The organism is Streptomyces sp. NPDC057697 (assembly GCF_042799335.1).
Classification (GTDB): domain Bacteria; phylum Actinomycetota; class Actinomycetes; order Streptomycetales; family Streptomycetaceae; genus Streptomyces.
In genome coordinates this window covers 458945-515405 of record NZ_JBHVJA010000003.1, presented here as the reverse complement: position 1 = coordinate 515405, position 56461 = coordinate 458945, and the positions used below count along the sequence as shown (strand labels likewise).

The 56461-nt window shown below is 71.2% G+C and carries 50 protein-coding genes and 5 pseudogenes; 35 read left to right on the top strand and 20 right to left on the bottom strand.

Annotation, left to right across the window (positions count from 1 at the left end; translation table 11 throughout):
- Positions 1-485 precede the first annotated feature (485 nt).
- Positions 486-803 carry a hypothetical protein gene (locus ACFVFH_RS12140; protein WP_383766235.1) on the top strand — a complete coding sequence of 106 codons (318 nt, stop codon included), beginning with the start codon at positions 486-488 and terminating at the stop codon, positions 801-803.
- A gap of 234 nt (positions 804-1037) precedes the next feature.
- Here ACFVFH_RS12140 and ACFVFH_RS12135 read toward each other — a convergent pair.
- Positions 1038-1498, bottom strand: a pseudogene (locus ACFVFH_RS12135) (flavoprotein); the annotation flags it as partial.
- 852 nt (positions 1499-2350) lie between these two features.
- On the opposite strand from ACFVFH_RS12135, the gene ACFVFH_RS12130 reads away from it, so the two are divergent.
- Complete coding sequence (locus ACFVFH_RS12130) at positions 2351-3484, top strand: hypothetical protein (protein WP_383766233.1); 1134 nt, start codon at positions 2351-2353, stop codon at positions 3482-3484.
- 234 nt (positions 3485-3718) lie between these two features.
- On the opposite strand, the pseudogene ACFVFH_RS12125 reads toward ACFVFH_RS12130, so the two are convergent.
- Positions 3719-4524 (bottom strand): annotated as a pseudogene (locus ACFVFH_RS12125) (transposase); the annotation flags it as partial.
- 373 nt (positions 4525-4897) lie between these two features.
- On the opposite strand from ACFVFH_RS12125, the gene ACFVFH_RS12120 reads away from it, so the two are divergent.
- Positions 4898-6394, top strand: a complete 1497-nt coding sequence (locus ACFVFH_RS12120) for a DEAD/DEAH box helicase (protein WP_383766232.1) — start codon at positions 4898-4900, stop codon at positions 6392-6394.
- 376 nt (positions 6395-6770) lie between these two features.
- Here the strand turns inward: ACFVFH_RS12120 and ACFVFH_RS12115 are convergent, their stop codons facing one another.
- Positions 6771-7130, bottom strand: coding sequence for a hypothetical protein (locus tag ACFVFH_RS12115; RefSeq protein WP_383766230.1), 360 nt, complete (start codon positions 7128-7130; stop codon positions 6771-6773).
- Between the two features lie 959 nt (positions 7131-8089).
- Between ACFVFH_RS12115 and ACFVFH_RS12110 the strand changes: the two genes are divergently transcribed.
- Positions 8090-8428 carry a MerR family transcriptional regulator gene (locus ACFVFH_RS12110; protein WP_383766228.1) on the top strand — a complete coding sequence of 113 codons (339 nt, stop codon included), beginning with the start codon at positions 8090-8092 and terminating at the stop codon, positions 8426-8428.
- Positions 8429-8690: 262 nt separating this feature from the next.
- Complete coding sequence (locus tag ACFVFH_RS12105; protein ID WP_008735947.1) at positions 8691-8894, top strand: cold-shock protein; 204 nt, start codon at positions 8691-8693, stop codon at positions 8892-8894.
- 514 nt (positions 8895-9408) lie between these two features.
- Here the strand turns inward: ACFVFH_RS12105 and ACFVFH_RS12100 are convergent.
- Both ACFVFH_RS12100 and ACFVFH_RS12095 read right to left on the bottom strand, forming a co-directional pair.
- On the bottom strand, positions 9409-10302 hold the full coding sequence (locus tag ACFVFH_RS12100) for an SDR family oxidoreductase (protein WP_383766226.1): 894 nt from the start codon (positions 10300-10302) through the stop codon (positions 9409-9411).
- Between the two features lie 153 nt (positions 10303-10455).
- Positions 10456-11943, bottom strand: a complete 1488-nt coding sequence (locus ACFVFH_RS12095; RefSeq protein ID WP_383766224.1) for an MFS transporter — start codon at positions 11941-11943, stop codon at positions 10456-10458.
- A gap of 162 nt (positions 11944-12105) precedes the next feature.
- On the opposite strand from ACFVFH_RS12095, the gene ACFVFH_RS12090 reads away from it, so the two are divergent.
- On the top strand, positions 12106-12684 hold the full coding sequence (locus ACFVFH_RS12090; protein WP_383766222.1) for a TetR/AcrR family transcriptional regulator: 579 nt from the start codon (positions 12106-12108) through the stop codon (positions 12682-12684).
- 330 nt (positions 12685-13014) lie between these two features.
- On the opposite strand, the gene ACFVFH_RS12085 is transcribed toward ACFVFH_RS12090, so the two are convergent.
- Positions 13015-13797 carry a polysaccharide deacetylase family protein gene (locus tag ACFVFH_RS12085; protein WP_383766221.1) on the bottom strand — a complete coding sequence of 261 codons (783 nt, stop codon included), beginning with the start codon at positions 13795-13797 and terminating at the stop codon, positions 13015-13017.
- Positions 13798-14170: 373 nt separating this feature from the next.
- Positions 14171-14770, bottom strand: coding sequence for a hypothetical protein (locus tag ACFVFH_RS12080; protein WP_383766219.1), 600 nt, complete (start codon positions 14768-14770; stop codon positions 14171-14173).
- Between the two features lie 426 nt (positions 14771-15196).
- Between ACFVFH_RS12080 and ACFVFH_RS12075 the strand changes: the two genes are divergently transcribed.
- Complete coding sequence (locus tag ACFVFH_RS12075; protein ID WP_383766218.1) at positions 15197-15943, top strand: DUF1838 family protein; 747 nt, start codon at positions 15197-15199, stop codon at positions 15941-15943.
- A 150-nt stretch (positions 15944-16093) separates the two neighbouring features.
- Here ACFVFH_RS12075 and ACFVFH_RS12070 read toward each other — a convergent pair whose 3' ends face one another.
- Both ACFVFH_RS12070 and ACFVFH_RS12065 read right to left on the bottom strand, forming a co-directional pair.
- A complete protein-coding gene (locus ACFVFH_RS12070) occupies positions 16094-16555 on the bottom strand; it encodes a hypothetical protein (protein ID WP_383766216.1) in 462 nt (153 codons plus the stop codon).
- A gap of 50 nt (positions 16556-16605) precedes the next feature.
- Positions 16606-17619 (bottom strand): alpha/beta hydrolase, encoded by a 1014-nt coding sequence (locus ACFVFH_RS12065; RefSeq protein WP_383766799.1) that lies wholly within the window; start codon positions 17617-17619, stop codon positions 16606-16608.
- A 231-nt stretch (positions 17620-17850) separates the two neighbouring features.
- On the opposite strand from ACFVFH_RS12065, the gene ACFVFH_RS12060 reads away from it, so the two are divergent.
- The gene (locus ACFVFH_RS12060; RefSeq protein ID WP_383766215.1) at positions 17851-18423 is read left to right on the top strand and encodes a TetR/AcrR family transcriptional regulator; all 573 of its coding nucleotides are present in this window, start codon (positions 17851-17853) and stop codon (positions 18421-18423) included.
- 55 nt (positions 18424-18478) lie between these two features.
- On the opposite strand, the pseudogene ACFVFH_RS12055 reads toward ACFVFH_RS12060, so the two are convergent.
- Positions 18479-19246: pseudogene (locus tag ACFVFH_RS12055) on the bottom strand (alpha/beta fold hydrolase); the annotation flags it as partial.
- A gap of 534 nt (positions 19247-19780) precedes the next feature.
- Here ACFVFH_RS12055 and ACFVFH_RS12050 point away from each other — a divergent pair.
- The 10 genes from ACFVFH_RS12050 to ACFVFH_RS12005 all read left to right on the top strand — a co-directional run bounded on the left by ACFVFH_RS12050 (position 19781) and on the right by ACFVFH_RS12005 (position 29564).
- Positions 19781-20413 (top strand): TetR/AcrR family transcriptional regulator, encoded by a 633-nt coding sequence (locus tag ACFVFH_RS12050; protein WP_383766213.1) that lies wholly within the window; start codon positions 19781-19783, stop codon positions 20411-20413.
- 89 nt (positions 20414-20502) lie between these two features.
- Entirely contained in the window at positions 20503-21645 is a 1143-nt protein-coding gene (locus tag ACFVFH_RS12045) for a hypothetical protein (RefSeq protein WP_383766211.1), read from the top strand.
- Positions 21646-22130: 485 nt separating this feature from the next.
- The gene (locus ACFVFH_RS12040; RefSeq protein ID WP_383766210.1) at positions 22131-23357 is read left to right on the top strand and encodes an ATP-binding protein; all 1227 of its coding nucleotides are present in this window, start codon (positions 22131-22133) and stop codon (positions 23355-23357) included.
- The gene (locus ACFVFH_RS12035; protein ID WP_266417211.1) at positions 23354-23758 is read left to right on the top strand and encodes a roadblock/LC7 domain-containing protein; all 405 of its coding nucleotides are present in this window, start codon (positions 23354-23356) and stop codon (positions 23756-23758) included. The genes ACFVFH_RS12040 and ACFVFH_RS12035 overlap by 4 nt, the downstream gene beginning before the upstream one ends.
- Positions 23755-24129, top strand: coding sequence for a DUF742 domain-containing protein (locus ACFVFH_RS12030; protein ID WP_329921768.1), 375 nt, complete (start codon positions 23755-23757; stop codon positions 24127-24129). Before ACFVFH_RS12035 ends, ACFVFH_RS12030 begins: the two co-directional genes overlap by 4 nt.
- Positions 24104-24697 carry an ATP/GTP-binding protein gene (locus tag ACFVFH_RS12025; RefSeq protein WP_383766209.1) on the top strand — a complete coding sequence of 198 codons (594 nt, stop codon included), beginning with the start codon at positions 24104-24106 and terminating at the stop codon, positions 24695-24697. Before ACFVFH_RS12030 ends, ACFVFH_RS12025 begins: the two co-directional genes overlap by 26 nt.
- A 119-nt stretch (positions 24698-24816) precedes the next feature.
- Positions 24817-26211, top strand: a complete 1395-nt coding sequence (locus tag ACFVFH_RS12020; RefSeq protein ID WP_383766207.1) for a cytochrome P450 — start codon at positions 24817-24819, stop codon at positions 26209-26211.
- Between the two features lie 456 nt (positions 26212-26667).
- A complete protein-coding gene (locus ACFVFH_RS12015) occupies positions 26668-27798 on the top strand; it encodes a cytochrome P450 (protein ID WP_383766797.1) in 1131 nt (376 codons plus the stop codon).
- Positions 27795-28574, top strand: a complete 780-nt coding sequence (locus ACFVFH_RS12010) for an enoyl-CoA hydratase/isomerase family protein (RefSeq protein WP_383766205.1) — start codon at positions 27795-27797, stop codon at positions 28572-28574. Before ACFVFH_RS12015 ends, ACFVFH_RS12010 begins: the two co-directional genes overlap by 4 nt.
- A 216-nt stretch (positions 28575-28790) precedes the next feature.
- Positions 28791-29564 carry an alpha/beta hydrolase gene (locus ACFVFH_RS12005; protein WP_383766204.1) on the top strand — a complete coding sequence of 258 codons (774 nt, stop codon included), beginning with the start codon at positions 28791-28793 and terminating at the stop codon, positions 29562-29564.
- A 138-nt stretch (positions 29565-29702) separates the two neighbouring features.
- On the opposite strand, the gene ACFVFH_RS12000 is transcribed toward ACFVFH_RS12005, so the two are convergent.
- The 3 genes from ACFVFH_RS12000 to ACFVFH_RS11990 all read right to left on the bottom strand — a co-directional run bounded on the left by ACFVFH_RS12000 (position 29703) and on the right by ACFVFH_RS11990 (position 32036).
- Entirely contained in the window at positions 29703-30056 is a 354-nt protein-coding gene (locus tag ACFVFH_RS12000) for a hypothetical protein (protein WP_383766203.1), read from the bottom strand.
- Between the two features lie 182 nt (positions 30057-30238).
- On the bottom strand, positions 30239-30598 hold the full coding sequence (locus ACFVFH_RS11995; RefSeq protein ID WP_383766201.1) for a hypothetical protein: 360 nt from the start codon (positions 30596-30598) through the stop codon (positions 30239-30241).
- Positions 30599-30818: 220 nt separating this feature from the next.
- The gene (locus tag ACFVFH_RS11990) at positions 30819-32036 is read right to left on the bottom strand and encodes a hypothetical protein (RefSeq protein WP_383766200.1); all 1218 of its coding nucleotides are present in this window, start codon (positions 32034-32036) and stop codon (positions 30819-30821) included.
- Between the two features lie 390 nt (positions 32037-32426).
- On the opposite strand from ACFVFH_RS11990, the gene ACFVFH_RS11985 reads away from it, so the two are divergent.
- The 5 genes and pseudogenes from ACFVFH_RS11985 to ACFVFH_RS11965 form a co-directional block, all read left to right on the top strand.
- Positions 32427-34628 (top strand): MMPL family transporter, encoded by a 2202-nt coding sequence (locus tag ACFVFH_RS11985; RefSeq protein ID WP_383766199.1) that lies wholly within the window; start codon positions 32427-32429, stop codon positions 34626-34628.
- A gap of 242 nt (positions 34629-34870) precedes the next feature.
- On the top strand, positions 34871-36199 hold the full coding sequence (locus tag ACFVFH_RS11980; RefSeq protein ID WP_383766197.1) for a sensor histidine kinase: 1329 nt from the start codon (positions 34871-34873) through the stop codon (positions 36197-36199).
- A complete protein-coding gene (locus ACFVFH_RS11975) occupies positions 36196-36885 on the top strand; it encodes a response regulator (RefSeq protein WP_383766195.1) in 690 nt (229 codons plus the stop codon). The genes ACFVFH_RS11980 and ACFVFH_RS11975 overlap by 4 nt, the downstream gene beginning before the upstream one ends.
- 119 nt (positions 36886-37004) lie before the next feature.
- On the top strand, positions 37005-37802 hold the full coding sequence (locus tag ACFVFH_RS11970) for a VOC family protein (protein WP_383766194.1): 798 nt from the start codon (positions 37005-37007) through the stop codon (positions 37800-37802).
- 139 nt (positions 37803-37941) lie between these two features.
- Positions 37942-38568 (top strand): annotated as a pseudogene (locus ACFVFH_RS11965) (phosphoribosyltransferase); the annotation flags it as partial.
- Positions 38569-38786: 218 nt separating this feature from the next.
- Here the strand turns inward: ACFVFH_RS11965 and ACFVFH_RS11960 are convergent.
- Together ACFVFH_RS11960 and ACFVFH_RS11955 are read right to left on the bottom strand one after the other, a co-directional pair.
- A complete protein-coding gene (locus ACFVFH_RS11960; protein ID WP_383766192.1) occupies positions 38787-40298 on the bottom strand; it encodes an alpha/beta hydrolase in 1512 nt (503 codons plus the stop codon).
- Positions 40299-40362: 64 nt separating this feature from the next.
- A complete protein-coding gene (locus tag ACFVFH_RS11955) occupies positions 40363-40584 on the bottom strand; it encodes a DUF397 domain-containing protein (protein ID WP_383766794.1) in 222 nt (73 codons plus the stop codon).
- Between the two features lie 367 nt (positions 40585-40951).
- Between ACFVFH_RS11955 and ACFVFH_RS11950 the strand changes: the two genes are divergently transcribed.
- The 5 genes from ACFVFH_RS11950 (at position 40952) to ACFVFH_RS11930 (ending at position 44707) form a co-directional block, all read left to right on the top strand.
- Complete coding sequence (locus ACFVFH_RS11950) at positions 40952-42175, top strand: alpha/beta fold hydrolase (RefSeq protein ID WP_383766191.1); 1224 nt, start codon at positions 40952-40954, stop codon at positions 42173-42175.
- 140 nt (positions 42176-42315) lie between these two features.
- A complete protein-coding gene (gene crcB / locus ACFVFH_RS11945; protein ID WP_383766189.1) occupies positions 42316-42726 on the top strand; it encodes a fluoride efflux transporter CrcB in 411 nt (136 codons plus the stop codon).
- Positions 42723-43079, top strand: a complete 357-nt coding sequence (locus ACFVFH_RS11940; RefSeq protein ID WP_383766187.1) for a DUF190 domain-containing protein — start codon at positions 42723-42725, stop codon at positions 43077-43079. The genes crcB (ACFVFH_RS11945) and ACFVFH_RS11940 overlap by 4 nt, the downstream gene beginning before the upstream one ends.
- Positions 43076-43450, top strand: a complete 375-nt coding sequence (gene crcB, locus ACFVFH_RS11935; protein ID WP_383766185.1) for a fluoride efflux transporter CrcB — start codon at positions 43076-43078, stop codon at positions 43448-43450. The genes ACFVFH_RS11940 and crcB (ACFVFH_RS11935) overlap by 4 nt, the downstream gene beginning before the upstream one ends.
- Positions 43451-43915: 465 nt before the next feature.
- On the top strand, positions 43916-44707 hold the full coding sequence (locus tag ACFVFH_RS11930; RefSeq protein WP_383766183.1) for an SDR family NAD(P)-dependent oxidoreductase: 792 nt from the start codon (positions 43916-43918) through the stop codon (positions 44705-44707).
- Between the two features lie 257 nt (positions 44708-44964).
- Here ACFVFH_RS11930 and ACFVFH_RS11925 read toward each other — a convergent pair whose 3' ends face one another.
- Entirely contained in the window at positions 44965-46470 is a 1506-nt protein-coding gene (locus ACFVFH_RS11925; RefSeq protein ID WP_383766182.1) for a DEAD/DEAH box helicase, read from the bottom strand.
- Positions 46471-46709: 239 nt separating this feature from the next.
- On the bottom strand, positions 46710-46913 hold the full coding sequence (locus ACFVFH_RS11920) for a cold-shock protein (protein WP_093547863.1): 204 nt from the start codon (positions 46911-46913) through the stop codon (positions 46710-46712).
- Between the two features lie 931 nt (positions 46914-47844).
- Between ACFVFH_RS11920 and ACFVFH_RS11915 the strand changes: the two genes are divergently transcribed.
- The 5 genes and pseudogenes from ACFVFH_RS11915 (at position 47845) to ACFVFH_RS11895 (ending at position 51911) form a co-directional block, all read left to right on the top strand.
- Entirely contained in the window at positions 47845-48303 is a 459-nt protein-coding gene (locus ACFVFH_RS11915) for a hypothetical protein (RefSeq protein WP_383766180.1), read from the top strand.
- Between the two features lie 6 nt (positions 48304-48309).
- A complete protein-coding gene (locus ACFVFH_RS11910; RefSeq protein ID WP_383766178.1) occupies positions 48310-48924 on the top strand; it encodes a toxin in 615 nt (204 codons plus the stop codon).
- A 46-nt stretch (positions 48925-48970) separates the two neighbouring features.
- Positions 48971-50272: pseudogene (locus tag ACFVFH_RS11905) on the top strand (MAB_1171c family putative transporter); the annotation flags it as partial.
- A gap of 80 nt (positions 50273-50352) precedes the next feature.
- Positions 50353-50967 (top strand): hypothetical protein, encoded by a 615-nt coding sequence (locus ACFVFH_RS11900; RefSeq protein ID WP_383766176.1) that lies wholly within the window; start codon positions 50353-50355, stop codon positions 50965-50967.
- Positions 50968-51062: 95 nt separating this feature from the next.
- Positions 51063-51911: a GNAT family N-acetyltransferase gene (locus ACFVFH_RS11895; protein WP_383766175.1), complete on the top strand. Its 849-nt coding sequence runs from the start codon at positions 51063-51065 to the stop codon at positions 51909-51911.
- Positions 51912-51926: 15 nt separating this feature from the next.
- Here ACFVFH_RS11895 and ACFVFH_RS11890 read toward each other — a convergent pair whose 3' ends face one another.
- The 3 genes from ACFVFH_RS11890 to ACFVFH_RS11880 all read right to left on the bottom strand — a co-directional run bounded on the left by ACFVFH_RS11890 (position 51927) and on the right by ACFVFH_RS11880 (position 55101).
- Complete coding sequence (locus tag ACFVFH_RS11890; RefSeq protein ID WP_383766174.1) at positions 51927-53642, bottom strand: SpoIIE family protein phosphatase; 1716 nt, start codon at positions 53640-53642, stop codon at positions 51927-51929.
- 357 nt (positions 53643-53999) lie between these two features.
- On the bottom strand, positions 54000-54272 hold the full coding sequence (locus tag ACFVFH_RS11885; RefSeq protein ID WP_383766172.1) for a DUF1876 domain-containing protein: 273 nt from the start codon (positions 54270-54272) through the stop codon (positions 54000-54002).
- A gap of 109 nt (positions 54273-54381) precedes the next feature.
- A complete protein-coding gene (locus tag ACFVFH_RS11880; protein WP_383766170.1) occupies positions 54382-55101 on the bottom strand; it encodes an alpha/beta hydrolase in 720 nt (239 codons plus the stop codon).
- A 97-nt stretch (positions 55102-55198) separates the two neighbouring features.
- Here ACFVFH_RS11880 and ACFVFH_RS11875 point away from each other — a divergent pair, with 97 nt between their 5' ends.
- On the top strand, positions 55199-55684 hold the full coding sequence (locus ACFVFH_RS11875; RefSeq protein ID WP_383766169.1) for a peroxiredoxin: 486 nt from the start codon (positions 55199-55201) through the stop codon (positions 55682-55684).
- 188 nt (positions 55685-55872) lie between these two features.
- Entirely contained in the window at positions 55873-56382 is a 510-nt protein-coding gene (locus ACFVFH_RS11870; RefSeq protein WP_383766167.1) for a hypothetical protein, read from the top strand.
- Positions 56383-56461 lie beyond the last annotated feature (79 nt).

Here is a 56461-nt window from a genome sequence, read left to right as displayed (position 1 = left end):
GCGTGCCACCCCCGCGGCGCCTCACTCCTCCCTCCGGGGCATCGTCCCGACCCCACTGGGGCTCACACCTCGCCCGCCGTGCCATGATCCGCGCACATAGGGAGGGGTGCGCGGATGGGCCCGTGGGGGCGGAAGAAGAAGGAACGGGAAGTGGCACTCGCGCGGACCAGGGCCACACTGCGAGACGTGACGTCCGCTTTCTACGAGGTCGAAGTGGTGTCACATCGGGTGAAGTTCGTCGCCGCCGAAATGCGGCGCGTGGCGAATGAGGGCATCGACTCACCCAAGGAGTCCTTCGAAGGATTCCTCAAGGCCGCATCACGAGCATCAACGACACCTGCGCCACCTACTTCGAAGTTCTCGACACCCAGACGCCGCTCGAACGGCATGGGACCGCGGCAGAGCTCGACCAGGCGACGGCGATCCTCTCCACCTGGGTAGAGGAGTTCGAGGAGATCCACGCCGTCCAGAGGGAGACCGAGAAGGTGACCGACCACCTCTTTGGCACCCTCGCCGACTTCCGCACTCTGTGCGCCCCGCTCATGCGGACGGCCGTCGACACCCTGGAGACGGCGCGCGAGGAGCTGGCCGCGCTCGCCACCGAGGGGATCGCGAGCCGGCCACTGAAGCGCGTTCTCAGGGAGACCGACGCCTTCCTGACTCGGCTCAGGCAGGGGCGCGCCGGCATCGAAGGCCGCACGAACGTCGCCTCCTTCTTCCGCCGGCTTCACGCCGAGGCAGAGGACATCGGACGACGGATCCGCCTTGCCCGCCCGCTGGCCGCCACTTTCGACGAAAGCTAACCCGAGCCACCGTCCGATGGCCGTGCCACAACGTGCCAGTAGGGACGGTGAACAGCGGTCAGCAGGGGGTGCCCAAGCGCCCCACACAGGACGCCGCCATGGATCGTTTTCGCAGATCAGCGGGTATGTAACACCTCTAGTGCCGGGTGATTCCCAAGCTCAGAGCGCGAGTTCGATTCTCGTCACCCGCTCCATGAAGAAGCCCCAAGCCAACGGCTCGGGGCTTCTTTGTTGTCAACGACACGAATCACGCCTGCGCTGCCGCCCTGGGGGGAGCAGGTCGAGTGCTTCCTCCCAGTGAAATCGGTCTGGCCCGCCTCCCGCCTTCGGGCGGTGGGGTTCGTAGGAGCCGATCAGGATGCCCGTAGCGCGCAGTTTCCGCAGGCGCTCGGCGTACGCAGGGTGGGCGGCCTGGGTGGAGTTCACGTAGGGCAGGGCAGCGGTCGGGGTGCCGAGGCCGTAGGACTCGCAGAGGAGCCCGAGCGCGAGGGTGTCGGAGATGCCGGCCGCCCCACTTGTCGATCCATGTTGAACGTCGCCGGGACAATCGCGATCGCGTCCGGGGCCGGAAGGGGCTGCGGAGCGCTGGGAGAGCGCCACGCGGAACGGATCGGGTAGCCGGTCAGTGCCTCGACGGCCTCCGCGTCGATGAAACTCAGGCCCTGCGGGGTCGCGACGACACCCACGCCCCATCCTGCGTCTCAGCCCGTCGCTCGGGGAAGGGGAATGTGCCGTCGCATGAGGGGCGTGCGGCCTCCGGGGCAAGCCCGGCGCCGCCGAAGGCCACCGCAGCACTCACCCCGTGCAGACTGACGTTCGTCGGGCGGAAGTTGGCCCAGAGGTCTGACCGATCGAGCGTGACGAAACGCAAGACCTCCCATTCCTTCGCGACCGCAGGCGACACCAGGTCATGCGAACCTACCGCCAAGCGCGCCCCCGCCCATATGCGTACACCACCAGGTCGAAGACAAGCACGGCGCAAGAACAGCAGCATCTGGTCCGCTCGGCGCGGATGCAGCGGCTCGACCACTCGCCGCTGAGCGGCCGTAGACGGATCCTCAGGTGCAGGCTCGCAGAGACGGACCACACACCGTGGCCCTGCAAGGTAAGGCGCACCAGTGCGGGGTCCACCTTTACAAGCTCGAAGCACGCTTATGGCGCCCCACCATCGCCCCTCCGACGAAGGCCCAGATCGGCGTCTATGGCGCCCGTGGCCTCCTCCGTGCGCAGTCCAGCCAGTTCTCCCCCAGCAACGTCCGGCGTCCGAGGCACCAGTGCCGATCCGCGGTCAAGTCCGGCACGGAAGGAGCGCGCCGCCCAGGTCCGGCAGCACCGGAGCCAGACCTCTATCCGTGATGACGTCAGCCACCAACGAAATGGCTCGGCAAAACCGGCCTGAAGATCGAACATTCAATCGACATTCGATAATAATTTTACATTAAATCGCCCGCCCTTTGTTCCCCCACCCACGAGCTCATCAACTCGCTTGACCCACCGCTCCGAAGAGAGTGACTATCTGCCTTGCGAAACCTCTAAGGAAGGGCACAATGACCGCCTCGCAAAGCAGTGCGAACGAAGAACCCGTCGCGCCCCTGTACAGCATGGCCAGATTCGTGGAAACCGTCTGCTCGTGTCCGGGGTTCTCAATGAGCCGGCATGGCGACAAGTGGGAAATCCGAACGGAAAGCTCAACGAGATCCTTTTTCGTGTCCGAGGTAGTGACTGGCACTCAGTATTTAGAATTCACGCACAAGCTCTACAAAATTAATTGGCGCCCCACGCCCCGCCTCTGGTCCGGCCCCCCCTCCTTGTCGTTCGAGGACGTCTCTCCGATGGATGCGTGCGAGCTGCTGCTCCGAATCCCGTGGTACCAGCGCACCATGGAGGACCGCAAGGTCGAGGAATGGGCGGGCGCCATGCGCCGCAGAGAGTGGAGAACGACCCATCAGGGGCTGGCGAGCGACCAGCAGGGGATGCTGTACGACGGACAGCACAGGCTGGCCGCTCAGGTGATTGTGGGGATCACACTACGCTACAGCGTGGCGCGTGGCATCGAGGGCGACACTTTCAATGTGGTCGACCGTGGGAAGATGCGCAGCAGCTCGTACACGTTCGCAGCCGCCGGCGAGAAGGACGCCTTCAACCTGTCTGCTGCTCTGCGCCTGCTCTGGATGTGGGAAAACCATCCGATCGAGAAGTGGAAGAACCGGTATCCGGTGTCGGATGACCAGCTCAAGGCGGTGCTGGACCGTCACCCGGAAATCCGACACTCGGTGAAGCGGGGAAAGCCGATCCCGCGCGCGTCGGCACGTGCGACCACTCTCGTTCACTACCTGGCGACTCAGGCGTGCGGATCTTCCGAGGTCCCGGACCAGTGGTACGCGCAGCTGGGCACCGGGGAGAATTTCCAGCGACGCGACCCGGGACTGGTACTGCGCAACTACTTCCTCGGCGGAGAAATGACCGAAAAGGGAAATCGGTCGCCGGTGAGGGGTATGCAATCGGCTATCCAGGTCATGCACCTTTTCGCGACGGCATGGAACAACACATGCACCGGCCAGCAGCGCGTCATTGCAAAAGCCTTTGGCAACTACGGTGTGCCGGCCTTGAAGAGACCGGGCCCGAACCACCTCTTTCGCTTCCCTCTGAAAGATTCGGGAGAAGCAGACATGCTGTCCTAGACGGACGCACGTAAGGTACTTCACGCAGAAGCCTCAGGCCGGTGGCCCGGGGCTTCTGCTGTTGCTCGGGCTGGCGGCGTCATGTGCCGCCGGTCGGGGGGCCGTGTACGCGGCCGGCCCCTTGCGGGGCTCCTTCGGCGGGCGACCGGCGAGGGTGCCAAGGCCCCGGAAGCCCACGCTGCCGGTGTTCGCTCGGTCCTGCACGAGCGGGCGTTTCGCGCCGGATATGCAGGTCAGCGTCTCCTGGTCGGAACAGACCTGAGTCATCCCATCGCAGACCAGCATGAGGACGTCGTCCACGCCCCTGCTCTACAGATTGGTGAAGACGCTGCGCCAGCACGTCGCGCCCTCGCCGCCGTCACCGGCACAGATCCCCAGAATGTTTCGGCGCCCCTCGGCCGGCACGACCATGACCACATAGATCGGGCGATTCGCCACGTGCCCGTCGCGGATCTTCACATTGATGGCGTCCACGAACAAGACCGGATAGACGCTGTCCAGCGGATGGTGGGACCGCTCCGCCACCCTCTCCATCACCTCGTCCGTGATCGTGGAGATGGTCGCCTCCGAGACGCTCGTGCCGTAGACCTCGGACAGGTGCGCGGAGATCTCCCCGTGAGTGAGGCCCTTCTCTGACAGCGACAGCACCATCTCGTCCACGCCGGTCGGACGCCGCCGACGCTTCTTGACAATGGTCGGCCCGAAGGTGCCTTCCACGTCCCGGCGAACCTTCACCTCCACCGGCCCGACATCCGTCAGCACCGTCTTCACCCGGCTGCCGTTGCGACTGTTGCCACTGTTCCGACCTTCGGCACCGTCCTTCTCGTATCCGAGGTGATCGGTGATCTCACCCTCCAAAGCGGACTCCAGCACCCGCTTGGTCAACTGCTGCAACAGCCCGCCTCACCAGTCAGCTGCAGGCCCTCCGACCGGGCCCGGTCCATGAGCATCGCAACCAACTGCTCATCACTAAGCGCCGGTTCCGGAACCTCCACCGACGTCCCGCCGTCCGCTATCTGCTCGATGGTGGCGTCGCTCATCTGGCGTCTCCCTGGGTCAGCTTCGACATCGCGCAGGGCCAGAAGGGCCCGACGGCCGAGAACATCGTTTCCGCCTGACGTCGGCGCGTATTTCGTAGCTGGGGCCCGCATCCTTCGGGGTGCGGGCCCCAGCTGCATGCATTTCCGCAGCAGTTCGTCCGCGGGAACAGGGTGTTGGGGCGCGTGGGCGCCTCGGAGCCATGCCCGGCAAAGCACGGGATTCTTTTTGCACGCCATCCATTTCTGTTGCGTACGTCGACACGGACTTTCCGTGGGCCGCGTTCGCATTCCATTCGGTCCGTGCCTGTGATTCCCCGCGCTGCTCCTGCGCTGCGGGATTCCTTGATACGTGCCGCATCAAGGAAGGTTCTGTATGAACCCCACACGCACGAACAGCCGTTCCTCCCATGCCCGCAACAACAGCAGCAGCGGTACCCGCGGGTATGGCTCCGCTGCTGGTTCGGCTCGGGGGAGTCGCTCCGGTTCGTCCGCCCCGAGCCGTTCGGGTGGCAGGCGGCCTGCCTCCGTGCCGGGGGAGTTCGCGGTGCCCGAGACGGTCACCCCGGCGCTGCCCGCAGTCGAGGTGTTCGGCGACCTCGACATGCCGAGGGGCCTGCTCGCCGCGCTCACCGCGCAGGGTGTGACCGCGCCGTTCCCGATCCAGGGTGCGATGCTGCCGAACTCTCTGGCGGGCCGTGACGTCCTGGGCCGCGGCCGGACCGGATCCGGCAAGACGCTCGCCTTCGGCCTGGCGCTGCTGGCCTGTACCGCCGGGCGGCGTGCCGAGCCCCAGCAGCCGCTGGCCCTGGTCCTCGTCCCCACCCGGGAGCTCGCCCAGCAGGTCACCGACGCCCTCACCCCTTACGCCCGCGCCGTGAAGCTGCGCCTGGCCGCCGTCGTCGGCGGGATGCCGATCGGCCGGCAGGCGAACGCTCTGCGGGGCGGCGCCGAAGTCGTCGTCGCCACCCCCGGCCGCCTCAAGGACCTCATCGACCGGGGAGACTGCCGACTGGACCAGGTCGCCGTCACCGTCCTGGACGAGGCCGACCAGATGGCCGACATGGGCTTCATGCCCCAGGTCACCGCGCTCCTGGACCAGGTCCGCCCCGAGGGCCAGCGCATGCTGTTCTCCGCGACCCTGGACCGTAACGTCGACCTCCTGGTCCGTCGCTACCTCACCGACCCCGTCGTCCACTCCGTGGACCCCTCGCAGGGTGCGGTCACCACGATGGAACACCACGTCCTGCACGTGCACGGCGCCGACAAGCAGCGGCTGACGACGGAGATCGCGGCGCGCGACGGGCGGATGATCATGTTCCTGGACACCAAGCACGCCGTGGACCGCCTCACCCAGGACCTCCTCGTCAGCGGTGTCCGGACTGCCGCCCTGCACGGCGGCAAGTCACAGCCGCAGCGCACCCGCACCCTCGCGCAGTTCAAGACCGGGCACGTCACCGTCCTGGTCGCGACGAACGTCGCGGCGCGCGGCATTCGCGTCGACCACCTCGACCTCGTGGTGAACGTGGACCCGCCGACCGACCACAAGGACTATCTCCGCCGCGGCGGCCGTACCGCGCGGGCCGGCGAGTCCGGCAAGGTCGTCACCCCGGTCACCGGCAACCAACGCCGCGCCATGACGCGCCTCATGGCGGCCGCCGGGATCGTGCCCCGGGCCTCCCGGGTCCGCTCCGGCGAGGAAGCGCTCCGCCGGATCACCGGCGCCCGGACCCCCTCCGGCATCCCCGTGACGATCACCGCACCGGCACCCGAGCGGCGCAAGCGCGGCACGGCCTCCCGCGGGCGGCGCGGCCCCGCCACGGCTGCCCGGCGCGTGAGCGGGCGGCCGTCCGCCTTCGACGCGGCGGCCTGAGCACCGCGTGATCCGTGAACCGACCCAACTCCGCAGGAGGCACACGGTGACGCCGGTCCGGACGCGGCCCTACCCGACAAACGCCGGCCCCACGCCCCGGGCCGCGCCCGACGCCCTCAACACGGCCGGGCCGCACCCGGTCCCGCCCCGGCCCGCGCCCGCGCCCACTCCCTCAGCCCGCTCCGGCACGCCTCCGCGATGCTCGGTGCCCCGGTGGCCATCTGACTGTCCGGCCGTGTGGCTGTCCGGCTGCCGACCGCCTGGCCGAGTGGAAGCGCGAGCGGACAACCGAACAACCGAAGAGCCGAGAGGGCCCGACCGGCACACGCCGATCGGGCCCTCTCGCATACCGGTGGGTTCCTCCGCTCCGGGCGATTCAGTGATCGGAGTAGCTGAAGTCACCCATGGTCCAGGCGCTGACATCCGCGATCGAGACGCGGTACATCCCGCCCGTCTCCGGGATTCCCACCGTGCCCTGAAGGATCCGCGCCATATGGAAGTGCAGATACGCGGGCGGCCCCTCCCTCCGCGTCGTAGCGGTGAACATGGCGGAGAACTCGCCCAGGCGGGACGAGTCCGTCAGGACCTCCGACACCCGTTGCCTCCATACGGCTTCGGGCGCCAGTCGGCCGGTGATGACAGCACCACCGGTGACCACGGTCAGGGACATCTGATTGCTGTGCCCGGACTCCACCAACGTGGCGACGTCAACGAGCAGCTCGTCAGGCTTCGACATGGGAGCCGATCCTATTCACGAGTCGTCCCGTCCACTCGACCGGTCGTGCCACCGAGCGGGACGGGCAGTCGCCGTCTCCCCCTCGTAGCCCCCGTCAGATACCCGCGTTCGCGCCGGTCAGGCGGTCGACCATGGGTGGCCTGAGCCTCCAGGAGGCCGATTACCTCCTCACGGGACACGCGAAAATCTATGTCGGCCGGAGTAGACATTGGGTGGTGGCGTGCTTATGGTTTCTCTCGTACCCAGAGAGACAGCAGGGCCTGGCAGAGAAGAACTGCCGGCAGTGCGTGAAGTCGCAGGACGGTGCGGCGGTGGAGTTTCGAAGCCAGGGTTGTTGCAGGACGGCGACGGGACTGACGGCCGGACCGGGTGGCCCGCAACGAGGGGCCGCCGATGCGGGACCGCTTCATGAAGGTCGCGGTACCCGCGAGTGCAGTTCGCAGTACCCAGCAGTGAAGTGACTGAGCGGTACCCCGGTGAAGGCGTCGGCTGCTGACGCGCGCACCGGTAGTTCGGCAGCGGGGCTCCAGCCAGAGCAGACACACGAAGGGCCATGGGGACCGGCTGCCGGAGAAAGGCCCTGCCACAGGCCACTGAGCAGTTCGCATCACCAGCAGTACGCAGTACCAGCAGCACACGCAGTACCAGCAGTAGTGCAGTACCAGCAGTACGCAGTGACCGTGGCAGGTAGTTGATCGCCGAGGGAAGAACGGAGGAGACCGCGCCATCAGGATCGCCCGGGACGGAGCATTGAGCCCGGGTACCGCAGGACATCGATAGTGAGGTGGTCTCCGGTCGAGCAACCGCGATCCCCGCACTCCCGACAGCAGCCAGGTCGGGTCTGCGGACACAGAAAGCCGGTGCAGTAACAGGGCCGGCAGGTGGTGTAGTAGTTCCTTCGGGGCCCTGGTGCCATATGGCACCAGGGCCCCTCCATGCGTTCCACAAGAGAGGTGCAAGTGACAGCAGACGACTCGTACGACCGGCTTGACGACGACGACTACCCCGCCTACACGATGGGCCGGGCCGCCGCGATGCTCGGCACCACCCAGGGTTTCCTCCGCGCCATCGGCGAAGCCCGCCTGATCACTCCCCTGCGCTCGGAGGGCGGCCACCGCCGCTACTCCCGCTACCAACTGCGCATCGCCGCCCGCGCCCGCGAACTGGTCGACCAGGGCACGTCCATCGAGGCCGCCTGTCGGATCGTCGTGCTGGAAGACCAGCTGGAAGAGGCGCAGCGCATCAACGCCGAGTACCGCCGCGCCGCCGAATCGGCGGAGCCGCCGACCACGGACTGAGGCGGTGCGCGCCCGCCGGACACCACCGGACGCCACCGGAAACCGGCGCACGCCGGCGGGCACCGCGCACAGTTGCAGGCGATTCCTCTGGTGACGGAGTGTGCGGCCGTGTACCGTCCCGGTGAGTTGTCGTGGTTCGGAAGTTCCCTCTGCCCACTCCTTCGGTGTGGGCGTTTTGCTGTGCTGTGCCGCAGGAACCAGGACGATCACCTCCGTTTTCCGCATACAGCGGACGACGTGAATCGACTGGAAGGTATGAGACATGGCTACGGGAACTGTGAAGTGGTTCAACGCGGAGAAGGGCTTCGGCTTCATCGCTCAGGACGGGGGCGGCCCGGACGTCTTCGCCCACTACTCGGCGATCAACTCCTCGGGCTTCCGTGAGCTCCAGGAGGGTCAGGTCGTGACGTTCGACGTCACGCAGGGTCAGAAGGGCCCCCAGGCGGAGAACATCAACCCGGCCTGACCAGGCTGCGGCGGCCCCGGACCGGCTCGGTCCGGGGCTTTTCGGCGTTCGGACCAGCCGTCGCCCGGACCAGTCGGCGTTCGGACCAGTCGTCGCCCGGACGGGTTCGAACCGCCACGGGGCGAGCCCCTCGCGCCGAGCGAGGTCGGCCTCCTTACGACTACGCCGCAGACGGCGTCTGGCCCCACGGGGAGGTACACCCGTCCGCCCGGAAGGCGGCGTGCGAGGCTCAGCCGGGGCAACGGCTGGGAGCGCTCGGATACGTCGCGGCGGTGAGCGACGACGGCTACCAGCCCTTTGCGACCAAGCTGCTCTCGGCCGCCACCTCGGCAACTGCCGTGTGCCTGGGCCACCTATGGGCCACTCCCGGGCCACCCCGGCGGGCGGCCCCGGACGCGCTTGCGGAGACCGGGGCACCCCAGGCCGTACCAGTGGCGGTGATGAATCAGGTTCGGCCAGGGTGCCTGGAGCGCGGCCCGAAGACCGCTGTCGATGGGCGTACGCCCGGTTCCCGTCAGGATGTGTAGGCGCCCGCGTCGATGTCCGCGAGGAGGGACGGTCCGGTGGGCGTCCAGGAGAGGAGGCGCCTGGTCTCGCTGCTGGATGCCGTCATGGTGGAGGCGAAGAAGCGGCCGACCACGCCGAAATGGGCTTCGGCGTCCTGAGGGGCGACGGAGTCGACCGGCAGGCCGAGGCTGCGGCCTATCGTCTCGGCTATCGCCTTGGTGGTGACGGCCTCTTCGGCGGCGACGTGCAGGCGTGATCCCGCAGGGGCCCGTTCCATGCCGAGGCGGACGAGGCGGGCCGCGTCGTCGCGGTGCACCGCCGACCAGGCGGCGGAGCCGTCGCCGATGTAGCCGGAGACTCCCTGTTTGCGCGCGGCCTCGGTGAGGAAGGCGACGAAACCCCAGTCGCCATGGCCGTGCACGCTCGGTGCGAACCGGGTGATCACGGTCCTGACGCCCTGGGAGACGTAGTCCAGGGCAAGGTTCTCGCTGCCGCCCCGGTTGGAGTCCGGGCCGATGGCCGGCGAGACGTCGGTCTCCGTGACGGGCCTGCCCTCGACGAGGCCGGAGAGGGGCGCGGCGACGACGAACGGGCGGTCGGTTCCGGCCAGGGCGTCGCCGAGGGTCTGGACCGCGGCGCGTTCGGAGCGGTCGGACTCGGCGGGGTTGCCCCAGTCGTGCTTGTTGGCCAGGTGGATGACCGCGTCCGCCCCGGCGGCGCCCCGGCGCAGCGAGGCGAGATCGTCCAGGTCGCCGCGGAGGACACCGATGCCCTTGGCCGCGAGAGCCTGCCCGGCCCGGTCGGATCGGGCCAGGCCGACGACCTGGTGGCCCGCCGAGATGAGTTCGTCGACAACGGCGGATCCGATCCAACCGGTCGCTCCAGTGACAAATGCACGCATGTGCGTGTCCTCCTTCGCCCGGAAAAGGGCATGCGAATGACGGCAAGGGGGTGGGGTGGGGGGCCTGTGTGTCCTGGGCGCGATGTCGATGTCGATGTCTGCGTCTGCGTCTGCGTCGGCGGCGCCGCGGCCGGGTGGTGGGCGGGCCCCGCGCTAACGCGGGGCGGTCCCGTGGGCGCGGCGGGCGCCCACGACGACCAGGGCTCCGGCCAGGAGTACGACGAGGGCCGCGGCCCGCAGCGCGGTTCCGGCGCCGTGGGTGAACGCCTCGGTGACGGCGGCATGGTCGGCCGGGGACAGCGTGAGGGCCTCCTGCACCGTCCGTGGGAGCGGAGTGTGTCGGCCCAGGTCGGCGGGCAGGTGGTGGGTGAACCCGGCGGTGAGGACGGTGCCGACGACGGCCACCCCCAGAGCGCTGCCGAGTTCCCGGGTCGCGGACTGGAGCCCTCCGGCGATGCCCGCCCTCTCCACGGGCAGGGCCGAGGCGATCTGGGCGGTCAGGCACGGCGCGGCCAGCATGAGGCCCAGCCCGATGACGAACAGACCGGCCGCGTACACGGGGTAGGCCATGGTCGACGCGTACGAGAGACCGAGCAGGCCGGCGCTGGTGAGGGCGAAGGCCGCGGAGAGCGTCAGGGGGATGCCGAAGCTGCGGATGAGCCCGGGGATGTAGCGAGTGCCCACCAGGAGCGGGATGGTCAGGGGCACGACCCCGAGCCCTGCTTCCAGGACGGAGAAGCCGCGCCCGTACTGCAGGAGTGAGGCGTTGACGTAGAAGAGCCCGAAGCTCCCGAAGAACGTGATGGTCATGCCGAGGCCGGCGCTGCTGAGCGCCGCGCTGCGGAACAGCCGCGGGTCGAGCATCGGATGGGGGGCGCGCAGCTCGACGCGCACCCAGCAGAGGGCCAGCAGGACGCTGAAGGCGAAGGCGGTGAGGACGACCGTGCTGCCCCAGCCCTGTTCGGGCCCTTCGATGATTCCGATCAGCAGCGCCACGAAGGCTGCCACGAACAGCAGCGTGCCGGGCAGGTCGAGGGTGCGTTCGAGCCGGGCGCTGCGCGGCGCGGACCGGGCCACCCACGCCAGGCAGCAGACCGCGACGAGGGCGACCGCCTCGAACAACGCGCGCCAGGAGCCCGCGCTCAGCACCGCGCCGCCTCCGACGTTGCCGACGACGCCGCCGATTCCGGTGGCCGCCGCCCAGACGGCCAGCGCGTGCGGACGCCGCTCGGGGGCGGTGGCGTGCAGGAGGATGCCGACGCAGTTGGGCAGGACGCACGCGGCACCGAGGCCCGTGATGACACGCCCGATGAGCATGACCGCCACGTTCGGGGCCACGGCCGACACCATGGCGCCGAACGCGAACAGGCCGAGCCCCGCCATCAGGACGCCCTTGCGGCCCAGTTTGTCGCCCGCCGCGCCGGCCGGAATGACCAGGCAGGCGAAGATCACGACGTAGGCGTCGACGATCCACAGCAGGTTCGACGAGGTCGGTCGCAGTGAACTCGCGGCCAGTTGCGGCACGGCCAGGTTGATCGCCGCGACGAATCCGACGACCAGGGCCGTGCACACACTGACGCAGGCGAGCACCGGGCCTGACCGGTACGCCGGGCGCGGAGCGCCCTCCGATATGGGAGCCATCGCTCTCGATTCCTAGGGATGAAGTACGCGGAACACGGCGGGGCACCGCCCGGCAGACCCCTCCCGGGACAGGGCGGGGGAAGGCCGGACACTCATTTACGAGTCACCGTGCACCGTAAAGGTAACACATACGAGACACCATGCCTCGTATAAAGTGGCGGCATGGTGGATGGAAGTGGTCGCGGACGACCCCGCAGTGAAAGCGCACGGGTCGCCGTGCTGCACGCCGTCGACGACCTCCTGGTCGAGGTCGGGTACGCAGCCCTGACCATGAAGGGCATCGCCGAGCGGGCGGGCGTGGGCCGTCAGACCGTGTACCGCTGGTGGTCGAACAAGGCGGAAGTCCTCTACGAGGCCAGTGCCCTCGACGCCCGGCACGAACTGTCCGTGCCCGGCAGCGGCGACCTCCGCAGGGACCTCAGGGCCTATCTCGACGCCCTCGTCGCCTTCTTGTCCCGCTCCCACGCGGGTGCGGCCTACCGCGCGCTGATGGGGGAAGCCCAGCACGACGCGGACGTCGCCGCGCTGCTCGCCTCCCGCGACATCCTCGGGGAGAGCGCCGCGGAGGTCGTCGACGCGGCCCGGGAGTCGAGCGGCACCGCGCTCTCCCGCGAACAGGCGACCGCGCTCCTGATCGGGCCGCCCTTCTTCCACATCCTGTCCGGGCGCGACGCGGACGACATCGATACCGAGCAGCTCACCGAGCAGTTCGTACGCACCCTGGACCATCGGGAGGCATGAAGCACCCCGGCACCCGGCAGGGCCGAGCGCACGCGGGGTGAAGTGAGCGGCGTACGTGCGGGGTGAAGCAAGCGGCGTACGCGCGGGGTGAAGCGAGGGGCGTACGTGGGGTGAAGTGCGCGGCGTACGTGCGGCGCGAGAACCGCTGTGGTCGGCCGCTTCGCGGAAAAGCCCCAGGCGGCGGGCCTGGGGCTTCTCGTCCTCGCGGACTTGTTCAGCGGACTCGTCGAATGAATCCGGCGCACGGCACGGGCGGCCGGAGACGGGGGCGGGGACAGGGGCGGAGGCGGGGACGGGGGCGCTGAGGGCGGCGATACGGGTCGGGCTCGGTCAGCGGACGGGGAAGCCGAAGGAGTAGCCCTGCTGCCGCAGCCAGGGCAGCACCTCGCGGAGAGCGGCCAGGGTCTGGGAGCGGTCCCCGCCCGCGTCGTGGAAGAGGACGGTCGGACCGTTGGAGATCTCCCTCTTGACGGTGGCGACCATGGCGTCCACGCCCGGGTGCTCGAAGTCCTTGGTGTCGACGTTCCAGCCCAGCGGCCGCATACCCCGGGACGCGGCGAGGTGCCTGCTGTACGGGGTGAAGGCGCCGCCCGGGGCCCGGTAGTACTGCGGGCGGACGCCGCCGGACGCCTTGGTGATCATGCGCTCGGCGTCCAGGATCTGCTGGGACTGGTAGGCCTCGGACTTCTTGTCCATGGACGTGTCGTGCGAGACCGTGTGGTTGCAGAGCCGGTGCCCGCCGGCCACGACGGCCTTGACCAGGTCGGGGTATGCCTGGGCCTGGGTGCCCACCATGCAGAAGGTGGCCTTCACGCCGCTGTCCTTCAGCAGTTGCAGCACCTGCGGCGTCCAGGTCGGGTCCGGTCCGTCGTCGATGGTGATGTTGACGCCCCGGGCGCCCTTGTCCGAGGCGTGCGCGATGTCCTCCGCCACCTTGGTCACGTTACGGTCCTGGTGCCGGGCGTCCGGCGTCGAGACATGGGCTTCCGGCTGCCGTCCTCCGGAGGATTCGGCCTGCGCGGTCCAGACCGAGGTGGCCGCGGCCATCGCCGTCACCCCGAGCGCCGCCGCGAGAAGCTTGCTGTGCCATCCCTTTCCCTTGTGCTTCGCCATGTTCGCCCGCCCCTTTGCCGTATCCGCCGATGCCGTGCACCCATCAAGTCATACGAACGTCTCTGCGAGAAAGCTCTGTTACCGATCGCGGACGATTCCGCAGGGGACCGGCGACAACCGGAGAGGTTCCACGACAGAGGAGGGGCGCGACGGCCCAGGAGAGACAGAGACGTCGACACACGGCACCGACCGACACACGGCATCGACCGGCGTACGGCCCGGACGGCACGCGGCCTGGACGGCGAAGAGCCCGTCAGCAAGCTGACGGGCTCCTGCGCTTGATCCTGCGCTTGATCCTGCTCCCTGCTCCCTCTCCCACGAGCGGCCACAACCCACCTGCCATCAGGTCAGGCCGTCAGGGGCCTCAGGGTCGTCAGATCGTCGGCGTGTCGTCGACGATCTCCCTGTGCGGCTCGACGACGAACTTCCAGCCGTCGCTGGGCTCCAGGAAGCGCACCCGGGTCGGGTAGATGTCCAGGGCGCGGCGGTCGCGGTTCTGGTTGTTCGTGTTCTTCCGGCCCCGGGCCGGCTCCTCGAACAGGTCGACCTTGACGTCCGGAACCGCGACGGCCTCCTCGCTCCAGCGCTGAACGATCCCGGCACCGAATGCGTCCCGGGCGGCGGCGTAGAGCGAATCCAGGGATTCCTTGTTCCCATTGGGAACGAAGAGGGCGAGATTCAGGAGGACGCCGGCGCTCTGGAGAACCTCGATTGTTTCCCCGGACTTGTCGGCGACCCAGATCCCGCGCTCTTCGGCGTTGTCCGGGAGGACGTGGACTTCCTCACCGAAGACCGTCTTCGCGGTGAAGGACCCTCCCTCGAAATTCTTGCCCGGCTTCGTCAGGAAAGCCGGGGCGTAGCAGTCGAGAGGAAGGCCTTCCGCCTCCGCCGAGACGAAGATCTCGTCCTGGAGACCCAGCTCCGAAACCTCTTCGGCCGTAAGACGACGGGCCGTAGCCTTCTCGGTATTCACGCCATTCCCCTTTTTTCGTGGCGTACTGTGAATTCACTGAAGCCTACCACGAAAACGATCAGTCAGTTCCTGCCCAATTCCCCCTGGGAGAACACAGGAAGAGCCTTCTCGCATCACGTCGGTGATACACGGCGAGCGTCGGAAAATGCCCTGAGTTTCGAGGCATTGGCATTGCGTTCCGGCACAACCAAGCTTTCTGGTGACGATACTTGATGGACGTCGAGTGGAATACGCGCAAACTTGACGGAATGGAGGCAAGCGGACATCCTCCCCGATCTGCGGCCCACGCCGTCCACGCTGTCCGCGCTGTCCGCGACGGTCGCGACGGTCGGGCAGCTGGACCAACGGCCGACCGCATCCGGCCTTTCGAAGCACGGCTGCGGTGTTTTCCTCCGGCACGGGCAGAAGCCGCGCAGAGTGGTTCCCATGACGACACCCGCGGAGCTGCTCCGCTCCTTCGCCCGCACCCGCGCCTCGCTCGACGGTGAGGAGGTCACGTACTGGTGGTCCGGGGACGTGTACTCCTGGGCTCCGGACGAGCCCTATCAGCGCGTCTTCGGCTTCGAGGGCATCAATGTGGCCCGGCTGGTGCAGGATGCCGAGGCCGGCCCGGACGCCTACCAACTGCTCACCCGCGAGGCCGCCTTCTACCTGGACCCCGTCACCCGCGAGATCCTGGAGACCTGGCAGGACCTGCCGGTGGTGCACGTCTGGAACGACCCGGCGAACCAGAAATGGCGCCCCTTCCCGATCCCGACGACCGAGCTGGGCGGACAGGTCTGCTTCAGCCTGGAGATCCCGCTCGCCTACCCCTCGCCCCTGCCGGTGGCGCAGTACCCCGTCCACTCGGCCGGTGACACCTACAAGGCCCTGGAACTCTTTCAATTCTTCGCGGATCGGGCCGACCTGACAGGTTCGGCGCCCAGCGTCCCGGCCACCATGTCGTGGACCCGGATGTCCCCCTGGCTGCCGTGGATGGCCCGGGGCCAGGCGCCCGGCGGCCTCACCTTCCACTGCCGGGGCCACAAGCTCGGTTCGTACGCCGAGGTCCCCGAGCGGACCCGCGCCCACATCGCCGCCCACCACCCGGAATTCGCCCACGCCCCGGAGAAGTGGACCGAGCCGAACGAAACGAGCTGGACATACTTCCGCAGGCTCAACCCGCCTGCTTAGACGCCGGATTGAGCCTGCGGGTGTTGGTCGGGTCGAGCCTGCGGGACAGCCGTGCGGACAGTCCTGGGGCGGGCGGCACAGCGGGCGGCCCGGCGCGGGCGGGCCCCCTCCTGGCAGGCGTGGTTGTCGTGGCTGTCGTGGTTGTGGTGGCTAGCGTGATGGGTGTGGTTGGCGTGGGCGGCTCCACAGCAGGGCTACGGCCAGGAGGCCCGCCAGGCTCGGGGCCATTCCGGTCCAGCCCAGAACGGGCGGGAGGCCGGTGGTGCCGGAGGTGTCCTTGGTGAGGAGCCCCGTCAGACCCATCCCCGTACCCAGCACGAACATCACCGTCACGGCGGGGCGGGCCCACCGCCTGCCCGTCCTGACGGCCCAGGCCGTCCAGAGCCAGCCGAGGACGCCGAGCGCTCCGACCACGGAGAGGAGGACCAGGTACGTGGTGACGGCCGAGTCGATCCGGGCCTGGCCGTACGTGGGGTAGCCGGCCCGGATGTGGTCGGCCAGCAGGTGGGTGGTGGCGCGGTCCACGTACGGGGCGATCGTCGCGAGCACGGCGAGGCCGAGGCCCGTGTACATCGCCCCGACGGCTCGCCGCTCATGAGGTGTCTTCGTCATCGGGGTGCGGTCCCTTCGCTCCACTCTTCGTTCGTCACTCATCACTTTCGTCACTCGGCGAGGGAGGACCGGAGGAACGCGAGGATCTCCGTCCGCGCGGCCTCGGCCTGCGGTACGACGCCCGGCAGGCTGAGGAATCCGTGGATGGCCCCCGGGTATTCGGTGAGCCGCACGGATGTCCCGGCCGCTCGCAGCCGCTCGGCATAGCGGCGGCCGTGATCCGCCACCGCGTCCTGGGTCGGCACCACCACCAGCGCCGGGGCCAGTTCCTCCAGGCTTTCGGCGTACAGCGGCGAGAGCGCGCGGGCATCGGTCCCCGGGGGAACGGCGAGCCGCTGGAACAGGCGGAGTTGCGGCTCGACGAGGCCCGGACCGGACGCATGCTCCGCGACCGAGGCGTAGTCGAACATCGTCCCGGTCACGTCGACAGCCGGGTTGACCAGCACCTGTGCCCTGAGCCGCAGGCCGGTCTCCCTCGCCCGGATCGCGGCCAGAGCGGTGATCAACGCGCCGCAGCTCTCGCCGAAGACGACCGTCCGAGACGGGTCGACGCCCCACTGTGCGGCATGCCGTGTCACGTGCTGGAGCACGTCCCAGCCGTCCTCGACGGCCGCCGACAGCGGGCTGTCCGGGGCGAGTAAGCGGTGCTCGACCGAGACGACGAGTGCGGGCAGCCGGGTGGCGATATGGCTGTTGACCCAGTCGCACTGCACCGCCGTACCCACGAAACCGCCTCCGTGCACGTGGAGCACGAGTGGCAGGCCGGGCTGGCCGGACAGGTCGGACGGGTCGGACGGGTCGGGCTGGTCCGCCCGGTCCGGCGGGTTTGGCAAGTTGGAAGGCGTGGTGGTGGGCTGGTCGGGCTCGTGGGGGTTGGCGGTTTCGCCGTCCCGGCCGGGCGCCGGGCGGTACACCCGGACCGGGAGTTCACGGCCGTCCAACGGCACGCGCCGCCATTCCATGGTGGCGCCGGGATCCGGCTGCCCGGTGAACGCGCGGGCGGCGTCGGACGCACGGAATCGGTTCTCCGCGTCGCGGTACGCGACCAGTTCCTCGGCCGTCATCTTCAGCCAGTCGGGCGCCGGCGGGCGCGGTGCATCAGTGGCACCGGCCTCGGCCCCGGTCCCCACCCCGGCCCCGGTCCGGCTCTCCGCCCCGCTCTCCGTCCCGCTCGCCATCGCGCTCTCGGTCTCCGTCATGAGTTCTTCATCTCCTTGGCACAGAGTTTCGCTACCACAAGTATCGATACCGAAAGTATCGATACCCAAGGTAGCGAAAGCAAGTACCCTGTGGCCATGCCATCGAGCACATCCGCCAGACCGCCCGGCCGTCCGCGCACGGGCATCAACGCCGCAGTCTTCGCCGCCACGCTGAGCACGGTGCGGGAACTCGGCTACGCGCGCGCCACCGTCGAGCGCATCGCCGCCGCGGCCGGTATCGCGAAGTCGACGGTCTACCGGCGCTGGCCCTCGAAGGGCGAGCTGATCGTGGACTGCCTCCTCGACGCGCTCGGGCCGGCGTCGCTGGAGGGCGCCGACCGGGCCGCGCGCATGTCCTCGGCCATCCGCTGGACGGCGGCCAGGATCAGCGAGCCCGGGGTGGGCGACGCGTTCGCCGGTGTGTTCAGCGACGCCGTCAGCGATCCGGCCCTGCGCGAGGTCCTTTCCACGCGGTTCCAGGCCCCGTACCTGCTCGCGTTCCAGGAGGCCCTCGGCGAGCCGGAACACCGGGTCCTGTTCTTCATCGATGTCGTCGTCGGCGTCCTGCTCCACCGGATGGGCATGACCGGCAAGCCGATGGTCGACGCCGATGTCGACGCGCTGGTCGACATGGTCCTGCCGTACTTCGAGGAGAGCCCCCGCCCGTAGTCCGCGCCTCCCCGGAAGCGCGTGAGTCCCGGTCCTTGCCGCGCGGGTGGCGCGGTCAGGCGTCGGTGGCGGCCCGGTTCACGGACGGGGCGCGGGAGTCGACCTCCGCCATGAAGGCCAGCATCCGGGCGTTGACCAGGTCCGGGTGGTCCACCTGCGGCCCGTGACCGGTCGCGGCGACGATCTCGGCGCGGGCGCCGGGGATCAGGCGGGGCACCCGCTCCAACTGCCGCCGGGGACGGACCAGCAGGCTGCGCCTTCCCATGATCAGGTGGAACGGGGTCCGGACGGAGCCCAGTTGCTCGTCGGACAGCGGCAGCGGGGCGGGCCTGCGGATACGGAAGGCCCGTACGCCCGCCCGTACCATCGCGCGCAGCTCCGGCACGACCAGGACCGGCTGTTCCAGCCAGGCCGCCAGGCGCGGGCGCAGCGCCTTGGGCGCGGAGGTGGCGAAGAGGCTGGCGAAGATCCAGACGAAGAAGCGCAGGCCCACCTTCTCCAGCCCGCCCGGATCGAGGGCGGTGACCGAGGCGAGCCGACCGGGGCGCAGGTGCGCCTGGTTGATGACCAGCCAGCCGCCGTAGGACGAGCCGACCAGGTGGACCCGGTCCAGGCCGAGCGCGTCCAACGCCTCGTCCATCCACTGCGCGGCGCGCTCGGGCTGCCACATCGGCTCGCGCTGCACGCTGCGGCCGGGATCGCCGGGGGTGTCGAGGGCGTACACGGGGCGGTCGGCGGCGAGGGCCCGGGTGTTGGGGTACCACTGCGCGGAGCAGCCGCCCGAGCCGTGGATCAGGACCACGGGCGTGCGGTCCCCGGCGGATGTGTCCGGGCCGGCCTGACCCGACACATTCGCCCGACCAACCGGATCGGACACCTCGGCCGGGACAGCCGGGGCCGCCGGGACAGCCGGGGTCGGAGGGGAAGAAGGGGCCGGAGGGGCCTCTGGGTCCGCCCGGACCGCCAAGCCAACCAGACCCACCGGGCCCACCGGACCCACCGGACCCGCCGGATCGACCGGACCCGCCGAACCTCCCGAGCCCCCCGGGCCGTACCGGTACACGTGCGTGGTGCCGAAGGCGGTCTCGACGTCGGTCTCCGAGCAGGCCGGCGCGCCCAGCGCATAGACGGCCTCGCAGGCGGCGAAGTAGCGGTCGCGCAGGGTGTCGTTGACATAGCGGCCGACGTCACGGCGGGCACGGGACGCGTTCTCGGGCACAGCGGCACCTCCGATGAGGATCCGGCGGGATCGATTCTTCGTGATACGACCGTACCATTATGGTGGTACGGCGGTACCATGAAGACCTCCGGACAGCCGGGGTACACAGCCACCACCGAGGGGCGAGGACACGGGAGCATGCCGAAGCGCGTGGACCACGAGGAACGTCGGGGCCAGATCGCCGAGGCGCTCGTCCGGGTCGCCGGGCGGCGCGGACTGCACGCGGTCGGCATGCGGGACGTGGCGGCCGAGGCCGGCGTATCACTGCGGCTCGTGCAGTACTACTTCGGCACCAAGGAGAAGCTGCTGCTCTACGGGCTCCAGCATCTGACCGACCGGTTCACGGAGCGGGTGGGCGACCGCCTCCGGGCCGCCGGGGCGGACCCCGGTCCGCGTGCGACCGCCGAGGCGCTGCTCCTGACCTCCCTCCCCACCGACGAGGAGAGCCGCACCTTCCACCTCCTCTACACCTCGTACGCGGTGCTGTCCGTGACCGACGAGGCGCTGGCCGCCCAGCCGTTCACCGCCCGCCCCGACGCCGCCGAGGACGCCCTCGCCGCACTGCTGCGCCGGGGCCAGGAGGCCGGTGTGGCCGATCCCCGCGTGGACGCGCGCACGGAGGCCATCGGGCTGCTCGCCATGGCGGCCGCCATGGGCACCAGCATCCTGGTGGGCCAGCGCGATCCGGAGTCGGCCGTCGAGGTGCTGCGCCACCACCTGGACCGCATCTTCACGCCTGCGGACGACAGCCCCCCGACACCCTCGCCCTGACGCGAGCCGCCCCCCGCCACCGCACCGACCCGGGCCATGGGCGGGCGGTCGGGGTACGCACACTGGTACGGGCAAGGAGTCATGTGCGGGTGAACGGGGAGACACGGATGGAGAGCTGGACGCGGCGGCATCGCGGGTGGCTGTGGGGTTCGGTCGGCGCACTGGTCGTCCTGGTGGCCGTCGGGGCCTCGGTCAGGGCACCGGTGAAGGACTGGTGGCTGGCCCGCGAGGCGTGCGGCGGCGAGCTGTCGGGGGACGATCTGAAGACGGTACGGACGGGTGTGCGGCTCGGCTCGGAGACGGAGTCCTTCGACGAGGAACGCGGCGCCTACCACTGCGTGCTGAAGAGCGACCGGGACAAGGTCGTGGTCGCCGTGGACACCTACCCGGCGGGGGCGGACCGGAACGAGGAGCTGTCGTTCGTCGCCCGGTCCTACGCCCCCCACGCCGTACTGCCCGGCGGGCTGCCCGGCTTCGAGGACGAGTACAGCCGCGTTCTGCTGATGCCCGAATGCCCGCGCGGCAAGGGCTCCTCGGGGAAGCCCCGCAGGCTCCTGGTGGGGACCTGGGCCTACTTCGCCGAGAGCCGCGAGGAGAAGGCCGCCATGCTGCGGCTGGCGGTGCGCATGACCAACGTGGTGACCGGGAAACTCGGCTGCGGCGGCGCCCCGTTGCCCGCGCCGAAGGACGGGGCGGTACCGGACACGGGTGCCTCCGTGCCCCGCGCGGAGGCGAAGGGCACCGCCTGCGCCGCGCTCGCCACCACGCGCGTCCCGGCGGAGGGGCGCGACGGAACGGTCCGCATCGCCGTCGCCGACGGCGGGGTCCTCGGGCGGTGCACCCTGCGCGCGCCGGGGACGGACGGCGACGGCGCGAAGCCGGGAAGGCCGCTGGTCGAGCTCACCGGCTGGCGCGGGGACTGGGGCACCGTCCCGCGCGAGGCCGACGCGGACGACGACTCGTCGCCGTCGGGCGGGGACGCCGCCCGACGGCCGGTGCTGACCGATTCACTGGCCTGGGCCACCGCCACGTGCGGGGGCGAGGACGTCGGCTTCACCGCGCGCTGGGGGGAGGACTACTTCCACCGGAAGTCGGGCGAGCCGTCCGGCCCGCCGACCGACGCCGAACGTAAGGAGCGGCGCGCGCTGCTGGGTGAGTACGTGACCGCGTTCGCGAAGGACCAGGTACGGCGCGACGGCTGCACGGCGCTACGACTGCCCGCGCACCCCTGAGACGCGCACCTCTGAGACACACACCCCTGAGACACGCGCTCCTGAGGCAGAGACCCCTGAGATGGGTACCCACGCGAAGCAGAAGCAAAAGCAGAAGCAGAGGCAGAAGCCCCGGGATGTCCCACCCCCGAGCGCAGTCGTCGCGGCGCCCCCGCGCCCCCGCGAATCTCCTGTTCAGGCGGCTCGTGGCGTCGGGCGTCCGGGCATACGGCATGCTGTGACGGGGCTCGCTTGTGAACATTCGGCGTCAACAGTGCAACTGGCGTGTCCGTCTTGACAATTGCCCACCTGACCGATGTTAAGATCATCTTACTTCCAGTGGGCTGATGGCATATGGGGGCATTCCGGGAGGGATGAATTCCTCGGCCCCACACCCGGAGGGGCCCTCCCTGAGTGGCGCGGACCGTGGCCGGACCAGCCCGGCGCCGTGACACATGAGGGAGCGTCAAGCCGTATCCATAGCCATGGCACTTGAAGTGAGTCTCATGACATTTGCACAGGGCCCTCTTCTGTGGGCACTGGTTGTCGTCGCGCTGGTCGCCGTGGGTGCCGTTCTGCGGGCTCGCAGGACCAACATCGGACTGCGCAGACAGAACGCGGACCTCCATCAACAACGCGATGTGCTACAGAGGCAGCGCGACGAACTCCACGTCGCCTACGCGGGGCTGACGCACCAGCACTCCGCCGAGCTCGCCGACGTCCGCAAGGACGCCGAGGAGGAGACCAAGGCGGTCCTCAAGGCCGCCGTGCGTACCCTCCAGGGCCTCGCGGACGAGCAGCAGGTGGTCATCGAGAACGCCCAGCGCAAGTACGGCGACGACCCCGGCATCCTGGCCGACCTGATGGCCATCGACCACGCCAACAGCCAGTTCGGCCGCCGGGCGCAGGGCATCGCGGTGCTCTGCGGCGGCTGGCTCGGGCGCCGGGAGACCGTCGCTTCCGTCTTCGACGTGGCCCGCAGCGCCCAGGGCCGCATCCGGCAGTTCGACCGGGTACGGGTCAACGGGCAGGTGAACTTCTCGGTCGTCAGCAGGGCCGTGGAGCCCGTGGCGGTCGTCCTCGCCGAGCTGCTGGCCAACGCCACCAACTACTCCGCCCCGGGCGCCCCGGTGGAGATCAACATCCAGGCGGTCCCGACGGGCGTCTGCCTCATCGTCGACGACGCCGGTCTCGGCATGGGCCAGGAAGAGAAGGACCGCGCGGCGGCCCTCCTCTCCCCGCAGGCCGCGATCAGCGTCTCCAGCCTGGGCATTCCCCCGCAGTTCGGGTTCGCCGTCTCCGGTCTCCTGGCCGCCCGTTACGGGTTCAAGGTCTCGGTGGACTCCGTATCCCCCTATGGAGGCGTACGCGCGGTGGTTCTCCTGCCCGACGAACTGCTCACCGGCGATGTCCCGTCGCCGCCCCCGGTCGCCGCCGAGCACCATGACGCGGACGTGGCGGCGCTGCACCCGCGTCAGGCGCCCGCGCCGTCCCCGACCCCGCTGTTCCCCCCGGTCGCGCAGTCGGCCGCCGCTCCGCAGCCCTTCGGATCCGCCACCACCGCAGGCGGCCTGCCCAAGCGTCGTCGCAAGAGCCCGGTGTCGGTCGTGCCGTCGGCCGAGCCGGAGCCGGTGCGCAGCAGCGAGGAGACCGCTTCCCGTCTGGGCGCGTTCCAGCGCGGAACCCGGTCCGGGCGTGACACGACGACGATGGAAGGACCCGAGTTCCAGTGAACCCCGATCTGTCCTGGGTGCTCAACGATGTGCTCCAGGTACCCGGCGCCCGGCACGCGATCCTCGTCTCCGCCGACGGTCTGCTGCTGGCCAACTCCAGTGAGATCGGCCGGGACGACGCGGAGACCGTGGCGGCCGCGATGAGCTCCATGCAGTCGCTGAGCCGGGCCGTCGCGCCCTTCATCGGCGCCCAGGCCCCGGGCCGCTGGCGCCAGACGCTGCTGGAGTACGACCACGGCTGGATCTTCCTGATCGCCGCGGGCACCGGCGCGTATCTGGCGGCCGCCGCCGCAGCCGACGTGGACATGGAGGCCATGTCCTTCCGCATGCAGCAGCAGGTCACCGCGCTGGGGAAGGCGATGACCACACCTCCCCGCCAGGACGCGGGAATCGACGTATGACGGCGCCGGGCGAGGAGCAGGCCGTCAACAGCGGGTTCGTCCGGTCCTACGTCATCACCGGCGGGCGCGGCCTGCCCGATGCGGAGGAGCTCTCCCTCGTCACCCTGGTCACCATCGCGCCCGAGCGGCAGCCGCCCCCGAACCCCAGCCCCGAGGTCCGGGCGATCTGGGAGCTGTGCTCGGGCGGCTATCTGTCGGTGGCCGAAGTGGCGGGTCACCTCGGCCAGCCGGTCGGTGTGGCACGGCTGCTGCTGAACGACTTAGCGGAACAAGGTCATCTGATGCGCCGCAAGGCGCCGCCGCCGGCCCAGCTCGTTGACAGGAAGATCCTCGAAGAGGTGTTGCATGGACTCCACGTCCGATTCGGCTGACCGCAGCATCTATGTGCCGGACGCGGTGCAGCGTGCGGCGAAGATTCTCGTCGTCGGGCACTTCGCCGTGGGCAAGACGACCCTGATCGGCACCCTCTCCGAGATCACGCCGCTGCGTACCGAGGAGCGGATGACCCAGGCCGGGGCGCACATCGACGATCTGAGGGGCGCGCCGGACAAGGTGACCACGACGGTCGCGCTGGACTTCGGCCGTCTGACGCTCAGCGACGAGCTGGTGCTGTACCTGTTCGGTACGCCGGGCCAGCAGCGCTTCGTCGAGCTGTGGGAGGACATGGCGCGCGGCTCGCTGGGCGCCCTGCTCCTGGTCGACCCGGCCCGTCTCGCCGACACCTTCCCGGTGATCGACCTGGTCGAGACGTACGGGCTGGAGTACGCGGTCGCGGTCAACAGCTTCGATCCGTACTCCCGGCATGCCGAGGAGGAGTTGCGCGAGGCGCTCGATCTGCTGCCGGACACCCCGGTCGTGTACTGCGACGCCCGGGACGAGAAGTCGTCCGCGCAGGCCCTGATCACTCTCGTCCAGCACCTTCTGGCACACGTGGCCTGAGGAGCCGCCGGCCCGCTGCCGCTCCGGCGGCCCCGGGCCGGGCCATGGCTCGCGGCCCCGTTCTCCGTCAACCGTCCGGGCCCCGTTCGGGGCCCGCGATCACATCGAGGAATCAACACATGGACTCGTCGCCGGGATCCACCCCGTACAGCGCCCCCAGCGGGTGCCCGATGCGCGGTGAGCGACAGACCTCGCTCTACGGGCCGGAGTTCGCGTCCGATCCGCAGCGCGTCTACGACGCGTTCCGGGCGCACGGGCTCGCCGCCCCGATCGAGCTGGCCCCCGGTGTGGACGCCACCTTGATCGTGCAGCACGAGGCCGCGCTCCGGGTGCTTCAGAACCCGTCCTTCTTCGCGCGCGACGCCCGGCGCTGGGCCGCGCTGCGGGAGGGCCGCGTGCCGCTGGACAGCCCGGTGCTGCCGATGATGGCGTACCGGCCCAACTGCCTGTTCACGGACGGCACCGAGCACCTGCGGCTGCGCAAGGCGGTCACCGAGAGTCTCGGCCGGCTCAACACCACCCGGCTCAGCCGGGACGTGGAGCGGATCGCCGACTACCTCATCGACCAGTTCATCGAGCGCGGCAGCGCGGACCTCCTCGGCGACTACGCCAAGCTGCTGCCGCTCCTGCTGTTCAACCAGCTCTTCGGCTGCCCCGGCGAGATCGGGGACCGGCTGACCCGTGGCATGTCCGCGATCTTCGACGGCGAGGACGTGCTGCGCGCCAACGCCGAGCTGACCGAGTGCCTGATGGAGCTGGTCGCGCTCAAGCGGCGCAACCCCGGCGACGACATCACCTCCTGGCTCATCCAGCACCCGGCGGGGCTGCGGGACGAGGAGCTCAAGGACCAGCTCGTCATGCTGATGGGCGCGGGCATCGAGCCGGAGCGCAATCTGATCGCCAACGCGCTGCTGCTCATGCTGTCCAACGACGCCGGGGCCGGGCAGCGGCGCGGCACCGGGATGCTGGTCGAGGACGCGCTCGACGACGTGCTCTGGAACAACCCGCCGATCGCCAACTACGCGACGCACTACCCGGTCCAGGACATCGACCTCGGCGGAGTGACGCTGCGGGCGGACACCCCGGTACTGATCAGCTTCGCCGCGGCGAACAGCGACCCCGCGCTCACCGACGCCCGCCAGACCCTGAGCAAGGGGGCGCACCTGGCCTGGGGCGCGGGCCCGCACGTCTGCCCGGCGAAGTCCCCGGCGCAGCTCATCGCGCTCACCGCGATCGAGAAGGTCCTCAACTCGGTGCCCGACCTCGCCCTCGCGGTGCACCCCTCGGGTGTCGAGTGGCGGCCGGGCCCCTTCCACCGGGCCCTGGTGGCGCTGCCCGTCGTCTTCACCCCGGCCCCGGCCCGCCGTACGGCCGCCGCCCCGGCGGCGCAGTCGCCCGTACCGTCCCGGAGCACCGCCCCGGACGAGACACCGGCCGCGCACTACGACCACGCGGAGCCGCAGAAGAAGACGAAGGGCTGGTGGAGTTCCTTCCTGGACGTGTTCCGGGTCTGACCGCCGCCCGCCGGCACGGGGGCACGGGCCTCCGGACACGAGGAGAGTCCCCCGGTACGGGCCTCCGGGCGCGAGGCCCGTCCGCCGGCGGAGGTTCCGGAACGTGACGAATGTCCCTCCGGGGACACGCCGGGCGTGCGGGACGCGGAAAACGGCCATGCGGCCCCGTAACGGCCGTGACTCAGGAGGGAGTTGGGACGCACGAGACAAATGACAAGGGGCCGCACCAGGGTTTCTCTGTGATACGGGCAACAACAATCCACGCATGGCTGGCATATGCGGAGGGGTAGGTTCTGCCGGTAACCATGAGCCCAGGCCAAGGAACTCTGCGTGAGCGCTGTATGTGGCACAGACAGGCCCCCCGTCGACCGCCGTGCCCTCATCACCCTCCTGAGACGCCTCAAATCGCCCGAAGGGCAGGCTGATCCCTACCCTTTGCTGGCCGACCTGAGGGCGATGGGCGATGTCGTACGCGCTCCCTGGGACGCCTACTTCGTCACGGGTTACGACGCGTGCAGCGAGGTGCTGCGCGGCCGGAACTGGCTGGCTCCCGACTTCGCCTGGCAGGAGCGCCAGGCGGACACCGAGCGCTGGGAGGCCGTCGCCACCCAGGAGATGACCAAGACCCTCTCCCGGCTCAACGCCCCCGAGCACACCTGCCAGCGCCGCAGCCTCGGCAACCTCTTCGACCGGTCGACCATCAACCGGCTGACCCCCCGGGTCGAGGAGCACGTCACCCGGCTCCTGGACGATCTGGCCGAGAAGCTGCGCCAGGGCGAGGCCGACTTCGTCAGCACCGTCAGCGAACAGCTCCCGATCAGCACCATCGGGTCCTGGCTGGGCATACCGCCCGAGGACTACGCCCACATCCTGGAGATCACCCACAACCAGGTGCACGCCCAGGAGCTGCTGCCCACCAAGAGCCAGCTCGCCGTGTCCGCCGAGGCCACCGCCCAGCTGCGCCACTACTTCACCGCACTGGTGGAAGAGCGCCGGGCCAACCCCCGCAACGACGTCCTGACCGGCTGGATCCACACCTGGGACGCCCGGGAACCCGACCGCGCGACGGCCGACGAGATCCTCTACCGGCTCACCATGTTCGTCACCATCGCCTCCCTGGAGACCACCGCCACGCTGCTCTCGGCCATGGTGGAGCTGCTCATGAAGGAGCCCGGCCGCTGGGCCTGGCTCGGGGAGAACCCCGGCTACGTCGACGCCGCCGTCGACGAGGTCCTGCGGTACGACCCGCCGATCCACATCAACACCCGGATCGCGGCGGACGACACCGTGCTGGCGGGCGTCCCGATCGCCAAGGACAGCATGGTCCACGTCATGTACGGGGCCGCCAACCACGACCCCCGGCGCAACGAGGACCCGGACACCTTCGACGTCCGGCGCGGCGGTACGCATCTGACCTTCGGGGGCGGGGTGCACTACTGCCTCGGCGCGGCCCTCGCCCGCCTGGAGGCGCGCACCCTCCTCACCCAGCTGCTGAAACGGTTCCCCACCCTGCGCACCGTCGCACCGGCCGACTACGCGTCCCGGCTGGTCTTCCGACGGGTCACCTCGCTGGGCGTGGCGATATGAAGCTCTCGCTCGCGCAGTACCTGTCCCCGCAGCGCCGGCCGAGCACGGTGCGCACCGAACGCGAGGGCGCCGTCCTCCGCGTGGAGCTGAACTCCCCGGACACCGGCAACGCGGTCACCGAGGCGATGCTGGACGATCTGCTGACGGTCCTGGCCGTACCGGACCCCGACATCCGGGTCCTGGTGCTCAGCGGGGCCGGGAACGACTTCTGCCTCGGCGGCGACCGCGACGAGTTCGCCGACTGGCTCGACGACGACCCCACCGGGCGGGGCATCCGGATCGCCGGTGAGAAGGCCCGCCGGGTCTGCGAGGCGATCTCCACCAACCACGCCGTCACCATCGCCCGCATCCAGGGCAAGGCGATCGGCGCGGGCCTCGCGCTGGCCCTCGCCTGCGATCTGCGCGTGGGCGCCGACACCGCCGGTTTCCGGCTCCCGGAGCTGGCGCTCGGACTGCCCACCGCCTGGGGCGGCGTACTCCCCCGGCTCATCCACGAGGTCGGCGCCGCCCGCGCCCGCGAACTCATCCTCACCGGCCGCGCCTTCGACGCCATCGAGGCGCACGAACTGTCGGTCCTCCAGCGCATCGTGCCCGAGCGGGAACTCGACGACGCGGTCACCGCCTGGGCCAAGCCCATCGTGCGCCGCCCCGAGGCCGCCCTGCGCGTCACCAAGGCACTCCTCAACTCCTACGCCGCCCCGACCCGCCTCGCCGACCCGTCCGTACTCGACGCCGAACTCATGGCCACCGTCGCGGCGGCGACCCGGCGGCGCTGAGGGCCGCCCCGGAGCGGGCCGTGGCGGAGGAAAAGGGTTGGGCGGCGCAGCCACCGGGCTGGTAGTTTGCGCATGACCGTGACACCGCCCGAGGAGGTGAGACCCATGAACGCAGTATCGATGTGGGTGCTCCCCCTTTCCGTCACGGCCGTGCGATTGACGTAGGTGTCGCCGGGAGCGCCTCCGCTTCCAGGCACTCCCGAAAGGGCAACACCTATGAACTCTCTTCACTTCACCGCCGAATCGGCCTCCGACGGCGTGGTCGAACGCGACTTCACCGTGGACGGGATTCCCGGCGTCCTCTGGTCGCCGGCCTCCGGCGCGGCCGGGCGGGCGCCTCTGGTCCTGATGGGCCACGGCGGCGGCGCCGACAAGAGGCACCGCGCGATGCTGGGCCGCGCCCACCGTCTCGTGACCGGCTGCGGCTTCCATGCCGCCGTCATCGACGCGCCCGGCCACGGCGACCGGCCGCGCTCCGCACAGGACGAGCAGGACGTCGCCGAGCTGCGCCGGGCGCAGGCGGCGGGCGAGTCGGAACGCCCGGTCGTCGTCCGTTACAACGCCCGGCTGGCGGAGACCGCCGTGCCCGAGTACCGGGCGGCCCTGGACGCGCTCCAGGAGCTTCCGGAGATCGGCGCCGACGGGCCGGTGGGGTACGTCGGCCTCGGGCTGGGGTCCGCGATCGGGGTGCCGCTGGTGGCGGCCGAGCCCAGGATCACGGCCGCGGTCTTCGGGATGATGTGGCCCGACGCCCTGTTCGAGGCGGCGGACCGGATCACCGTTCCGGTCGAGTTCGTCATGCACTGGGACAACGAGCGCATCCCGCGCGAGGACAGTCTGGCCCTGTTCGGCGCCTTCGCCTCGCGGGAGAAGTCGTTGCACGCCAACGCGGGCAGGCACCTGACCATGCCCATGTTCGAGGTCGACAGCTCGGTCCGGTTCTTCGCCCGGCACCTCGCCCCGGCAGGCACCTCACCCGCCCGAGCGTGAGCGGTCGCGGCGTCCGGCCCGCCGGTGGGCCGGACGCCGTGGCTCCGGCCCCGGGCGGCCGGGACGGGTGAGAGCACGGCAGCGCTCCCGCGCCTTCGTCCGGTGCGGGAGCGCCGCCGTTCCGCGTGAGGGCTCGGCTCAGCAGTTCACGGTGAGACCCGTGACGCGGTTGTTGCCGTCCAGCGGGCGGCTGGACCAGGCGTCGACACGGTCCCAGGACCGGTCCGCGTAGTGGACGACGAACGGATTGCCCTGGGCGTAGCCGTAGTCGTAGAAGTCATTGATCGTGTGGTAGCCGCAGCCGTCCACATTCCAGATCACCTTGCCCGAGCTTCTGTCCGAAAGCTTGATGCACGCCCGTCCGAAGTCGCACGAGGTGGACCAGTACCCGCCCCCGGCGGCGGAGGCAGGGCCTCCCGTGAGGGCGATCGTGGCTGCCGTGGCGGTGGCCAGGGTGGCGGCCCATGCGGTGATTCGGCTGGTCGGTCGCATCTCGGATCCCCTTTTCCAAGGTGGCGTTCTTGTCGTGTGGAGTGGGCGGGACACAGCCCCCCGTGACTGTGTCCCGTTGTGTCCTGCTGTGCCCTGCCGGTGTCCTGCCGCGAATCGGGGCGGCGGTCAGCGGTCAGCGGTCAGCGGTCGGCGGTCAGCGGTCGGCGGTCAGCGGTCGGCGGTCAGCAGAGCACGTCGACGCTCGTGACGCGGTTGGTGCCGTCCAGCGGGCGCTGCGCCCCGTACTCGACGCGGTCCCACCTGCCGTCCGCGTAGTGGACGTCGAACGCCCGGCCGCGGGAGTAGCCGTAGTCGTAGTAGTCGTTGATGCCGTGGACCCCGCAGCCGATCATGTTCCAGTACGGCCCGCCCGGCCCCTGGCGTCCGAGCGACAGCCTGAGGCACGCGTTCGTGGAGTCGCACGAGATGGACCAGTACCCTCCCCCGTTGGCGGCGGCCGGGCTTCCCGCGAGCGCCACCGTGGCTCCCACGGCGGTCACCAGGGTCGTGGCCCAGGCAGTGATTCGGCTGATCGGTCGCATCTCAGATCCCCCATCTCCCGAGGTCGGATTTCCCGCCCCGGTCCGGTCCGGTCCGTTCCGTTCCGTTCAAGGTCACCAGGCACGGACGCCCCTCTGTGCGAGCAGGCGCATGCCCGCTCGTCCAAATCTGCCGGGCGGCGCGAGGAGATCACATGGGGGGTTCTGCGTATTGACAGACGCATCCCGGTCGGACCCCGATCGGACCCCGGTCAGGACCCGGTCAACTCCCGGCCGGTGATGACGCCGTCGCCGTCGCCGTGCCGTTGAGCTGGGCCACGCGTTCGCGCCAGGGGAGGGGTTCCGGCTCCGGTTCCGCTGCGGCGGCCGCCCTGCGGCAGGAAGGGCATTCGGCTTCGCCGAACAGCGGGCGGAAGACGTGCGGTTCGCCGGGGCCCGAGCATTCGGTGAGTTCGGGGAGGGGCGGTCGCTCGCCGGGCGGCGGTTCCTGGACCAGGGGTTCGGGGAGCTTCCGGTCGAGGCGGTAGCGCAGGAAGCCGACAGCCGAGCGGACGCCGTCCTGCGGGCGTTCGGCGAGCAGGGCGTGACGCAGGTCGGCTTCGCTCGCCCCGCGTTCGAACCACTTGACGGCCTGCACCGCGAGTTCGCGGGCCTCGGCCACGCCCAGGCTCAGTTCGCGGCGGATGTGACGCAGGGAGAGCAGGACCCGTTCGGCGCGGGCGAGTTGAGCCCGGTTCGGCGCACAGGGCTGTGGAAGCGGCTCGGATCCCGGATCCGCGGGTGGCCGCGGGATCGGCTCGGGTTCCCGATCCGTGACGGCCTCAGGTTCGGGAGGGGGGTGGGGAGTTGTCTTATCGCTGTGGTCTTCTACCGGTCCATAGTCACCGGCCGCCCGAGTGGTCGGCCCGCCGACCGTCGGAAACTGCCCACTCGGTGGCGCGGCCGGAACCTCGGGGGCGGGCACCCGCAGGAGGCGTAACGCCTGTTCACCCGTCAGGGGGGCGTTCGTGACGAGCTGTTCGGTCAGCCAGCGGCCGCCCTCGGCCTGGCTCCGCCGCTCGTGCACATAGCCGTTCTCGACGAGCAGGCGCTTCGCCTTCTGGTACGAGCGGCCCTTGATGCCCAGCTTGTTGGCCAGTTCGCTCAGCGGCTTGCTCGTGGCGTCGCCCGGGAGCCCCTGGACGTACAGGATCAGGATCTTCGCGTCACTGTTCAGACGCGGATGACGTACGACATCGTTCGATGCCTTCGTATAGCGCACGGACGGCGCGATAACATGGCGCAGCATTTCCGGTGGCCTCGCAGCTCCACTGGTGGTGTAGGCCCTCGGATTGGTGTTGGTGCACCGCCGAGGGCCGCCCCATGCGCGCAGAAGCGCACAGAGGGTGATGACGCGGTCACGGTAACGCATATCGTGCATCTCCCGCCACGCGGACGGCACTTCACGTCTGCGGCACCTCGCGCGCACGGCGCACTTCACGCGTACAGCACCTCGCACGGACGGCACTTCACGCGTACGGCACGTCGTGCGGACGGCACTTCACGCGTACGAGGACCACCGCCGGGGCCCGGCGGCGCCTCGCGGCGACACACCCGGTAGCGCACCCTGCGGCACACCCGGCGGCGCCTCGCGAGTCCGCGTACGTCAGAGCCCCTGCGTACGCCGACAGGCCCGCGTACTACAGCGGCAGTACGTACGACTCCGTGCGGGGCGACGACGACGATGACGCCCTCGTTCACGAAGGATCGAGGTATTCCTCCGGCCCGCCCCGCCGCCCCGCGCCCGGCGCGACGCGGCCCCGCACGGCCGGAGCCCGCGGCACCGCGCCGCGGTCCGTCGCCCGATCCAGAGAGACTGGAGCGCCTCCTCGTGGCTACCTTCCTTTACCGGCTAGGCCGCTTCTCCTTCCGGAGACGCCGGCTCGTCGCCCTGCTCTGGGTGGTGGTCCTGGCCGCCTGCGCCTTCGCCGCGGCCAAGGCACCGACCGCGCCCGAGGACGGGTTCTCGATGCCGGGGACGGAGTCGCAGAAGGCGTTCGACCTGCTGGACCAGCGCTTCCCGGGCAGCAGCTCGAACAGCGCCGACGCCCGGATCGTCTTCGTCGCACCCGAGGGCCAGAAGGTCACGGCGGGCCCGAACAAGGCGGCCGTCGAGAAGATCGTCGCGGACGTGGCGGGCGGCGACCAGGTCAAGGGCGCCCTCGACCCGTTCAAGATGGCCGGGGCGGTGAGCAAGGACGGCACCACCGCGTACTCCACCATCTCGTACACCGTGCAGAACGTCGATCTCACGACCGCCACCACCGACGCCCTGGAGGACGCCGCGAAGGCCGGGCGGGACGCCGGGCTGACCGTGGAGCTCGGTGGTTCGGCCCTGGTGGCGGATGCCGAGCTGGGCGGCACGACCGAACTCGTCGGCGTCGCCGCCGCCGCGGTCGTCCTGCTCATCACCTTCGGTTCGCTCGCCGCGGCGGGCCTCCCGCTGCTCACCGCGATCGTCGGCATCGGCGTGGGCGTCGCCTCGATCGTCGCCATCGGGATGTCCACGACCACGACCACGCTCGCCCTGATGCTGGGGCTCGCGGTCGGCATCGACTACGCCCTGTTCATCGTCTCGCGCTACCGGACCGAACGCGCCGATGGCCACGCGGCCGAGGAGGCCGCCGCACGGGCGGTGGGAACGGCGGGCTCCGCCGTCGTCTTCGCCGGTCTCACCGTCGTCATCGCCCTGGCGGGCCTCTCGGTGGTCGGCATCCCCGTCCTGACCAAGATGGGCCTCGCCGCGGCGAGCACCGTCGTGATCGCCGTCCTGGTCGCCATGACCCTGCTGCCCGCGCTGCTCGGCTTCTTCCAGAAGGCCGTCCTGCCGCGCACCGAGCGCAGGGCGCGGGGCGGACAGCGCGCCAGGCAGGACCGGCCGAACCTGGGCACCCGCTGGGCCCGCTCCGTGATCCGGCGGCCGCTCGCGGTCCTGGTGCTCGGCATCCTGGGCCTCGGCCTGATATCGGTGCCCGCGCTCGATCTCCAGCTCGGCATGCCGGGCGACGAGTCGAAGCCCACCTCGACCACCCAGCGCCGCGCCTACGACGCCCTGGCCGACGGCTTCGGCCCCGGCTTCAACGGGCCGCTCACCGTCGTCGTCGACGCGAAGTCCGCCAAGGACCCGAAGGCCGCCGCGGCTCAGGCCGCGCGGCAGCTCACCGCGACCAAGGGCGTCGTCGCCACGACTCCGCCCGCCTTCAACGAGGCCGGTGACACCGCGGTGATCACCGCAGTGCCCTCCACCGGACCCAGCACCGAGGCCACCACCGAGCTGGTCCACACCATCCGCGACGAGGCCCGCGACCTGAAGTCCCGGTCCGGTGCGACGATGCTCGTCACCGGCGCGACCGCCGTGAACATCGACGTGTCGCAGAAGGTCACCGACGCGCTGGTCCCCTATCTCGCACTCGTCGTCGGCCTGGCCTTCCTGCTCCTGATGGTCGTCTTCCGCTCGCTGCTGGTCCCGCTCAAGGCGGCGCTCGGCTTCCTGCTCTCCGTGACGGCGGCCTTCGGCACGATCGTCGCGGTCTTCCAGTGGGGCTGGCTCGCCGACGCCCTCGGCGTCGAGCAGACCGGACCGGTGATGAGCATGATGCCGATCTTCCTGATCGGTGTGGTCTTCGGCCTGGCCATGGACTACGAGGTCTTCCTCGTGACCCGGATGCGGGAGGCGTACGTCCACGGGGAGCGGCCCGGCGAGGCGATCGTCACCGGGTTCCGGCACAGTGCCCGGGTCGTCGGGGCGGCGGCCGTCATCATGATCGCGGTGTTCGCCGGGTTCATCGGGATGGACGACTCGATGATCAAGATGATGGGCGTCGGCCTCGCCGCGGCCGTCTTCTTCGACGCGTTCGTCGTCCGGATGACGATCGTCCCCGCGGTGCTCGCCCTGCTCGGCGACCGGGCGTGGTGGCTGCCGAAGTGGCTGGCGAAGGTCGTGCCCGAGGTGGACGTCGAGGGCGAGAAGCTGAGCCACGGCGGCCCGGAAGCGGCCCGGCCCGAGGCGCGCCGCGACCCCGTGGGCGTATGAGCCGCGGCGAGGAAGCCGCACGAAGTGACCTCACGTGACGTGAAGTGAAGTGACGAGAGGTGACCGGAGGCCCGCCCGTCGTGCGTGCGGCGGGCGGGCCTTCGGCCACCCCGCGCGGGGGCGCCCGCTGCCGAGGCAGCCGGTCACCCACCGGCCGTCCCGGGCCACCCCGCGCGCGAGGTCGCCCGGGTCGACGACCATGGATGACCGGACCGACCCCGCACAAGAGGAAGAGAGACCGCGTGTTCGCCGACTGGTCGCAATGGGCCCGACGCCACCCCCGGGCCGTCGATGTGGCGATCGCCGTGCTGCTGTGGGTCTTCGCGGTCTTCTCCAGCACCCTGACCGGGGCCCGGATCGTCCGTGCCCCGGTGCTCGACTTCTCGCTCGTCGCCCTCGTGCCCTCCGCCGTCCTGCTGCTGGGGCAGCGCAGGTTCCCGCGCACGGTGGTGGCGGTGACCACGCTGTGCGGGGGCGTGCTGGGCATCATGGGCGGCCGTATCGGGTTCGACCCCAGCCCGAGCGTCGCCGGTGCCGCCCTGGTCGCGCTGTATCTGCTGGCCCTGCGGACGGACCTCCGTACGACCACGGTGTACACGGCCGGGGCGGCCGTCGCCCTCGTCGTCCTCTCCATCGGCTGGGGCAACGGCGCGCTGCTGCGGCCCGACCAGATCGGCACCCTCTCGTGCGTGCTGCTGGCGGGCGCCGTCGGCGAGTCGGTACGCAACCGGCGCGACCACCTCGCCGCCGTGGAGGCGCGGGCCGAACTGGCCGAGCGCACCCGCGAGGAGGAGGCGCGCCAGCGGGTGGCCGAGGAGCGGACCAGGATCGCCCGCGAGCTGCACGACATCGTCGCGCACCACATCGCCCTCGCCCACGCGCAGGCGGCCACCGCCGCGTACCTGCTGCGCAGCAAGCCCGACCAGGCCCAGGGGATGCTCGACCAGCTGGCCGGTACCACCTCCTCCGCCCTGCGCGAGCTCAAGGCGACCGTGGGGCTGCTGCGCCGCGAGGGCGAACCGGAGACCCCGCTGGAGCCCACCCCCGGGCTGGCCCGGCTCCCCGAGCTGATCGCCTCCTTCGAGCACACCGGGCTGGCCGTCTCGGTGACCGTGGAGGGCGAGGCCCGGCCGCTGCCGCCGGGCGCGGACCTGACCGCGTACCGGATCGTGCAGGAGGCGCTGACCAACGTCACCAAGCACGCGGGCGGCGCGACGGCCTCCGTCCGGCTGGGCTACTCGCGCCGGCTGCTCACGCTCACCGTCTCCGACGACGGGCACGCGCCGCCGACGACGGGCACGCCGGGCACCACGGGCACGACGGGCACCCCCGGCTACGGACTCATCGGTATGCGCGAACGGGCCCTGTCCGCAGGCGGCCGACTGGCGGCCGGGCACCGGGCCGACGGAGGCTTCGAGGTGACCACGGAACTGCCGCTGGAGACGGCAGCGGCGACGGACGCGGCGGAGACGGGGACGGCGGAGACGGGGACGGCAACGGCGGCGGGAACATTGGACACGGCGGGACCCGGGCTTCACGGGGACGACGACGAGGAGAGGACGGCGCGGTGACCATCCGGGTACTGCTGGCCGATGACCAGGCCCTGCTGGCGGGGACCTTCCGGCTGCTGATCGAGTCGAACGACGACATGGAGGTCGTCGGGGTCGCGGCGGACGGCCGGGAGGCGGTGGAGAAGGCCCGCGCCACCGCGCCGGACGTGGTCGTGATGGACATCCGGATGCCCGGCGTGGACGGGCTGGCCGCCACCGAGGCGATCTGCCGCGACGAGGCGCTGAGCGGGACCCGCATCCTCATCCTCACCACCTTCGAGATCGACGAGTACGTGGCCCGCGCCCTGCGCGCCGGTGCCAGCGGCTTCCTCGGCAAGGACGTGGGCCCCGAGGAGCTGCTGGACGCCATCCGCACGGTGGCCTCGGGCGACACGCTCCTGTCGCCCACCGCCACCCGGGCCCTGATCACCCGCTACCTGGCCCGCCCGGAGGGCGGTGTCGCCGCGCCCGAGTCCCTGGACGTCCTGACCGCCCGCGAGCGCGAGGTCATGGCGCAGGCCGCGGAAGGGCTCTCGAACGACGAGATCGCCGCCCGGATGCACGTCAGCCCGCTGACCGTACGCACGCACGTCGGTCGGGCGATGACGAAACTGGGCGCCCGGCACCGGGCCCAACTGGTCGCCATGGCCTACCAGTCGGGCCTGGTGCGGGTGGACCCGCCGCCGGGCCGGGGCACGGAGGGGTAGCTCCGGGCGCCGCGCTCCCGGCGCGCGGGAAGGCGGACGGCTGGCTAGCGTGAGGAGCCGGACCCCCACCGAGCACCCAGGAGTCCGGACCCCCGCCGAGCGCGAAGGAGTGCAGGACCATGGCCGTACAACCAGAAGGCACACCGTGCTGGGCCGACGCGATGTTCGCCGACGTGGAGGGGGCGAAGAGCTTCTACGGTGAGGTGCTGGGCTGGACGTTCGGCGAGTCCTCGTCGGAGTTCGGCGACTACACCCAGGCGTACGCCGACGGCAAGGCGGTCGCCGCGGTGGTGCCTCCGATGCCCGGCCAGGAGGGCCAGTCGGCCTGGTGCCTGTATCTGGCCTCGCCGGACGCCGAGGCCACCGCCGCGAAGATCCGGGCCAATGGCGGCGAGACCTTGATGGACCCCATGCGGGTCGGTGATTTCGGCACCATGCTGCTGGCCCGCGACCCCTCCGGCGTCGCCTTCGGCGTGTGGCAGGCGGGCGTCCACGAGGGCTTCGAGGCACAGGGCGTGCCCGGCGCGTACTGCTGGTCCGAGGTCTTCACCCGGGAGCCCGCGAAGTCCGACGCCTTCTTCCCCGCCGTCTTCCCGTACTCGGTGGTGAAGATCGCGGACGAGCACGTCGACTTCATGATGTACAACGTCGGTGACCGTACGGTGATGGGGCGGATGAGGATGGGCGACGAGTTCCCGCCCGAGGTCCCGCCGTTCCTGAACGTGTACTTCACGGTCTCCGACTGCGACGCGGCGGTCGCGAAGGCCACCGAGCGCGGTGCGGTGCTGCGGTTCGGCCCGATGAGCATGCCGTTCGGCCGGTTCGCCGCGCTGACGGACCCGCAGGGCGCGGCGTTCTCCGTGATCGACGTCGACACCACCGAGGGCGAGGTCCCCACGATCTCGCCGGTCTCCTGAGCCGCCCCGGAGCCCCGTGCGCGGCGGCCCCGCCCGAGTTGCGGGGCCGCGGCGCATGAGGTTGTTTCGGTAGTAGGGATGCGGCCGGGCCCGTACGCATGCGGCCCCGCCGCCGTCGCGGGCTGGGGGTGAGACCACCGTGCTGTTCGCCGACCGCGTGGACGCGGGACAGCAGCTGGCCGAGGCGCTCCGCCACCTCGAACGGGAGCGCCCCGTCGTGCTGGGGCTGCCCCGCGGCGGTGTGCCGGTGGCCTTCCAGGTCGCCCAGACCCTGGGCGCCGATCTCGATGTGATCGTCGTCCGCAAGCTCGGCGTCCCGCACCACGAGGAGGTGGCGTTCGGCGCCCTCGGCGAAGGTGGGGTGCGGGTCGTCAACGAGGACCTGGCCGGGCGGCTGCGGGTCAGCAAGCAGGACCTCGCGGCGGTGGAACGGGTCGAGGAGGCGGAGCTCGTACGCCGGGCGCAGGTGTACCGGGCGGGCCGGCCACGGACCCCGCTCGCCGGCCGGACGGTGATCGTCGTGGACGACGGCATCGCGACCGGCGCCACGGCCGAGGCGGCCTGCCGGGTCGTCCGGGCCCAGGAACCGGCACGGCTGGTGGCGGCCGTACCGGTGGCGCCGCCGGAGGCGGTGGTGCGGCTGCGCCGGAGCGCGGACGAGGTGGTGTGCCTGTCGGTGCCACGTCTGTTCTACGCGGTCGGTGAGTGGTACCGGGACTTCTCCCAGACCTCCGACGAGGAGGTCGTCTCGCTCCTGGCCCAGGCCAGGAACAGCGGACACCCGACGCCGGGCCGCGACTGAACGGGACGGGCGCCGGGCGCCGGGCGCGGGCCGCGCCTGACTGGGACCGACCGGGCCGCGCCCGAACGGGACGGGCGCCGGGGGCGGGCCGCGCCTGACCGGGACCGACCGGGCCGCGACCGAACGGGGCGGGCGCCCGGCGCCGTGAGGCCCGACGCAGGCGGCCCGCCCCCGGCCCGTCGTCAGTCCGCGCAGTACGCGTCCTTCTCCGGGCGGGTCCCGGTGTTCAGGAACATGGTGACCGCGCGGTCGCCGCAGGCGTTCCCGTTGCCCAGGTACATGCCGTGTCCCCCGTGGTCCACCGCGACCAGACGGGCCCGGTCCCCGAAGGCCGCGCGCATCTTCAGGGCCCCGGAGTACGGGGTGGCCGGGTCGCGCAGGCCCTGAACCATCAGGACGTTCGACGGTCCCTGGCCGGTGATCCGGGTGGGCGGGTCGGCGGGGGCGTCCTTCCAGAAGGAGCACGGGGTGATGTTCGCCGTCATCCCCGCGGTCAGCGGGTGCTCCGCGCGGTCGGCGGCGACGGCCCGCGCATACGAGGCGACCGTGCCCCGCCAGCGCACGTCGTTGCAGATGACGCCCACCGTGACGGCCGCGTCCGCATCCGGGATCGGACCACTCAGCGCGCCGGGCAGGACCGGCTTCACCAAGGGGTCACCGGCCTCCCGGACGAGCCCCGCGAGCCCGGCGAACGCCTCGTCGTCGTACAGGGCCAGCTGGATCGCCTGGCGCAGCCGGTTGCCGGTCAGCGGGACGCCCGGCGTGGTGGTCTCCCTCGGTGCACGGTCCAGCCGCGCCGCCAGGTCCAGCACCAGCGGCCGCACGTCCTCGGCCCGCCGCGCGAGCCGCAGCCCGTCCGCCTCCCGGGCCGGGTCCGAGGCCCAGCGCGCGAAGTCGGGGAAGCGGTCCGCCGACCCCACCGCCATGTTGGCCAGCCAGCCCTTGGCCACCCGGGACGGATTCGGGTCGCCGCTGCTGTCCAGCACCCAACGATCCGTGTGCTGGGGGTACTTCTGCGCGTACACGGCGCCCACGTACGTCCCGTAGGAGCTGCCCCAGGCCGACAGCTTCTCCTCACCGAGTGCCTGCCGGAAGCGGTCGATGTCCCGCGCCTCGTTGACCGTGGTGAGGCTCCGCAGCACCGCACCGCCGTTGCGGGCGCACGCCTCGGCGATCCGCCGGGAGCGGGTCACGTTCTCGGTGATCGAGCCGTCGGCACCGGGCCAGGACCGGAGGTTCACCAGCTCCCGGTCCTCCGGAGCCAGCCCGCAGCTCGCCTTCGTGCTGCCCCCGACCCCCCGCGGGTCGAGGCTCACGATGTCGTACCGCCCCTCCGTCTCCCGGGCCAGCCGCTCCCCCTTCTCCGCGACCCGCTGCACCCCGGAGGAGCCCGGTCCGCCCGGGATCACCATGAGCGTCCCGCGCCGGGCGGCCGGGCGGTCGCTCCGGACCCGGGTGACCGCGAGGGAGAGCTGCGGGCCGCCCGGGTCGCGGTAGTCCAGCGGTACGGGAAGGTCGGCGCACTCCTGCCCGGCGGGACCGCCGGCCGTGGCGCAGGACCGCCAGGAGAGCGTGGGGGCGGATGCGGAGCCGGTACCGGCGTGGGCGGGGGCGGTCATGACCCCGGTGAGAGCAGTGGCGGCGACGGTGGCGGACAGGGCGACGAAGGCGGCGGATTTTCCGTAAGTCCTCATGCCGCAAGCCTTGTTGAGCGAGACCGCCCAACCCATCCGGGAGGCATGACGGAATGCGGTGGGGTTAGCCCCCGGCGAACTCCCCGGCCTTCACGCCCGCCACGGAGCAGGAGAACGAGGCCACGGACGTGGTCAGCGCCGGGCCGCCCGGGGCCTTGGAATCGCGGACGGGGACGACGCCACGCGAAACGGCGAGGTCGGCGGCGCCCTCGACGCGGGCGCCGCCGTTCTCGCGGTACGAAGCCGTGAACCAGCGGGGGGGACTCGGTCCTGGTCGTGCACGGATCGGGGGTCGGCATGAGGGACCAAGAGACCGCAGCCGGGCCGGAGTTCCCCGAATCCGATCCGCATCGCCGGCCGTCCTGCGCGTGCGCGCGGTGCGACTCCCCCGAAGGCGAAGGGGACGGCGGCGGGGACGCCGCGTCGATACGGCGGCTCCGGGCCGGGGTCACCGAGGAGGACGGGCCGCGCGGGTCGCTCCGGCGGGCGCGGTGAGGGACCCGGCGCGCATCAGGGCCAGGGCGTCAAGCCGACAGGTCCGCTGCGCAATCAATTCGGGTCGAACATCCGGTACTTCGACGTATGTTCCCTATGAGTGCGCATGGGTGAGGTAGTCAGTAGATCTTCCCTGACCCTCCGACCGAGGAGCTCTCATGTTCTGTCGTCGCACCCTCGGCGGGCGTGCTGTGGCGGCGATCGCCGCCACAGGTGCCGCCGCGCTCACCTTCAGCGTGCCGCCGGGGGCGGCTGCCGCCGCCGGCCGGGCGAGCGTGCCACAGCGATCCGCCGTCCTGACCGCCGGGAACGGCGACGTGCTCAGCTCGGAGCCGGGCGTCTTCTACCTGGACCCGCTCAAGGCGATCAAGGTCGACGCGAACGTGCACCGGATCATGTACCGCACCACCGACCGCACCGGGAAGACCATCGCCGTCACCGGCACCGTGCTGAACCCTGCCACTTCTCCGTACGGCCAACGCCCCATCGTCGCCTTCGCGCCCGGCACCCAGGGCCTGGCGGACAAGTGCGCCCCCTCCCGCCAGCTGGCCGAAGGCACCGAGTACGAGGCGGCGCCCATCAAGAAGCTCCTCGACCAGGGATTCGCCGTGGTGGTGACCGACTATCAAGGACTGGGCACACCCGGCGTCCACACGTACATGGACCGCGAGGCTCAGGGCCGCGCCGTTCTGGATTCCATCCGGGCCGCCCAGCGTCTGCCCGCTCTCGATCTCCCGGACGACGGTCCGGTCGCGCTCTACGGCTACTCGCAGGGTGGTGGCGCGACGGCGTCCGCCGCCGAGCTGGCCCCCACCTACGCGCCCGAACTGAAGCTCAGGGGCGCCGTCGTCGGCGCTCCCCCCGCGGACATGAACAAGGTGGCCGACAGCATGGACGGTTCCGCCTACGGGGCGTTCTTCAACTACGCCCTCTCCGGCCTCGCCACCTCGTACGGCATCGACATCGGCCCGTACCTGAACGCTCACGGCAAGCGCGTGACCAACGACCTGCGGGACAACCTGTGCACCACACAGGCGCTCGCCAAGTACCCGTTCCTGAACTCACGGTTCCTGACCGTGGACGGGCGTCCGCTGACCGAGCGTCTCCACCGCGCCCCGTGGGACGGGATCGTGGCGGAGCAGCGGCTCGGCATGCGCAAGCCCGCGGTGCCCGTCCTGCTCTCCCACAGCGCCCTGGACGATGTCGTCCCCCAGCAGGTCGGCAAGAACCTGGCCGCCGACTGGTGCCGCCGGGGCGTGGCGGTGAGGTTCGCCGGCAACCACATCCCCGGCCACATCGCCGCGACCGTGGGCACCCTCGCCGAGGGCCTCCCCTGGCTCAAGGACCGCTTCGCCGGAAAGCCCGCCCCGAGCACCTGCTGACCGGGGACGTCCTCGCGGGCCGAAGTGGAGCGGTGACGCGGTGGAGCGGTGGATGTGTGCCGCCACGCGAATCGGCGGCCGGGCCCGTCCCGGGACGCGGCGATAGCCTGGTGTGTGCAGCAGGCAGGAGACATGTGCCCATGGGAGCCCCGAACCCGCAAGGTCCCGTCGTCGCGGTGGTGGCGCTCGGTGGTGCGATCGGCGCGTCCGCGCGGTACGGGGCGGCGCTGCTCTGGCCCACCGCCCCGGGCGGCTTCCCGTGGACGACGCTGGTCGTGAATGTCGTCGGATGCGCGGTGATCGGCGTGTTCATGGTGGTGATCAGCGAGGCGTGGGCGGCGCACCGGCTGGTGCGGCCGTTCTTCGGTACGGGGGTGCTCGGCGGGTTCACCACGTTCTCGACGTACGCGGTGGACATCCAGCGTCTGTTCGACGCCGACCGCGCCGGGTCCGGTCTGGTGTACCTGGTGGTGACGCTGTGCGCGGCTCTCGCGGCGGTGTGGAGTGCGGTGTGGGTGACCCGCCGCGTGCTGGCCTGGAGGCAGCCATGACGACGCCGGAGACGGAAAGGGCCCTGCGGCTGACGGTCCTCGTCGGTGAGTCCGACGGGTGGCACCACCGGCCGGTCTTCACGGAGATCGTGCACCGGGCGCACCGGGCCGGGCTGTCCGGCGCCAGTGTGTTCCGAGGCATCGAGGGCTTCGGTGCCTCGTCGATGATCCACACCCAGCGGCTGCTCTCGCTGAGCGAGGACCTGCCGGTGGCGGTGGTGATCGTGGACACCGAGGCGCGGATCCGGGCGTTCCTGCCGCTCGTCGAGGAGCTGGTGGCGGACGGCGGTCTGGTGGTCCTGGACGCGTGCGAGATCGTGCGCTTCGGCGGCGAGCCGGAGCGGGGCCGGTGAACTGGCTGCTGGTGATCGTCGGCGCGGCGGTCGGGGCGCCGCTGCGCTATCTGACCGACCGCGCGGTGCAGTCCCGGCACGACAGCGTCTTCCCGTGGGGGACCTTCACGGTCAATGTGTCGGGTTCGCTGATCCTGGGCCTGCTGACCGGCGCGGTGGCGGCCGGGGCGGCCTCCTCGCACCTTCAGCTGCTGATCGGTACGGGCCTGTGCGGGGCGCTCACCACGTACTCGACGTTCAGCTACGAGACCCTGCGGCTGGCGGAGGACGGGGCCGGGTCGTACGCGGTGGCCAATGTCGTGGGGAGCGTGGCGGCGGGGCTGGTCGCGGCGTTCGCCGGGGTCGCGTCGGCGCGGGAGCTCTGGGCGTAGGGCCGCACGCCCCCGCCCCGTACTGCCTCGCCTCTCGCGGGACACGGTCGGCGCCCCCTGCCCCCGCAATGCGAGGCGAAGGCAGGGGAACGCCGTTGAGGAGGAGCCGTCACCGAGCGCCGGGCGATTCAACCCGTTCCGCGCCGACAGCGGTCCGTCAGGCGCCGACGCTAGGCAACCGTCCGCGCCGCGCGCCCGGCACCACGCCGGTACCCGGCCCGCCACCACTCCAACAGCAGGCGCGGCGGCCCGTACGGCCGGTCTTGATCTTCCGGCGCCTGCGGTGATTCGCTGCATGGTCCGTAGGGCCGCGTGCCCCGCCGGGCCGCGTCGCCGTGTGCCCCGCACGGCGACGCGGGCCAGCGGCTCGTACGGCTCGTACGGCTCGTACGGTCAGCATGACCCGCACCGCCCGCCCGACCCGCACCGCCCGCATTGCTCCGTGAGTGAAACGAGAGGTCTCCCGTGCCGGACAGCAGCACCGCTCCTTCGTCTTCTTCGACTCCTCCGTCTTCTTCGCGGCGTCCCGTCACCGTCGTCACCGGCGGCAGCCGGGGCATCGGCGCCGCCACCTGTATCCGTCTGGCCTCGGACGGCCATGACCTCGCCCTGGGCTTCGTGAGCAACGAGGAGGCCGCCGAGCGGACCGCGGCGGCGGTACGGGCCGCCGGGGCGCGCTGCGTCACGGTGCGGGCGAACACCGCCGAGGAGGCCGATGTGGAGCGCCTCTTCGACACGGCGGCCGAGCGGCTCGGCCCGGTCACCGGGCTGGTCAACAACGCGGGGGTGACGGGCCCGATCGGACGGCTCGCCGACACCTCCACCCGGACGCTGCGCCATGTCGTCGACGTGAACGTCCTCGGCTATCTGCTCTGCTGCCGCAGGGCCGCGAAGGACATGGCGGCCGCCGGGACGGGCGCGATCGTCAATCTCTCCTCGGCCGCCGCCACGCTCGGCAGCCCGGGGGAGTTCGTCCACTACGCCGCCACGAAGGCGGCGACGGACGCGCTGACGCTCGGGCTCTCCAAGGAGCTGGGGCCGGACGGCATCCGGGTCAACGCAGTCGCCCCGGGCATGGTCGACACCGACATGCACGCCACGGCGGGCGACCCCGGCCGGGCGGAGGCGGCCATCCCCGTCATCCCGCTCCGCCGCGTCGGCACCGCCCCGGAGATCGCGGCCGCGGTCGCGTGGCTGCTCTCGGACGAGGCGTCGTACGTGACCGGAACGGTCCTGCGGGTGGCGGGCGGGCGGTAGGCCGAGAAACGGCCGTCCGCCGGGCCATGGGCGCCGGACCACGGGCGCCGGCCCGGGGATCGGCAGCCGGGAGCGGCGGAGCGCGCTGCCCCGACCGCCGGGCGCCCCGGCGGGCCCGGCACGTACGGCGCGTGCGGCGGACCCAGCGCGCACGGCGCGCACGGCGCGTACGGCGCGTACGGCGGACCTGGCACGCACGACGGGCCCGGCACGTACAGCGCGCACAGCGCGTACGCCGGGCCCGCCCCCGCTATCCGCTATCCGCCGCGGTTGGTGCGGCGCTGCTTCGCGGCGGCGCGGGCCTCCGCGGTGGGCAGGTCCGAGCGGCGGGAGCGGCTCGCCTTCGCGGGGCGGCTGCCCAGGCCGCGGAAGGCCAGATCGCCGGAGGCGGCCCGGCCCGTCGCCGGTGCGGCGCCGTCGACCGGGACGCCCGAGGGCTTGCGCGCCCCGGTGATCCGGCTCAGCTCTGCCTCGCCGGAACGGACCTGGGCGATCTTCGGGGTGATCCCGGCGTCGGCCATCAGCCGGGTCATGTCCCGGCGCTGCCCCGGCAGCACCAGCGTGACGACGCTGCCCGACTCACCGGCGCGGGCGGTGCGGCCGCCCCGGTGCAGGTAGTCCTTGTGGTCGCTCGGCGGATCGACGTTGACGACGAGGTCCAGGTTGTCGATGTGGATGCCGCGCGCCGCGACGTTCGTGGCGACCAGCACCGTGATCTGCCCGGACTTGAACCGGTCGAGGGTGCGGGTGCGCTGCGGCTGGGACTTGCCGCCGTGCAGCGCGGCAGCCCGCACCCCGCTGCCGAGCAGATGGCCGGTGAGCTTGTCCACGGCGTGCTTGGTGTCCAGGAACATGATCACCCGGCCCTCGCGGGCCGCGATCTCCGTCGTGGTGGCGTACTTGTCCGCGCCCTGGACGTAGAGGACGTGGTGTTCCATCGTCGTGACCGCACCGGCCGCCGGGTCGACCGAGTGGACCACCGGATCGTGCAGGTACTGGCGGACCAGCAGGTCCACGTTGCGGTCCAGGGTCGCCGAGAAGAGCATCCGCTGGCCCTGCGGCCGCACCAGGTCGAGGAGTTCGGTGACCTGGGGCATGAACCCCATGTCGGCCATCTGGTCGGCCTCGTCGAGGACGGTGACGGCGACCCGGTCCAGGTGGCAGTCGCGGCGCTCGACGAGGTCCTTCAGCCGGCCCGGGGTGGCGACGACGACCTCCGCGCCGCCGCGCAGCGCCGAGGCCTGGCGGCCGATCGACATGCCGCCGACGACGGTGGCCATGCGCAGCCGGAGCGCGCGGGCGTACGGGGTGAGCGCGTCGGTGACCTGCTGGGCCAGCTCCCGGGTGGGGACGAGGACCAGGGCCAGCGGCCGCCGCGCGTCGGCCCGGCTGCCCGCGGTGCGGGCCAGCAGGGCCAGGCCGAAGGCGAGCGTCTTGCCGGAGCCGGTCCGGCCGCGGCCCAGGACGTCGCGGCCCGCGAGGGCGTTGGGCAGGGTGGCCGCCTGGATCGGGAACGGGGTCGTGACGCCCTCGGCGGTGAGCGCCGCCAGCAGCGGGCCGGGCAGCTCCAACTCCGCGAAGGCCGACACGGCGGGCAGCGCCGGGGTGATGGTCTTCGGCAGCGCGAACTCGCCCTGCACGGCGGCGGGTCGGCGTCCCGCGCCGCCGGGACGCCGGGCGGGCGCGCCGGAACGGCCCCCGGAGCCACGGGAGAACCGGTCGTTCGAACGTGCTGTGCGATCGCGGTTACGGTCGCGGTCCATACGGGACCCTTCCTCGACAGGGGCGCGTATCGAGGAATTCGCTGCGGCGGCGGGCGGCACAGGAATCGCAAGAACGGGCCGTTGACAAGCCTGGGCGAAGCCCGGACGAAGCCCGGCTGCGCAAGAATTCGGGGCGGCTCGGGCCGGTCGGCGGACAACAACGAACCGGGGCCCTCACCCGGAGGTGCGAGTCCCGGTCGTGCAAGTCGTCGCAGCGCGACGGCGCCGGAGCGGCGGAATCAGGCAGGGGTGATGTTCTCCGCCTGCGGGCCCTTCTGGCCCTGCGTGACATCGAAATTCACCCGCTGGCCCTCCTGGAGCTCACGGAAGCCGGTGGCCGCGATGTTCGAGTAGTGGGCGAAGACGTCGGGGCCGCCGCCGTCCTGCTCGATGAAACCGAAGCCCTTTTCCGCGTTGAACCACTTGACGGTGCCAGTAGCCATGTTCTGTCTCCTTCATGGGGGGCAGTATCCGGGGATGCGCACGGTGCGAATCCCGCGTCGCCGCGATGATTACCCCATCCGGAAAAGCACCGGAAAACACACAGGTGCAACCCTCGGCACAGGCGGCCGGGGGAGGCACTTGAAGCTTCGGGAACCACAACTGCAACTGCTTCCAGAATAGCACGACGGGATCAAGCGGGCACGGCAAGAAATTCCACCGTATCGAACCATTTTCTCTCCCGGATCGATACGGAGGGAATGCGAAATAAATACAGCGGGAAGCCGCTCACACAAATGCGCATGGAGAGGCGCACAGAAAGGCACGCGGAAAGCCATATGGAAATGCGTGCGGACATGCGCGCGGACATGCGTGCAGACATGCGTGCAGACATGCACAGAGAAGGAATTACCGTCGAACCCCGTAAGGAATGCCGCACCGGCCCTCGCCTCGAATTCCGCACCGGCTGCCGGATGCCATACGGGCGGACGGAGCACCGACCCTCGGCGGCGGGCCTCCGTCCGCCCCGGGCCGCCGCGCCGCGCCCCATGGACCCGCTCCCACGCCGTTTCTGTCCCGGCAGACAGTTGATGACGGCCTGACCAGCAGTCATAATGCATGCGTGTAGCCCTTCACGCATCCCCCGTCGTGAAGGGCTACATCTATGCCCGCACACCCTGTGTGTGCGTCATGCACCTTTTGTCCGCACCGAATTCGCGCGGACCCGTCGATTTCACGGGCAGGGGACTCCCCTCGTGGTCCCCTGCCCGTGTTTTTTCGAGTTAACAGTGACGTAGCGTGTTTGCGCAAGCCCGTTCCCGTACCACCTACCGCACGGAGGACGCCACGTCAGGGTTCGTTACAGTACGAGCCCGTTGGCCGAATCGACGACCGTGAAGCCGATCGGACGGGAGCGGATACGTGGGGGGCCGGATGGACAGCGTCGAGGAACGCACACCGGAGCTGCGGACGTTGCAGCAGAAGGTGGAGTACATGGTGGAGAAGACGTTCCCCGGCCAGAAGATCTCCGGGCGGGTCTTCGCCGATCTGGTCAAGGAACGCGGCGGATCGCTCTCCCACAGCTACTTCTCCAACATCCTTGCCGGAAAGGTCACCCAGCCCTCCGAGGACATTCTCAAGGCGCTCGGTCTGGGCTTCGGCGTGGACTGGCGGTTCTTCAAGGAGGAGTCCGAGGTCGTCGACGACGTCGTCGCCGGTCTCCAGTTCCTCGCGATGCGGCGTACCGGGGAGATCAGCGGGGTGGCCGGGCGCGGCCTCGACGAGGACGGCCTCCCGCCGGAGCTGCTCCAGTTCGCGCTCTCCCTGCTGGAGGACGCCAAGGGCCGGCAGGGCGCGGCGGACAGCGGTGCCCCCGGCGAGCCGGAGAAGTAGCCCTCCATGTCCCTGCGCGAACTACGCAAGGAATGCGAGGCCGGGCTCGCCGACCTGCCCATCCCCGCGCCCTTCTCCATAGAGGCGCTCGTGGCGAACATGGAGGCCGCCCGGGGCCGGACCATCGTGCTGCACGAGATGCCCGACCGGCTGGCCCGCGTCAACGCCGCCTGCGGGCTGCGGCTGAAGACCGGCGGGACCAGTTTCGTGCTCTACCGCCGCAGGCCGACCGCTTACCAGACCCAGCACGTCATCCTGCACGAGCTGTGCCACGAGTGGTTCGACCACGGCACCTCGCTCGACCCGGAGCAGTTGCGGCGGCTGCTGCCGGTCTTCGACACCTCGCTGATCACCCGGGTCCTCGGCACCGAACCCCCGCCGCGGCCCGCGCCACCGTCGCCCGTCGTGGCCGAGATCGCCGACGCGCTCCGGTCCGGGGACGGCACCGTGCAGGCCCGCGCCCAGTACGACACGCACGACGAGCGGATGGCCGAGTTCGGCGCCTCGCTCATCCCGCGCATGGCCATGGACGTGACGAGCGACGACATGGTGGGTCGGCTGGCCAACTCCCTCTCCCGTCCGGTCGCCAACCGCCGCCGGGGCCTGTTCCGCCGCACCTGAACACCGCACGTCCCCCGTCCCCGTCCCCCACCCCAAGGACTCCGCCGTGACCCCGCTCGACCTCGCCGGCTACCTCATAGCCGTCCTGATGACGGCCGTCGCCCTCTGGCGCATGCCCGCCGCCCTCTGGGGCAACGAGGAGGACAAGCGCCGCCGGGCCCTCTGGGGCTGCTACGCGGGCTTCGCCGCGGCCCTGTGGACCAAGACCCGGGCGGTGCGCATCGGGCTCAACGACAGCGCCGTCACCGACCTCGCCGTACTGATCAAGCACTACACGGCGACGATCGCGATCCTGGCGATCCTCAGCTACATCGTGGCGATCTACGGCCAGTACCCCGACGCCGGGACCGTGCCGCGCCATGTGCGGTTCGCCCGTGCCATCCAGCAGGTGGCGGCGAAGGCGTCGATCGCCACGCTGATCCTGCTGACGGTGCTGTTCTTCACCGTCGTCGACCGCTCCGTCCCCTCGGACCGGTTCGTCGCCGACCACGCGGGGCAGTGGGGCGCCACGCTGTACATGAGCGTCTTCTACCTCTACCTCGGCGCCGCCTCCGCCGTCTGCGCGTACCAGTGGGCGCTGGCCACCGCCGGGGCCGGGATGCGGCATCTGCGGATCGGCCTCGGGATGATGACGTTCGCCATGTTCATCGGGGTCGGCTACACCGTCAGCCGCACCCTGTTCCTGTGGGCCAGCGTCATCGACACCCCGAGCGAGTCCTTCGCGCTCCGCTTCGACGAGATCACCGAGGCCGCGCAGGTGGTGCTGTTCGCCTTCTTCGCCTTGGGCGCCTCCATCCCCGCCCTCAGCAAGGGGCAGCGGCGCGCGAAGCTGTGGCGGGCCCAGGTCAAACTGCACGGTCTCTGGCGCGAGTTGATGACCGCGTTCCCCGAGCAGCCCTTCGACCCCCCGGCCTCGCTGACCCGCGAGCTCACCCGCTTCGACACCCCCGCCGATCTGCGGGTCGACCGCTGGGCCGCCGACATCGCGGACGCGGTGGAGAAGCTGCGCCACTACGTGCCCGACACCCTGCTCCCCGCCGCGAAGGCCGCCGCCGCGGACGGTGCGGCGGGTGGTTCCGTGACGGGCGGAGCCGTGACGGGCGGAGCCGCGTCGGACGCGGACCGGGCGGGCCCGCTCGCCGAGGCGTACTGGATCAAGGCGGCGCTCATCGCCAAGAACAACGGCGCGACCGCCTCCACCGCCGCGGAGGTGGAGACCCAGCACGCCACCGACCAGGACGGCGAGGTGGCCTGGCTGGTCCGGGTGGCCACCGCGTACCGGACCGTCCCCCAGGACCGGGCCGCGCGGGTGCTGGCCGACGCCACGTCCGGCCCCTCCGCCCCGTCCATCCCGTCCGCCACGCCCGGCCCCTCCACGGCGGCCGAGACCACCGGCCCGGCCCGTACGGCCGCCACCGAGGAGACAGCATGACCCCCACCGACACCGCGGACACCGCAGACGCCCCCACGTCGCCGGACAACGCCACCGCGCGCACCGTCACCGACGTCTTCCAGCCCCGCAACGTCCTGCTGATCGGCATGCTCGGCATCGGCCTGGCCGCCGCCGGGCACTGGACCGGCCTGCTCTGGGGATTCCTCGGCGCCCTGTGCGCGGGCCTGATACCCGCCGGGTACATCGAATGGGAGCGCGGGCGCGGCACCTGGGGCGACCGCCATGTCGTCGACCGCACCAAGCGGGCCCCGATCTTCTTCGTCATCCTCGGCTCCATCGGCACCGGCTCGGTGGTGATGGTCCTGGGCCGCGCCCCCACCGGCATCCTCGTGGCGATGCTCGCCCTCTGGGCGATGACCGTGATCCTGCTGGCCGTCAACACGGTCTGGAAGATCTCGGTGGACGCCGCCGTCGCCTCGTCCGTCGTCGCCCTGCTCGCCGCGGTCCACTCGCCGTGGTGGCTGCTCGGGTACACGATGACCCTCGCCGTGTGCTGGTCACGGGTGGCGCTCCGCTACCACACGGTGATGCAGACGGTCGCCGGGGCGTCGCTGGGGGCCGCGACGGCGGGGGCGTTCCTGCTCGTGTGAGCGCCCGCCCGATCCGGGTCACTCGTTGGGGGGACACGGCTCCGCCCGTCCGCGCGCGCCGTTGAAAGGGGCTTCGCGACGGGTACAGGTGCCCCGTGCCGAACTTCGAGATCACCACCGCAAGCGCCGACGACCTCACGATGCTCGCCGAATGGGCCCACGAGGAGAGCTGGAACCCGGGGCTGACCGACCGCCACGCCTTCTTCGCCGCCGACCCCCGCGGCTTCCTGATCGGCCGGCTCGACGGCGAGCCGGTCTCCTGCGTCTCCGTCGTCCGCTACGGCTCCGGCTCCGGGTTCCTCGGCTTCTACCTCACCCGCCCGCAGCTGCGCGGCCAGGGATACGGCAGCAGGCTCTGGCGGGCGGGCATGGCGCGGCTGGACGGGCGGAACGTCGGCCTCGACGGCGTGGTGGCCCAGCAGGCCAACTACCGCAAGTCCGGCTTCCGTTCCGTGTGGACGACCATGCGGTACGAAGGTCTGCCGCCCACCGGCGCGGCCGCCCCCGCGGGCACCGCGCTCGTCGACGCCCGCAGCATCCCCTTCGACCGGCTCGCCGCCTACGACCGCCGGTTCTTCCCGGCCGACCGCGACAGCTTCCTCGCCCCGTGGATCGCCCATCCCACCCGCACCTCGCTCGCCGCCGTCCGCGACGGGGAGCTGTGCGGCCTGGCCGTGATCCGGCCCTGCCGCGCGGCGTCCCGCATCGGTCCCGTGTACGCGGAGTCGGCCGAGGTGGCCGGTGCCCTGATCGGCACGCTGGCGGCGGCCGACCCCGGGGTCCCGGTCGCGGTCGACGTGCCCGACGTCAACCCGGCGGCGGTGCGGCTGGCCGAACAGCTGGGCCTCACCCCGTCGTTCGAGACCGCCCGGATGTACACGGGGCCCTCGCCGGACATCGACCACTCCGGCCTGTTCGGCATCACCAGCCTGGAGCTGGGCTGACACCGCCCGGCCGGGTCAGGTGGGGTCGTGCGTCCCCGTCCCCGGGTTGCGGGAGCGGGACGCCAGCACCGCTATGTCGTCCTCGGCACCCGGGCCGAACCGTTCCAGCACGTCGTCCAGCAGGTTCTCCAGGCTGCCGCCCTCCGGGAGGACGAGTTCCTCAAGGCGGCCGACCGAGACGTCGATGTCCTCGCCGCGCCGCTCGACCAGCCCGTCGGTGTACAGGAACAGCACCGTGCCCGGGTCGAACTCCAACAGCGTCGTGCGGTACCCCCCGAAGCCGGTGCCCAGCGGCGGCCCCACCGTCATCTCCTCGCACACCCTCGCCCCGGCCCGGGGATCGATCAGCACCGGCGGCAGATGCCCGGCGCTCGCCACCTCGCACGCCCCGCCGTGCCGGTCGACGACGGCCAGCAGACAGGTCGCCGCCCGGTCGAGACCGGACCGTTCGACCATCCGGTCCAGCTGCTCCAGGATCCGGTGCGGCGGCAGCTCGTCGTCGGCGAACATCCGCAACAGCGAGCGGTAGTGGCTCATCGCCACCGCCGCCTCCACCCCGTGCCCCATCACATCGCCCATCGCCTTCAGATGCCGCCCGTCGCGCAGCGGGATCACGTCGAACCAGTCGCCCCCGACCATCACGCTCCGGTCGGCCGGCAGATAGCGGGTGGCGATCTCGATGTGCGGATGCGGCGGACGGGGCTCGGACAGCAGGGAGCGCTGGAGCTCCAGGGCGATGGTGTGCTCATGGGCGTACCGGCGGGCATGGTCGAGGTCGACGGCGGCCCGCCCGGCGAGCTCCCGGGCAATCACCACGTCCTCGTCCGTGAAGAGCGGCGAGTCGCCCGCCCGGATCAGGCCGAGGACGCCCAGCGGACCGCTGCGCACGGTGACGGGCACGATGACCGCCGAGTGCATCCCGAGGGCCCGGTAGGCGGAAAGCCGTTCGGGGCCGGGGGCGGAGCGGGCGAGCTGCTCGTCGGGGGTGAGGTTCTCCACCACCGGCTGGTTGGAGGCCAGGCAGCGCTGGACGGCCGCGCCCTCCTGGTAGTCGATGTACTCGCCGGTGAGCCCGAAGCCGTGCAGCTCGTCGCCGAGCGCGGGCACGGCCCGCAGCGCCGCCCGGCGCAGCCGCAGCACCCCGGGCGGTGCGGGCCGGACCGGTGCGGCGACATCGGGCGGGAACACCTCGACGGTCGCGATGTCCGCCAGCCCCGGCACGACGAGGTCCACCAGCTCGGCACAGGTGGTGTCCATGTCGAGAGTGGTGCCGATCCTGGCGGCCGCGGTGTCGAGCAGGGTCAGATGGCGCCGGGCCTGCTCCAGCGCGCGCTGCTCCTGGTCCGCGGGCATGACCTCCAGCACGATCCCGGCCACGCCCACGACCCGTCCCTCGCACTCCAGACGGTGGAAGACCCCCTGCCAGAACCGCCGGACCGTGGCGTCCTTGGCGGTGAAGCCGCTGACGGTGATCTCGCGGGGCTTCCCGTCGGCGAGCACCGCCCGCAGCATCTCCTCGCGGGCGTCGAGCCCCGGCAGGACCTCGATGACGGTGCGCCCGAGGTGTTCGGCGGCCGGTATGCCGTTGATCCGTTCGAGGGCAGGGTTGACATAGAGGTAGCGCAGCCCGGTGTCGAGCACGGCCACCCCCGCCATGGTGCCGTCGACCAGGGCCGCCAGGGCGCGGGGGTCGAACGGCAGCCGGCTGTCGGCGTCCGCATCAGCCTGCACGTCAACCTCCTGCGGCGGGCGCGGACCACCCGCTGCCCGGCCCTCAATCGTGGGCCGCCCACCCCCGCCGCGCATCCGCAGACCGGCGACCGGGGCGGTGGTGGCGGCGAGCACGGTCGCGGGGGGGCGCGTTGCGGTGGGACTGGGGAACGGTGGCGGGGTCGCTTTCCCGGTCCGGCGTGCGCTTCCCCGGTCGCGGGTACGACGGCTGCGGTCGCGCTCGCGCTCGCTTTCGCAGTGGGCGTCGGCCCGACTCGGGTCGGCCCGAAGCAGATCGGCCCGGGGCAGATCGGCCCGGCTCAGGCCAGCGCGGGTCAGGTCGTCCCGGTCAGGTCGTCCCAACTCAGGCCGTCCCGGTCAGGTCAGCGGATGCGAGGTGCGGCCGGACGCGTCGTCGATCTCGTCGTGCGCCTTCGTCAGCATCTTCATCGCCAGCTCATTGAGCGCTCTGGCTCCCGCGATCTCCTCGCCCACCCTCGGCTGGTTGCCGTCGGAGGGGTGACGGCTCGCATATCCATGGGCCCGCACCTCGGTACCGTCCGGAAGCCGCACCATGGCGGCCGCACGGGTGCGATGGGTGTCCTCATCGAATTCCAGTTCGACATGCCACCCGACAGTTGTCATCACCATGACGATCACCTCCCTCCCAGGGTGCGCCCGTTCCCCCGCCCCTGCACCACGGCACCGCCCCGTATCACAGCGGTGCCGTGGTGCAGGGGCGGGACGGGCCGGGTGGGCGTCACCCCTCCAGCAGGTCCAGATCGAGGGTGCCCGCCACCGCCGAGGCGTCCGGCGGGAGCCCGAGTGCGGCCTCGACCGGACCGGGGAGCGGGCCCAGGCCCAGCAGACCGGCGACGGTCCGGGCCGTCAGCGCCTGCCACGCCCCCGCGCGCCGGAGCATCGCGTGGTCGCCGCCCCGGATCGCGACCAGACAGGAACGGGCGCCGGCGCACCGGGCACGGGCCGTGAGGCGCTGGGACGCGCGGGGGCTCGTGATCCGGTCGCGGGTGCTGTGCAGCAGGACGACATCACGGCCCGCGAGCTGCTCGACCGGATCGTCCGCCGGGCACCACGCGGCGAGGCCGACCACCCCGCGCACCATCGGATGACCGGCGGCGCGCAGCGCGGCGCGGGCGCCCATCGAGTGCCCGACCAGGACCACCGGGATCTCCCCGGCCTCGCGCCCGAGCGCGTCCAGGGCGCGTACCGCGTCGTGCAGCGGGTCCGCGCGGGGGCCGTTCCAGCCCCGGTGGGCGTAACGGACGGCGCGGACGAGAACGCCGCCACCGCCGGGCCCCGCGCCGCGCGTCGCCTCGGCGATGGACCTGGCGAACGGGCGCATCCGCACGGCGGGCAGGTTCAGCGGACCGGGCAGCGGCGCGCCCAGGCCCGTCTCCGCGCCGCCGTGCAGCAGGAGCACGGCGGCGGACGGGCGGACGGCGGACGGCGGTGCTGCCATGCGTACCTCCTGGTGCGGGAGCCGGACCGGTACCGAGCATGCTGTACGGGGACCCGAACGGGAAAACCCGGCAGTACCGGACCACGGAGGAAACGACATGGGATCGTCACCGCAACTCGGCCTGGCCGCACCGGACTTCACACTGCCGGGCGGCCTGCTCGCCGGCGAGGAGTTCGAGCGCCGCGACTACACCCTCGCGGCGGCGCGCGGCCGTGCCGTGGTCCTCGCGTTCTACCCGGGCGACAACACGGCCGTGTGCACCAAGCAGCTCTGCTCGTACTCCTCGGGCCTGGAGTCCTTCGCCGCCCTCGACGCGGAGGTCTGGGGAATCAGTCCACAGGGTGTGGACAGTCATGAGTCGTTCGCCCGCGCGCACGGCCTGCGGATGCCGCTGCTCGCGGACGCCGGGCGGGAGACGGCGCGGGCGTACGGGGTGACGGCGCCGGGGATCGGAGTGCGCCGGGCGATCTTCCTGATCGGCCCCGACGGGGTGCTGCGGTGGAAGCACGTGGCGCTGCTGGGGGCCACGTACCAGTCGCTCGACACACTGACCGAGCAGTTGTCCGGCATCAAGGGCGCATAGAAGTCTGCCGGAACCCGGCAGTACGCGCTGCCGGGTACGTATGGGATCATCCAGCCAGTTCGACGGAAATGTTCGGGGGATTTCGACGTTCGAAGATCAACGCGCGAAGACCGACGCTCGGCATTCGGCGTTCGGCATTCGGCGTTCGGCGTTCGGCGTTCGGCTCGGCGCTCGGGGAGGGTGATCGCGTGACCTTGTTTCTCGGTCTCGGCATTGCGGGAATCGTTCTGCTCGTCCTGTCCCTGATCTTCGACGGGGTCCTCGAAGGACTCCTCGGCGGTGTGCTGGACGGCCTCTTCGACGGCCTCCTGTCGCTGCCGGTCATCGCGGGATTCCTCTCGATGCTCGGCTTCGGCGGCGCGATCGTGCTCGGCACCACCGGCGCCGGTACGGTCGTCGCGACCGCCGCCGGAGTCGTGGCCGGGCTCGTAGCGGCCTGGCTGACCTGGAAGTTCAGCCGGGCCCTGATGCGGGACCAGACCAGCGTCACACCGCGCGGCGACGATCTGGTCGGCACGTCCGGGTCGGTCGTCACGGCCATCCCCGCCGACGGCTACGGCGAGGTCCTGCTCCAACTCGCGGGCCAGCACGTGAAGCTGGCGGCGAAGAGCGCGGCACCGGTCGCACGCGGAACCGAGATCTGGGTGGAGGCCGCGTTGTCGGCCACCTCGGTCGCGGTCCGTCCGGTCGAGCACTGAGCCCGGCAGCCAGGACCAGGACTCCGGACCCGCCCCGTCGAGCACGGCCCCCGACCCGTCGGGCGCCGAACACCGCCCG

What these genes read in the sequence shown, in the direction of transcription:
- ACFVFH_RS12130 (WP_383766233.1), top strand. Translation starts at nt 2,351, where the DNA reads ATGACCGCCTCGCAAAGCAGTGCGAACGAAGAACCCGTCGCGCCCCTG.
- ACFVFH_RS12120 (WP_383766232.1), top strand. Translation starts at nt 4,898, where the DNA reads ATGAACCCCACACGCACGAACAGCCGTTCCTCCCATGCCCGCAACAAC.
- ACFVFH_RS12115 (WP_383766230.1), bottom strand. Translation starts at nt 7,130, where the DNA reads ATGTCGAAGCCTGACGAGCTGCTCGTTGACGTCGCCACGTTGGTGGAG.
- ACFVFH_RS12105 (WP_008735947.1), top strand. Translation starts at nt 8,691, where the DNA reads ATGGCTACGGGAACTGTGAAGTGGTTCAACGCGGAGAAGGGCTTCGGC.
- ACFVFH_RS12100 (WP_383766226.1), bottom strand. Translation starts at nt 10,302, where the DNA reads ATGCGTGCATTTGTCACTGGAGCGACCGGTTGGATCGGATCCGCCGTT.
- ACFVFH_RS12095 (WP_383766224.1), bottom strand. Translation starts at nt 11,943, where the DNA reads ATGGCTCCCATATCGGAGGGCGCTCCGCGCCCGGCGTACCGGTCAGGC.
- ACFVFH_RS12090 (WP_383766222.1), top strand. Translation starts at nt 12,106, where the DNA reads ATGGTGGATGGAAGTGGTCGCGGACGACCCCGCAGTGAAAGCGCACGG.
- ACFVFH_RS12085 (WP_383766221.1), bottom strand. Translation starts at nt 13,797, where the DNA reads ATGGCGAAGCACAAGGGAAAGGGATGGCACAGCAAGCTTCTCGCGGCG.
- ACFVFH_RS12075 (WP_383766218.1), top strand. Translation starts at nt 15,197, where the DNA reads ATGACGACACCCGCGGAGCTGCTCCGCTCCTTCGCCCGCACCCGCGCC.
- ACFVFH_RS12070 (WP_383766216.1), bottom strand. Translation starts at nt 16,555, where the DNA reads ATGACGAAGACACCTCATGAGCGGCGAGCCGTCGGGGCGATGTACACG.
- ACFVFH_RS12065 (WP_383766799.1), bottom strand. Translation starts at nt 17,619, where the DNA reads ATGACGGCCGAGGAACTGGTCGCGTACCGCGACGCGGAGAACCGATTC.
- ACFVFH_RS12060 (WP_383766215.1), top strand. Translation starts at nt 17,851, where the DNA reads ATGCCATCGAGCACATCCGCCAGACCGCCCGGCCGTCCGCGCACGGGC.
- ACFVFH_RS12050 (WP_383766213.1), top strand. Translation starts at nt 19,781, where the DNA reads ATGCCGAAGCGCGTGGACCACGAGGAACGTCGGGGCCAGATCGCCGAG.
- ACFVFH_RS12040 (WP_383766210.1), top strand. Translation starts at nt 22,131, where the DNA reads ATGACATTTGCACAGGGCCCTCTTCTGTGGGCACTGGTTGTCGTCGCG.
- ACFVFH_RS12030 (WP_329921768.1), top strand. Translation starts at nt 23,755, where the DNA reads ATGACGGCGCCGGGCGAGGAGCAGGCCGTCAACAGCGGGTTCGTCCGG.
- ACFVFH_RS12025 (WP_383766209.1), top strand. Translation starts at nt 24,104, where the DNA reads ATGGACTCCACGTCCGATTCGGCTGACCGCAGCATCTATGTGCCGGAC.
- ACFVFH_RS12020 (WP_383766207.1), top strand. Translation starts at nt 24,817, where the DNA reads ATGGACTCGTCGCCGGGATCCACCCCGTACAGCGCCCCCAGCGGGTGC.
- ACFVFH_RS12015 (WP_383766797.1), top strand. Translation starts at nt 26,668, where the DNA reads ATGGGCGATGTCGTACGCGCTCCCTGGGACGCCTACTTCGTCACGGGT.
- ACFVFH_RS12010 (WP_383766205.1), top strand. Translation starts at nt 27,795, where the DNA reads ATGAAGCTCTCGCTCGCGCAGTACCTGTCCCCGCAGCGCCGGCCGAGC.
- ACFVFH_RS12005 (WP_383766204.1), top strand. Translation starts at nt 28,791, where the DNA reads ATGAACTCTCTTCACTTCACCGCCGAATCGGCCTCCGACGGCGTGGTC.
- ACFVFH_RS12000 (WP_383766203.1), bottom strand. Translation starts at nt 30,056, where the DNA reads ATGCGACCGACCAGCCGAATCACCGCATGGGCCGCCACCCTGGCCACC.
- ACFVFH_RS11995 (WP_383766201.1), bottom strand. Translation starts at nt 30,598, where the DNA reads ATGCGACCGATCAGCCGAATCACTGCCTGGGCCACGACCCTGGTGACC.
- ACFVFH_RS11970 (WP_383766194.1), top strand. Translation starts at nt 37,005, where the DNA reads ATGGCCGTACAACCAGAAGGCACACCGTGCTGGGCCGACGCGATGTTC.
- ACFVFH_RS11960 (WP_383766192.1), bottom strand. Translation starts at nt 40,298, where the DNA reads ATGAGGACTTACGGAAAATCCGCCGCCTTCGTCGCCCTGTCCGCCACC.
- ACFVFH_RS11950 (WP_383766191.1), top strand. Translation starts at nt 40,952, where the DNA reads ATGTTCTGTCGTCGCACCCTCGGCGGGCGTGCTGTGGCGGCGATCGCC.
- crcB (WP_383766189.1), top strand. Translation starts at nt 42,316, where the DNA reads ATGGGAGCCCCGAACCCGCAAGGTCCCGTCGTCGCGGTGGTGGCGCTC.
- ACFVFH_RS11940 (WP_383766187.1), top strand. Translation starts at nt 42,723, where the DNA reads ATGACGACGCCGGAGACGGAAAGGGCCCTGCGGCTGACGGTCCTCGTC.
- ACFVFH_RS11925 (WP_383766182.1), bottom strand. Translation starts at nt 46,470, where the DNA reads ATGGACCGCGACCGTAACCGCGATCGCACAGCACGTTCGAACGACCGG.
- ACFVFH_RS11920 (WP_093547863.1), bottom strand. Translation starts at nt 46,913, where the DNA reads ATGGCTACTGGCACCGTCAAGTGGTTCAACGCGGAAAAGGGCTTCGGT.
- ACFVFH_RS11915 (WP_383766180.1), top strand. Translation starts at nt 47,845, where the DNA reads ATGGACAGCGTCGAGGAACGCACACCGGAGCTGCGGACGTTGCAGCAG.
- ACFVFH_RS11910 (WP_383766178.1), top strand. Translation starts at nt 48,310, where the DNA reads ATGTCCCTGCGCGAACTACGCAAGGAATGCGAGGCCGGGCTCGCCGAC.
- ACFVFH_RS11900 (WP_383766176.1), top strand. Translation starts at nt 50,353, where the DNA reads ATGACCCCCACCGACACCGCGGACACCGCAGACGCCCCCACGTCGCCG.
- ACFVFH_RS11885 (WP_383766172.1), bottom strand. Translation starts at nt 54,272, where the DNA reads ATGGTGATGACAACTGTCGGGTGGCATGTCGAACTGGAATTCGATGAG.
- ACFVFH_RS11880 (WP_383766170.1), bottom strand. Translation starts at nt 55,101, where the DNA reads ATGGCAGCACCGCCGTCCGCCGTCCGCCCGTCCGCCGCCGTGCTCCTG.
- ACFVFH_RS11875 (WP_383766169.1), top strand. Translation starts at nt 55,199, where the DNA reads ATGGGATCGTCACCGCAACTCGGCCTGGCCGCACCGGACTTCACACTG.